A 54627-nucleotide genomic window follows, 5' to 3' on the forward strand; every position below is an offset into this window, starting at 1 on the left:
ACTTTCGGGATGTCGATCAGGTCGGCCGAGACGAGCCGGGCGGTGAACTGGCCCCAGACGGCGGCGAAGTCTGCGCTGGAAACCGGCAGGATTTTCGACAGCGCGGGCGCATTCTGGTCTGCCAGCCCGAAGTCGGGCAGCGACGCGACTCGTATCGGTCCACGGTTGTGGACCGTGTAGGGAAGGAGCAGGATCGGCATGCCCGAGCGGGCGTGCCGGATCTCGCAGATGTTGAACGTCACCTGGTTCGGGGCGGCGATCGCTTTGCAGAAGGCTGAGACGAATTCCGGGGACTGGAACGGCGTGGCGAGCGGGCCTCCCGGGAAGCTGTCCCACAGGGACCTGTAAAGACAGGCGGACGTGTTCTCGTGGAGAGTGACGCGGTAGCCACCGCGCTCTTCGCCTGGATCGAATGTCTGGCCCAATTGGATCATGGGTCAAAGCCTTTGCGCCGAACCGGTTCCTTCCCCGGAGCGGCCATGAGCTGCACCGGTTGTCTAAAGTACATTCGACGTTTGAAATGGAGTGTTAACGGCAGGGCTACGAGATCTTGCAGGACGAGGACAGGGTGATACCGGTGCCCGGCTGTACAATCTGGCCAAATCCCGGTTTGCAAACTAGCCTTTCGGCATGGACCGGATCACGTCTCTCTTCGCGCGGAAGATGGTGGCCGCTGCAGAGCCTGCGGTGGATGCCCGCGCGGCCCTGTCCTTCGTTGGTCTTGACCCGGATGCTCCCTGGAACCCGGCGGAGATGATTTCCGCCGGCGATTACTATGCGATGCTGGAATGGATGGCCGGGCAGGTGGACGTCACGGCCCTGCCGGTGAAGGTCGGCGCATCGATGCGCTGCGACGAATACGGCGCGCTTGGACTGGCGTGGAAGGCGGCGCCGAACCTTTTGGGGTCGTTTGCGCGGGTGCAACGCTACGCGCGCCTGTGGACCAGCGTGGTCACCTATGAGCTTCGCGCCGTTCCCGAAGGCATGCTCTACGTTGTTCACCGCGATGCGCCCCGTCGCCTCGGCGTGCGTCTTTCAAACGAGACGACCCTGGTCGCCACCGTGTCGATCGCCCGGCAGGTCTGCCCGGTGGCATTTGCGCCGCTCAGGGCGTTCGTTCGTCACGAGGCCCCGCGGACCACGGCGGATCACGAGGCATACCTCGGCTGCCCCGTGGACTTCGGCGCCGGTCATGACGGGCTTCTCTTCTCATCGGAATCGCTGCGCCAGCCCAACAGGCTCGGCGACGAGGGGATTTCCCGCTACCTCGTCTCCCACCTCGATGCGGAGCTTTCCAGCATCCGCGACGAGGCGCCTGTCGTCGCCCGGGCCAAGGAGGCGATTGCCCGGTCGCTCAGCGAGGGGGCGCCCCGGATGGCCGACGTCGCCCGCGACCTGGGCTTCAGCGTCCGGTCGTTCCATCGGCGGCTTTCCGATCACGGCGTGAGTTTCCAGGCGCTGACGGAAGAGACCCGCAGGGAACTCGCCGTAGGCCTGTTGCGCGACGAGGGCCATTCGCTCGCCGAGGTGGCCTTCCTGACCGGCTTCTCGGAACAAAGCTCCTTCACGCGGGCCTTCAAGCGCTGGGTGGGCCTGACCCCCGCGAGCTATCGCAAGGGACAGGGCGCCGCCTGAGATCCCGTTTGGCCGCAGCGGTCAAAACGATGGCCGCGCCGGTGAAGATCGCAGCTCTGCAGGTCGTCTATTTCCTGGTCATCAACGCAAGCCAGGGAGACCAGACATGCCGGACTGCCCGGGTTCGCCTGATCCCTCTGTCGCCTCCGCGCGCTTGCCCCTTCATCCCACCGCGTTTGTGAAAGGATCCGCCATGTCCACCGCCTTCTTTCTGCTCATGCAGCTTTCGGTCCTCGCCTATGCCCTCGTTGCAGGCGTTTTCCTCGCCTTTTCCGATTTCATCATGCGGTCGCTCGCGATCACCGGCGGCGTCGGTGGCGTCGAGGCCATGCAGGCCATCAACAGGGAGGTCATGCGCTGGGTCTTCATGACACTCTTCCTCGGCATGGCCGGCGTTTCGATTGTCATCGCGGGCTATGCCTGGTTCGGGCTCGGCGGCCCGGCGGGCATGCTCATCCTGCTGGCGGCCCTGGTCTATGTCGTCGGCTGTTTTGGCGTCACGGTGGTCTTCAACGTGCCGATGAACGAGGCGCTGGCCGGCATGGACCTGTCGTCGGGGGCCACGCGCGACTACTGGCTGCAGACCTACGTCCCGCGCTGGACCTTCTGGAATTCGATCCGCACGGCCGCGGCAGCGCTGTCGTCCGCCCTGCTTCTCTATGGCCTGCTCTGGTTGGTGCAGGGCCAGGCAGGGCAGGTCTGAAGCGGGAGCAGGCGGAGGCTCCGGCATCGAATGCCGCCGCCGGTCCGCCGTCGGATCAGTTCGCCGCCGCGCGATGCGCCGCCGGGCCTTCCAGCCCGGTCGTCTCCGGCGAGACCTCGAATGTCAGCAGCGCCGGCAGCACGATGCGGTCCAACGGCCCGAGGCGCGCTTCCGTGTAATAGCCCGCCTCGTGCAGCATGTTGACGGTGCCGATGAAGTCGCCACGGATGATCAGCGGCAGGTTGACGACGGAGCCGAGCCCGAGCGACGCGATATAGGCATGGTCGGGAAAGACGTCGGCAAAGCCGTCCACCGAGTTGGCGACGAAGGTCTGCTGGCGCAGGATGACGTGCTCGGTCCACCGGTTCGGGACGATGTCCTTGAGCCCGGATGCCGGGTAATGCTCCGGGTCGTTGGTGTAGACGCGCGCGGCGACGCCGCTTTCCGGTCCGTCCATGCGGAACACGGAGCACGAGAAGAGCCTGTGGCCGATACAGGTCTGGCAGAGCTCTTCGAGGGCCGGAAACAGGCTTGTCCAGCCGTCGGCGCGGACAAGATTGTCAAACCGTCTCAGGGGTGTGGCTTCCTCAAGCAATGGTCATGACCTCCCTGCTGAACTGGGTCAGGCAATCGTGGCCGGTGTCGGTCACGAGCACGTTGTCCTCGATGCGAACGCCAATCTCGTCCTGGCGGTAAAGGCCCGGCTCGATGGTGATTACCATGCCGGCGCGCTGTGGTTCCCGGTTCGAGCGCATGACGGCAGGCGCCTCGTGCACCTCGCGGCCGAGGCCATGCCCGGTCTTGTGCAGGATGAGGTCCGAAAACGGCGAAGCCTGCAGCCGGTCCGTGGCCGCGGCATCGACATCGCCCACGGCCGCGCCGGCTCGAACGGCTTTCCGCCCCGCGAGATTGGCCGCCAGGACGGTCTCGTAGATGGCCCTGTGTTCGTCGGTCGCATGGCCACAGAAGACGGTGCGGGTGATGTCCGCGTGCATGTCGCCGTAGCTGGCGCCGAAATCGATCAGCAGCACGTCGCCGGGTGCCAGCGCGCGATCCGACGCGTCGCCGTGGGGATTGGCTGCCGCGCCGCCGCCAAGAACGATGGGCTCGAAAGCGAATCCCGTTGCGCCATGCGACAGCATCGCCGCCTTGAGGCGCGCGGCGATGCGTCTTTCGCTTTGTCCGGTGATGCCCGCATCGAAGGTTTCGCCAAGCGCCGCCTCGCTGATGGCGATGGCGCGGCGCAGGTCGTCGATTTCGGCGGCGTCTTTGAGAAGCCGCAGGTCCGTGAGCGCGGCATCGGCATCGACCAGTCCGTCGTAGCCGAACCGGCCTGCCAGCGTGCGGTATTCCATGGCGCGCATGCGCAGGCCCTCGACACCGAGCGGCTGGTCCAGGCCCATCCGGTCTGCCAGCGTGGCCAGGGCCGCCTGCGGGCCTTCCGCGTCATCCCAGTAGAGCGTGTCGGTCCCCGGCATGGCCGCGTGCCATTTCTGCCGCTCAAGCGCCGGCATCAGCGCGTGGGTCGCGCCGTCGGCACGGATGACGAAGAGCGTCATGCGCTCCATCAGGTGCAGGTGGACGCCCGTCAGGTAGGCGAAATTCGGCCCCGGAACGAAGGCGGCCGCGCCCAGGCCCGCCTCGCGGAGGAGGGCGGCGGTGCGGTCGCGCCGGTCGGAAAACACGGTCATGGCTTGTCTCCCTGGTCGATTGTCATCCGGTGCCCGTAGCGCGGCGCGAGCCCCCCCTGGATGACCCGGGTCTCGAACAGGATGGCATCGCGCACCGCGGCGTCGCCCGCCTCGGGATCGCCTGCGGCCATGGCGTCGACGACCGCCTGCAGCCGGGCCACGGCCTCGGTCTTTTCCGTGCCGGAGAGATGCGGGAAGAAGTAAAGCAGCTTCATCCGTACCGAGGCGCCCTGCGCTTCCAGGAAGTATTTCGCCAGGAACCGGTTCCGCGACAGGTCCGCGATATGCGTGTAGAGGGCCAGTTGGGCGCGGAACGCCGCTTCCGTGTCTCCGGCCTCCAGTCCCTTTGCATAGTCCGCGACGAAAGCCTCCATCGGCGCCGCGGGCACGGGGCCATGCATGGCGGCAGCGCGGATCAGGCCGCGCGACAGCAGGATGAACGTGTCCAGGAAGGCGGCCTGGTTGTGCAGCGACAGCGGCGCCACGATCGAGGTCCGGTTCTGCAGGAACTGGACGAAGCCTTCGTTGGCCAGCAGCAGCAGGGCCTCGCGGATGGGCGTGCGCGACACGTCATAGGTTTTTGACAGCGCCACCTCGTCGAGCGCGGACCCCGGATCGATGCGAAGCCACTGGATGTCTTCGCGCAGCTTCTCGTGAACCATGAGGGCGCCCCGCTTCTTTCGGGACGGCGATTCCTCGGTGGCGGCTTTCTTGTCGATTTTCTTCATCATAAAATTCTTCTTGCATTAAGTTTGCATAATGTGCAACCTCAAAGCATCACCGATGCGATCTTTTTTCAAGGAGGACTAGGAATGGGCATTCTCGGAAAGACCCTTTTGGCCGGCGTGGCCCTGGCTGGAATGACGGGCATGGCTGCGGCCGAAGGCACGATCGCTTATTTCGCCGCGACGTCTCAGAACGGCTTCAACCAGGCGACCTATGAAGGGGTGCAGGAAGTGGCCGCCAAGCGCGGCTACCAGACCGAAATCCTCGACGGCCAGTTCGATGCGGCCGTTCAGTACAGCCAGATCGAGGATGCCCTGGCCTCCGGCAAGTATGTCGGCATGATCGTTGCGCCGAACGACTCGGTCGGTATTGCCGGCGCTTTCGAGCAGGTCGTGGCCGAGGGCATCCCGATCGGCACCGTCCTGTTCCCGGTCGGGCCGGATCTCAACACGCTCGAACCCCAGGTCAAGGGCATCACGGTCACGGCGGCATCGCCCCCGGTCCCGGGCGCCACGAAACAGGCCGAGGCGGTGATCGGTTACTGCGCCGAAAAGAATCCCTGCCGCGTCGTCATCATGATCGGCGCCAAGATCTTCCCCTTCGACAACCTGCGGCTTGCCACCTACGAGAAGGTGCTGGGGCAGCATGACAACATCAAGGTCGTCGCGGTGGGCGAGGGCTATTACTCGCCGGATCCGAGCCTGAAGGCGATGACCGATATCCTCCAGGCCAATCCGGACGTGGACGTGGTGCTCTCCAATGCCGACCAGCACCTCGTCGGTGTCGAGATCGCGCTCGAAGGCGCGGGGATCGACCCGGCCGGCCTGTATCTCTCGGGCGGTGGTGCGGCGGCGATCGCCATCACCGCGATCCGCGAAGGGCGGTGGGATTCCACGCTCGCCTACTTCCCCAAGACCATGGGCGAACTGGCCATGGAACAGATCGCCAATGCCATCGAGGGCAAGCCTGTGACGCAGGCCATCAACATGGACGAGGCCGGGCCGCTCGACGCGATGATCGATGCGGAAGTGCTGAAGGCGCATCCCGACTTCGTCGGTGAGTGGGAACAGTAAGAAAAAGGCGCAACGGCGGCGTGCGGGGCAGCGCGCCGCCCAGGAGCGAGGAAGAACGAGCCGTGAAAACCAGCTATCGCGTGTCCGCTGACATCGGCGGCACATTCACTGATATTGTCTACCAGGACGTGGCGACCGGGCGCTGCGGTGCGACGAAGGTCCTGTCCACCCCGGACAACCCGGCGCTCGCCGTTCTGAAGGGCATCGACACGGTGCTCGGCGAAGATGGCGAGATGGCCTTCTTCGTTCACGGCACGACGGTCGGGCTGAACGCCCTCCTGACGCGGCGCGGCTCCAAGGTGGCGCTGGTGACGAACGAGAACTTCCGCGACATCTACACGATCCAGGGCAACGATCGTGGCGAGATTTTCTCGATCCGCTGGAACAAGCCGGAACCGCTGGTGCCGCTGGAACACACGTTCACGGTCGCCGGGCGCATCGCGGCTTCGGGCGACGAACTGGAACCTCTGCGCCTGTCGGATCTCGATGCGCTGGTCGCGGCCTGCGAACGCGAGCGCTACAAGGCGATCGCGATATCGCTCCTGTTTTCCTTCAACAACCCGGCCCATGAACTGGCCGTGCGCGACTATCTCGCCGGCCGTCTGCCCGATGTCCAGATCGTGCTGTCGCACCAGGTCTCGCCGGAATGGCGCGAATTCGAGCGCACCTCGACGACGGTGACCGACGCCTACCTGGCGCCCGTGGTGCGCCGCTACATCTCCACGCTGCAGACGGAAATGGGCGACCGTCTGCCGGAAGGCGGTGCGCTCCACGTGATGGAATCCAACGGCGGCGTGATGACCGCGGCGGCGGCCTCGGAAACGCCGCTGCAGACCCTGCTTTCGGGGCCCGTCGGCGGCGCCATCGGCGGCAAGGCGCTGTCGGCGGCGACCGGGCGCGGCAATCTCATCTGCGTTGACATGGGCGGCACCTCCTTCGATGCCTCGCTGGTCATCGACGGCCTGCCGTCGGCCTCCAACGAAGCGATGCTGGAAGGCCTGCCGATCCAGATGTCGGTGGTCGACATCCACGTCATCGGCGCCGGCGGCGGCTCGATTGCCTGGAAGGAGGCCGGGGCGCTGCGTGTCGGGCCGCAATCGGCCGGTTCGAAACCGGGGCCCGTCTGCTACGGTCTGGGCGGGACCGAACCCGTCGTCTCCGACGCCAACCTCGTCCTCGGCCGGCTCGACGGCGCCAACTTCTCCGGTGGCGACATGACGCTCGACCGCGATGCGGCGGCGGCGGCCCTTGCGGACCTGGGCAAGGACTTCGGCATGAACGCCGAGGAAATGGCGCAGGGCGTCATCGACATCGTCAACGCCAAGATGGCCGACGCGATCCGCACGATCACCATCCAGCGCGGCATCGATCCGCGGGAATTCTCGCTGGTCGCCTTCGGCGGCGCGGGCCCCGCCCAGGCGGCGGCGCTTGCCGAGGAACTGGAAATTTCCGAGGTCATCATCCCGGTGCATCCCGGCGCGTTTTCCGCCTGGGGCATGCTGCAGACCGACGTCCGGCATGACTTCAAGGAAACGCTCTACAGCTTCTGGGACCTGATCGACGCCGATACGATCGAGGCGGCCTTTGCGCGGCTGCAGGAAAAGGGCCGTGCCTACCTGGCCGACGAGGGGATCACCGGCGGGCGCGTCCATTTCGAGCGAGCCATCGATTTCCGCTACTACGGCCAGGAATACGTCCTGACGATTCCGCTGCCCGACGGCCCGATCGACATGGACAGGGTCCGCGCGGATTTCGATGCCGCCTACGAGCGCCAGTATGGCCACAACAGCCCGGAAAACCGGGTCGAGATGGCGAACATCCGTCTGGCGGCCCTGGGCCAGCTCGAACGGCCGGACAACGCACCGCCGGAACGCGAAACCCCGCGTCCTGCCCGCGAGCGCGCGGTCTGGTTCGCTGGCGAGCCGCGCACCACAGCCATCCTCGACCGCAACAGCATCGGCGAGGGCGACACAGTTGCCGGTCCCGCCATCATCGAGGAAGTGACGTCGACCACCCTGTTGCCGCCCGGCTGGACGGCGCGGCTGATCACCGGCGGCCACATGAGCCTGACCAAGGAGGACGCGGCATGAGCATCGCAGATCCGATCACCACCGAGGTGGTTCGCAACTTCGTCATTTCCTGCGCCGAGGACATGAATGCCTCGCTCTGGCGCTCCGCCCATTCGGCGATCATCTACGAGGGCAAGGACAGCGCCGTGGCGCTGATGGACGAGCACGGCAACATGCTGGGCCAGTCGACCGGCGTGCCGCTGTTCATCGGCGCCATCGACGTCTGCGTGCGCCACGTGAAGGATTACTACGGGGATGACATCCACGAGGGTGACATCTTCATCATGAACGACAGCTACATGCAGGGCACCCACCTGCATGACGTCACGGCCATCGGGCCGATCTTCCACGCGGGCGAACTGGTCGGCTTCGGCGCGGCCCGCGCCCACTGGAACGATATCGGCGCGATGGACCCGGGCAGCACCATGTCGTCCACCAACATCTACCAGGAAGGCCTGCGCCTCGGGCCGACGCGGATCGTGTCGCGCGGGAAGCGCGTGCGCGAGTGGTACGATCACCTCAAGCTGAACACCCGGCTCGAAGGCGCGACCATCGGCGACCTCGGCGCCCAGATCGCGGCGATCCGCACCGGCGAGCGCCGTCTCGGCCAGCTACTCGGCAAGATCGGCTCCGACACCTACCGCGCCGCCTGCCAGAACATCTTCGAACAGGCACGCAAGATGGACCGCGAGGCCATTGCCGCGATCAGGGACGGCACCTGGAGCCGCGAAGGCTATCTCGACAACGACGGCGTCGGAACCGAGCCGGTCAAGGTCGCGCTGACCCTGACGGTGAAGGGCGAGGAACTGATCGTCGACCTCACCGGCACCTCCGGACCCGTCGCGGGCTCGGTCAATTGCGGTGCCAGCCAGACGGAATCGCTGCTCCGGCTGGCCTACAAGACGATGATCTCGCCCGATCGCGCGATCACCGGCGGCTCTTTCGAGACGATGAAGGTCATCCTTCCGGACGAATGCATGTTCAACGCGGGCGAGCCGGCCGCCTGCGAATGGTATTTCACCGGGCTTGGCCTCCTCGCCGATCTCTTCATCTCCTGCCTCTCCGAAGCGATGCCGGAACGCTCCACCGCCGCCCACTACGGCGATTCCATGGTGGTGGGCTTCTTCTCCGTCGATCCGAAGCGCGGCCAGTGGATTTCCATCGAGCCGACCGCGGGCGGTTGGGGCGGCCGGGCCGACAGCGACGGCGAAAGCGCGCTGATCAACCTGGTCAACGGCGGCTTCCGCAACATTCCGGCCGAGGTGATGGAGACCAAGTTCCCGGTGCGCCTGGAGGAATTCTCGATCCGCCCGGACAGCGCCGGACCGGGCAGGCACCGCGGCGGCTGCGGCGTGGTGCGACGCTACAAGACGCTCGAGGATTGCTACGGCGCGATCTGGTTCGAGCGCTCTCGGACGCCGGCCTGGGGGCTCAACGACGGCAAGGCCGGCAAGGGGCCGCAGGTCACCGTCAGTTTCCCCGACGGATCAGTCGAGGATCCGCTGAAGATGCGCGCCCGCCCGCTGCCGGCCGGCACCGTGGTCGAGACCATGACCGGCGGCGGTGGCGGCAACGGCGATCCGATGCAACGGACCTTCGCGGAGGTCGCGCGCGACGTCTCCCGCGGGCTGGTGAGCCGGGAAGCGGCGCTGCGCGACTACGGCGTCGCCATCGCGGAGGACGGGCGCGTGGACCAGGCGGCATCGGTTGCGCGATGACGGGTGACGCGCTCCTTTCGGTTCGCGGGATCGGCGTCCGCTTCGGCGACGTCGATGTCCTCTCCGGGGTGGATCTGGATATCCGCCCCGGCGAGATCCACGGGCTGATCGGCGAGAACGGCGCCGGCAAGTCGACGCTTGGCAAGGTACTCGGCGGCTATTACCGCGCGACGCACGGCAGGGTCATCGTCGGCGGCCAGACGCAGGACCGCTGGGATACGCCGACGGCGCTCGCCAACGGCGTTGCGATCATGCACCAGGAATTGCAGCTGGTGCCGGCCCTGACGGTCGCCCAGAACGTCTTTCTCGGCCTCGAGGAAAACAGCCACGGCATCCTGCGCCGTACCGAGGCTGCCCGGCTGGAAACGCTGATGGATGAGAGCGGTCTGCGGCTGGAGCCGAACGCCCGCGCTGCCAGCCTGACCATCGCCGAGCAGCAGAAGATCGAGATCCTCAGGGCGCTGGCCCGTCAGGCCCGGGTCATCGTCATGGACGAGCCCACCGCTTCGCTGTCCAGGAAGGAGATTGATCAGCTCCACCGCATCATGCGCGCCCTGCGCGACGAGGGACGGTCGATCATCTACGTCACGCATTTCCTCAACGACATCCTGGAGGTGACGGACCGGATCACCGTGCTGCGCAACGGCGAGAAGGTCCACACGCGCGAGACCGCCGGCGAGACCCGGGAGACGCTGGTGTCGGCCATGCTGGGCGGCGTGAAGACGGAAACGCTCTACCCGCCCCGGGCGCGCACGCATGGCGGGGTGGTTCTGTCGGTGCGCGACCTTGTCTCGACCAACGGGACGCGCGTCGACCGGCTCGACATCCGCGCCGGCGAGATCGTCGGCCTGGCCGGTCTCGTCGGGGCAGGGCGGTCCGAAATCGCGCGCGCCATAATCGGGGCCGATCCCGCCACGGGAACGGTCGAAGTGGCGGGGCGGGTGCTGCGCGAACGCACCATCGCCGAAGCGACCGAGGCCGGCCTCGTCATGGTGCCGGAGGACCGGCGCGGCCAGGGCCTCGTCATGTCGCTGCCGGTCCGGGCCAACATCTCGCTGCCGCACCTGCGCCGCCTGTCGTTGGGCGGGATCATGGCGAAGGCGCGCGAACGGGCGCTGGCGCTGGGGCTGATCCGCCAGCTCGATGTACGCCCGGCGATCGTGGACGGCGACGTGTCGAACTATTCCGGCGGCAACCAGCAGAAGGTGCTGATCGGCAAGTGGCTGGCGGGCGATCCGAAGGTCCTCATCCTCGACGAGCCGTCGCGCGGCGTCGACGTGGGGGCGCGCGAGACGATCCACCGCGAGATCGGGCGGCTGGCCAGCCAGGGCGTGGCGATCCTCGTCATCTCCAGCGAGATCGACGAGGTCCTCGGGCTCGCCACCCGGGTCTTCCTGGTCGACCGGGGCCGTCTCGTCGACGAGATCGATCCCGACGAGGTTGGCGAGGCGCGCGTGCTGGCCGCACTGTTCAATCATCAGGGGACGGGGGACACCGCCGCATGACCCGTGCGAAATCGCTTCAATTCCTGCAGACTTACGCCGTGCTGATCCTGATCGCGCTGCTGATGGTCGCATTGACGCTCCTGTCGGACAGCTTCCTGACGGGGCGCAACCTGCTCAACATCCTCAACCAGAACGCCCCGCTCGCGATCATGGCCGCGGCGATGACGCTGGTCATCATCGTCGGCGGGTTCGACCTGTCCGTCGGCGCGATCTTCGCCATGGGTTCGGTCACCTCGGCCTGGCTCGCGGTCAACGTGAATCCATTTCTGGGCCTGGCGCTGGCGCCCTTCGTCGGCCTGGCGCTGGGTCTTGCCAATGGCGTGGCGATCACCGCGCTCCGGGTCCATTCCTTCCTCGCCACCATCGCGACCGCCCTGATCTTCAAGGGCATCGCCGTCGCGCTCTCCGACGGGCGGCTCATTTCCGCGCGCATCGATTCCTTCACCTGGCTCGGCCGGGGCCGGTTCCTCGAGGTGTTCAACTCCGTCTGGCTGATGGTGGTCTTCGCGCTCATCCTGACCTTCCTGTTGACCAGCACGACCTTCGGACGGCGCATCTTTTCGGTCGGCGGCAACGAGGAGGCGGCCATCCTGTCGGGCATCCGGACCAACCGCGTGAAGATCGCCGCCTTCGCCATCAACGGCTTTGCGGCCGGGCTCGCCTCGATCATCACCACCTCGCGGGTGGCGCTTGGCCAGGCGACGGCCGGCGACGGGCTGGAACTTCAGGCCATCGCGGCGGTGATCCTCGGGGGAACCAGCATCTACGGCGGGCAGGGTGCGGTCTGGCGGTCGCTCGCCGGCGTCTTCCTGCTGGCGCTTGTCTCCAACGGGTTCAACATCCTCAGCATTGACCCGTTCTACCGTGACCTGACGATGGGGTTGATCATCCTCGCCGCCGTCGGCATCTCGGCACTGGGCCAGCGCCGCTAGCACGGATCCGGGCGTGGCGCCGGTCCGGAAAATATCACCGGACCGGTGGCCGGGACTTGCGTCTATCAAATTATCAAGTATTCTTGATATATGGATCAGACACAGACCCTCTTCGCCTTCTCCGCCCTGAGCCAGGAAACGCGGCTCAACGTGTTCCGGCTGCTGATACGCGCCGGTGCGGAGGGCATGGCTGCCGGCGAGATCGGCGAGGCGCTCGGCGTACGCCAGAACACCATGTCGACCAACCTGAACATCCTCCTGCGCGCCGGGCTGGTGCGGACGGCCCGCGAAGGGCGCTCGATCCGGTATTTCGCGGATTTCGACGGCATCCGGGGGCTGCTCGCCTTCCTCATGGAGGATTGCTGCGGCGGTTCGCCCGATCTCTGCAAGCCCGTTCTTGAAGCCATAGCCTGTGATTGCTGAGGAGCAGACCATGACCGGCAAGTCTTTCAACGTGCTTTTCCTGTGCACCGGCAACTCGGCAAGGTCGATCCTCGCCGAAGCCATCCTCAACCGGGAGGGTGCGGGCCGCTTCCGCGCCTTTTCCGCCGGGTCCCGCCCCAAGGGCACCGTCCATCCGCAGGCCATCAGGCTCCTGAAGCAGATGAACCACGACACGTCCTTTGCCCGGTCCAAGGACTGGGCCGAGTTTGCCGAACCCGGCGCGCCGGTCATGGATTTCGTCTTTACCGTCTGCGACAACGCCGCGAACGAAGCCTGTCCGGTCTGGCCGGGCCAGCCGATGTCGGCCCATTGGGGCGTGCCCGACCCTGCCGCCGTCGAGGGCACGGAAACCGGGATCGCGCTGGCCTTCGCCGACACGTACCGGATGCTTGCCCAGCGCATTTCGATCTTCTGCTCGCTGCCGCTGGCCAGCATCGACCGGCTGTCGCTGCAGCAGCGCCTCGACAACATCGGCAGGACCACGGCACAGGAAGAGAGTGCATGACCGTCGTCATCCATCACAATCCCGATTGCGGGACCTCGCGCAACACGCTGGAAATGATCCGCGCATCGGGGGAAGAACCGGTCGTGATCGAATACCTGAAAACGGGCTGGACGCGGCCGCAATTGCAGGCGCTGTTTGCCGGTGCAGGGCTGACGCCGCGCGCCGCCCTTCGGGTCAGCAAGTCGCCCGCCGAAGCGCTCGGCCTGACCGATCCCGCCGTCAGCGACGAGGCCATTCTCGACGCCATGCTCGAGCATCCTGTTCTCGTCAACCGGCCGATCGTGGTGACGCCGAAGGGCATCCGGCTCTGCCGGCCGTCCGAGCGGGTGCTTGAACTTCTCGACAATCCCGACATCGGCGGTTTCACCAAGGAGGACGGGGAAATCGTCAAGGCGAAAGGCGCGTAAGGCGTGACGAAGAGCATTCCGCAACACGATCTGCCCAATATCGATTTCTCGCAGATGCAGCCAGTCGATCCGGCATACCTGAAAGGCGGGGACGATCCGGGCCACCCGCCGCGCATCCTGCTGCTCTACGGATCGCTGAGAAAACGGTCCTTCTCCAGGCTTGCCGCGCTGGAAGCCGAGCGGCTGCTGAAATGGCATGGTTGCGAAACCCGCGTCTTCGATCCCCGCGGCCTGCCTTTGCCGGATGCCGAGGAGCCGGACCATCCGAAGGTGAAGGAACTGCGCGATCTCGCCGCCTGGGCGGAGGGCATGGTCTGGGTATCGCCGGAACGCCACGGCGCAATGACCGGCATCATGAAGGCCCAGATCGACTGGATTCCGCTGGCGCTCGGCGCCGTGCGTCCGACCCAGGGCAAGACGCTGGCCGTCATGCAGGTCTGCGGCGGATCGCAGAGCTTCAACGCGGTCAACCAGATGCGCGTGCTCGGGCGCTGGATGCGCATGGTGACCATTCCCAACCAGTCGTCGGTCGCCAAGGCTTTCATGGAATTCGACGACCACGACCGCATGAAGCCGTCGGCCTACTACAACCGCATCGTCGATGTCATCGAGGAACTGGTGAAATTCACCTGGATGGTCCGGGGGCGGTCGGCCTATCTGGTCGACCGCTATTCCGAACGGGTGGAAAGCGCGGCGGAGCTTTCCAGGCGCGTCAACCAGCGCTCGATCTGATCCGTTCCGGCCCCGGCCCTTGCTGGTCAGGCGGCGCTGACGGGATTGCCCTGCTCATCCTCGATCTGCCAGAGTACCTTGCCGGCATCGAGGAAATCGACCGAATGGATCACGGTTCCGTGGTCTTCCAGGAAGCAGACATTGTAGTTGGGCTGCAACTCGCCATAGCCCATGCGGGTGGCGATCCCGGAAAAATCCGGCCAGCAGGTGTGATTGGTCGAGCGCGGCGCGGAATAGGGGATGCCGCGCACCGTGCCGCTCAGCGTGTAGTGGCAATGGCCGAAAAAGATGTGCCGCACCGTGTCTCGGTTGGCGGCGAGCAGGTCCTGCAACTCCTTTTCCTGCACGATGCCGATCTGGTCGGCATTGGCGATATGCACAGCGATCGGATTGTGGTGCAGGAACAGCCAGGCGCCCTTGCCGGCCTCCGCGGCCGCGGTCAGTTGCGCCTCCAGCCAGTCGCGCCGGGCCTGGCAGACATGGCCGGAATGGGTGCCCGGTTCGTTCGTGTCCATGTAGATGAAGACGCCGGCCGGCGTATCCTCGCTCCACTGGATGAAGCCGTTGTCGTCGCGCGGCGTGCCGGCGAACACGGACGCGAACGTCTCGCGGTCGTCGTGGTTGCCGATCAGCAGCCGCGGCGCGGCATCGCCCTTGAGCGAGCTGGCCTCCAGCATGTCGGCCAGCAGCCGGTAGCTGTCCGCATGGCCGCGATGGGTCAGGTCGCCGGTGATCACCACCCGGTCGGCATCGCCGTGATTCGCTTCCACGTCGGCGAGGCAGCGGCGGAAGTTTTCCACCGGGTCCAGCCCGCAGATCGCCCCGGAATGGATGTGAATGTCGGAAATGTGGATGAGCTTCATGATCTTGTCACCATCGTGGTCTTTGTGCTGTCCCTAGCGGTCTCCTGTATCAGGGACGTGACAACGCCAGCACACAAACGGGGCCTCCATGTCGGGTTCGATTCTCCACCAGCAGATGGCGCGTTTCCAGCGCGCCGTGGCAAGCGAAAACTGGGCGGAAGCCCTGATCCTGGCGACCGGTCTCGAAAAGGCCGTCCCGGACCATGCCGGAATCGCCTACAACAAGGGGCTGGTGCTGCGCCGGCTGGGCCGCCACGCGGACGCCATCCGCGCCTTTTCCCATGCCCTTGACCTCGATGCCGGCCATGCCAAGGCGCTGTTCGAACGCGCCTCCTGCCTGCTGGATCTCGGCGATGCCGCCGGCGCCGTCCAGGGCTTTCTCGCCTATCTGAAAATGGAGCCGCGCGACGGCGATGCGCTTCTGAACCTCGGCAATGCGCTGGTGCGCCTGGGGCGTGCCGACGAGGCGCTCGACCCGCTTCGCAACGCGCGTGAGCGGCTTGGCACGGCACGCAGCATTGCCGCGCTGGCGGTGGCACAGCGCGAGACCGGCGACCTCGACGGTTGCGCAGAAACGCTGGAAAATCTCGGTCCGGGACCGGACAATGCCGCCCTTCGGCTGAAGATCATGACGCAGGGCGCGCGGGGCCGTTTCCCGCTCCGGCCCGGTCAGCCGCGCGAGGCGCGGAAAGCCTTGCGGTAAAGGCCCGGCTCGTCCTGCAGCCCGTCCTGGACCGCGACATGACGTGACAGGCCATCGTCGTCCATCGGCGCGATGTCGAGCTGCAGCGTGTCGCGATGCACCGGAAAGCCCTGGGCGACCGGCGTTCCGGCTGGGAGCACACCCACGAAGTCCGGGTCGGTCCACAGCGCCGGGAAATGGACGAAGCCGTCGCTCCAGGTGTCGCAGTCGACCAGTCCCGTCAGCGCCCGGAACGGCAGGTCCATCCGGTTGACCGGGTGGGTGAACAGCATCGACCAGCCCTCGGGCAGCGATACGGTCCAGAAATTGTTGAACTTGACCGCGAAGGCCGTCTCGTCGATGCCCGGAACGCCGGCGGCCTGTTCGGGCACGTGGAAACCGACCGGCGACCGCGTCATGCGCGCGACCGGGTGCATCGGCAGGTCCCAGTCCCATTCGAAGACGCCATCCCTGACGGTCACGTCGCAGGCCAGAGGAAACAGGATGCCGGTCCGCATGGCGTCGAGAAATGGCGGGCATTGCTTGACCGTTCGCACCTCCGCGCCGTCGAGCACCGGGCTCTCTGCCTTTGCGGGCAGGGCCTTGACCCAGCCGGGCAGGCCGTCGGAGGCGAGGCGGGGGCGGATGAGGCGGTCTTCGTGTCCGGGCAGGCAGGAAAGCGAGATCTTCATGCCCGTTTTCTTGTCATGATCGTATGGGTCACGGCAACCACGACAGTGATGGCGATGAAGATGACGCCGATGGCGTTGATCATCGGCGACAGGCCGAAGCGCATGCGGCTGCCGATTTCCGTCACCAGCGTCCAGGACCCGCCGATGGCAAAGAAAGTCGTGTTGTAGTTCTCGATCGACTGCAGGAAGGAAATGAAGGCCGCCGTCAGGATGGTCGGCATCAGGAAGGGCAGCGTCACGCGGCGAAAGACGAAGAAGGGCGAGGCGCCAAGGTCGAGCGCGGCTTCCTCCAGCACGTGGTCCTGCCGTTGCAGGCGGGCCATGAACATCAACATGCAATAGGCGGCGATGAAGGCAGCCTGCGCCATGACGGTGGTGAACAGGCCGGCCTCCACGCCGAACAGGTCGCGCCAGAAGATCATGGTCGTCGCGCCAAGCACGATCCCGGGCGTCAGCACGGGCGAGACGAGCAGGGTGTAGAGCAGCGTGTTGGCGCGCGATTGCAGCCGCGACAGGATCAGCGCCCCGGCCAGGCCCATGGGAATGGCGGTGACGATGACACCGGCGGCGATCAGCAGCGAATGGAACAGGCCCTGCATGAAACGCTCGTCGCGCGGCAGCTTTTCGAACCACTGCAGGGTGAAGCCCTGCCAGTCGGTCGCCGACGGCGTCGGGTTGGCGTTGAAGGCCGCCAGCACCATCAGGATCAGTGGCAGGAACATCCAGGCAAAGAAGAACAGCAGGTAGCCGTTGAGCAGCGCGGCGCTCCAGTCGACCGAGCGCTGGCGCCGTGCCGGGGCGGAAAGGAGGCTGCCTGCCGTCTGGTCCGTCATGAGCGCTGGCCCTTCACTTGGCGATGTCGCGGATGCCGACCTTGAAGACGGCCATCACGGCAAGGATGAAAACCATGCAGGCGACGAGCAGGGCCAGCGAGTAGGCCGCACCCTGGTTCCAGCTGTCGGCCTCGAAGAAGCGGCGGTAGATGACCTGGCTGAACCAGTCCGGGTGCATGCCGCGTCCGACGATCTCCGGCACGGCGATGGATCCGGCCGACAGCATGAAGGTCATGATCGCCCCCACCGCGATGCCGGGCTTGGCGTGCGGGATGACGATCCGGGTGTGGATGCGCCAGGTCGAAGCGCCGAGGTCGCGCGCGGCCTCGATCTGGTTGCGGTCCAGCGTCTCGATCGTGTTGTAGATCGGGAAGACCATGAACAGCACGTAGGCATAGACCATGACCGCGAAGACCGCCCCGTTGGACGAGACGAAGCGGAAGCCTTCGCCGGCGGAAAAATCGATCACGCCGAGCGCGTTCAGGATGGAATTGAAAAGGCCCTGCCGCTCCAGGATCATGACCCAGGCGAAAATGCGGAGCAGTTCGTTGATGGCATAGGGCACGACGAGCGCCAGCAGCAGCATGGCCGCGCGGTTGCCGGCGCCGGCGGTCGCCACCGCGTAGGCGACGGGATAGCAGACCAGGAAGGCGAGCACGGTCACGCACAGCGCGTAGAACAGGGTGGCCACGAAGATCTGGAAATGCACCGCCGACATGGAGGTGAAATTCTCCAGCGAATAGCGCAGGTCGAGCGCGGCGGGACCGGTCTCCTGCGCTTCCAGGTCGGCGATTTTCGCCGACACGGCATTCTGCTCGGCCTGCAGCGCCTTGCGTTTTGCCTCGATCTCGGCGGGGTCGCCGGCCGGCGCTTTCTTTGCCGAAAGACCGGCAAACGGATCGTTGGGCGACGGCGCGGCCGGCGCCTGGCCCATGGAGGGCGCGAAAGGCGAGGGCGCCTGCGGCTGTGCCGCCGTCGGCTGCTCCAGCGCTTTCAACTGCTGCTCGATGTCGAACTTGCGGACGTAGAGCTTGTCGATGTCGATGGACAGCTGCGCCGAGACGCCGCCACGGTCTTCCACCTGGAAGGCGCGCTGGATCATGGAGATCTGCGGCAGCAGGATCAGGCCGAACAGCCAGATGGCGACGAGGGCGATGAACCCGAAACTGAGCGGCTTGCCGAAGCTGCGGGTCAGCGCACCCATGGCTCAGCCCTCCGCACGCAGGACGATGGCATCCTTGCGGCGGAAGCCGACCGGCAGCGCCGCGTCCTTTTCCAGGGTCATGCCATCGCCTGCATTGGTGACGTGCAGCGTCAGCGGCATGTCGCCGGCACGCAGGAAGAGGTTGAGGAACGGGCCTTCGAGATCGCGCCGCTCCAGCCGGGCGTCGAGCCGGTTGTCGAGGTCAGCGGCGTGCCCGTTCAGGGCGACGGCCATGCGCTCCGGGCGAACGAACAGGTGGGCGTTCTCGCCCTGCTTGAGGCCGTGGCGGTTCAGGCCGGAGAGACGGCCGAGCGGCGTCTCGATCAGGGCCGTTTCGCTGTCGGCATCGACCACGGTCCCCGTGAAGCGGTTCTGCTCGCCGACGAAGGTGGCGGCAAAAGCGGTGGCCGGCGCGTTGTAGATCTCTTCGCCGGGGCCGACCTGCTCGATGCGGCCGCGGTTCATCACGGCGATGCGGTCCGACATGGTCAGCGCCTCGCCCTGGTCATGGGTGATGTAGATGAAGGTGACGCCGGTCTTGCGCTGGATGTCCTTGAGTTCGGCGCGCATGTGCTGGCGCAGCTTCAGGTCGAGCGCCGACAGCGGTTCGTCGAGCAGCAGGACCGCCGGTTCGACCGCCAGGGCGCGGGCCACGGCCACGCGCTGGCGCTGGCCGCCGGACAGTTCGCCCGGCTTCTTGTCGCCCTGGCCTTCAAGGGCCACCAGCGACAGCAGGTCGTCGGCGCGCCGCCGGCGTTCGGCTTTCGCCATGCCGCGGGCTTCAAGGCCGAAGGCGACGTTTTCCCGGACGCTCATCAGCGGGAATAGCGCGAGGTTCTGGAAAATGAGCGCGGTCGGGCGCTGGTTCGGTCCGATGCCGTCCATCGGCCGGCCGCCGATCGCGATCGATCCCGTCGTCGGGTCGAGAAAGCCGGAGATCATCCGCAGGATGGTGGTCTTGCCGCAGCCCGACGGCCCAAGGATGGAGAAGAATTCCCCGGCGCGGATGGTCAGGTCGGTTGGCTCGACGGCGACGAAGCCGTTCGGATAGCGCATCGAGACGCCGTTCAGGGTGACATCCTGTCCATGCATGGCCGACCTCCGGGAGACAAGGGAAAAGGGGAGGGCGCTGGCGCCCTCCCGGGATGGCGTCGCCGATCAGGCGTTGGTGATCTTGTCGACGTATTCCTGGCGCAGCGGGGCGAACCACGGCGTGTCGGCCTGCCACCACCACAGGTTGGCGAGGTTCTCGGCGTTGTAGACCTCGTTGAACTGCTTCTTGTACTCGTCGCCGGCAAAGTCGGCGGCGCCGGCAACGGCGGAGTTGTAGCCGGTGTTCTTCGACATCATGCCGCCGAATTCCGGCGTCATCAGCGCGTTGATGAAGGCATAGGCCTGCTCGATGTTCTCGGCACCGGACGGAACGCCGACGGAGTCCATCCACGTGATGCCGCCTTCCTTCGGCATGCGGTACTTCCACGAGGCGTCCTCGCGGTTGAGCAGCAGGCCGGTCGTGTCCCAGGTCTGGCCGATCTTGGCACCCGCCTGCTTGAAGGCGTTCGTGGCTTCGGTGGCGTTGTTCCAGAAGGCCGCGATCTTGTCCTTGTTCTCGATGACGAACCTGGCGCAGGCATCCCACACGCGGCGGGCGTCGTCTTCCGACTTGTAGACGTCGAGCATGCGGTTGGACTTCACGTCGCCCTTGGCGTCGAGGTAGAGGCCGACACCCATGATGACCGACTTCTGGCGGAACGCGGACTTGCCGGCGGCTTCCGGCATCCACAGCGAGCCGAAGGACACGTCGGCATCGGCGATCGGCATGTCGGCGCTGTTGAACGTGATGGCCTCGGTGCCCCAGTTGAACGGCATCAGCATGCGCTTGCCGCGATAGGTGCCGCCGAGCTTGACGGAATCGTTGACCATCGACTGGATCAGGTTGCCGGCGTTGACGAGCTTGGTCTCGTCCAGTTCGGCCAGCAGGCCGTCGGGATAGTAGTTGTTGCCGTTGGTGATGGACGGGAAGATCACGTCGAAGCCCTTGCCGCCGGCAGCCTTGAGCTTCTGCTCGGCCTCGTCGTTGGAGCCGTAGGTCGACAGGTTGATCTTGATGCCCGTGTCCTTCTCGAACTTTTCGATCTGGTTGGCCTGGATGTAGTCGCCCCAGGCGAAGACATTGACCTGGCCCGAAGAGGCCAGCGCGTTGGTGGCCCTGAGGATGGCCGGGGCGGCAACGAAGGCCGTCGATGCGACGGTGGTCTTGAGAAGCGAACGGCGCGTAAGCATGGGCATTCTCCTGAGCAGCTTTGCTTGAAACCGGTTTCCGTGGACACCGGCACCAAAGCCGATCCACGGCGCACCCGTTAGTCGGCGATTGCTACAGAGCGCTGACAGTTTGACGACAGTTCCGTGTCAGTCCACAGAGGGCACCGCCGCGTGGGCCTGCGTCAGCGACTGATCGCTCTTCCATGATGTCAGCGCGGACAGCCTGGCTGTCTTCTTGAACTGGTGGCGATCCATGCGATGCAGGATGCCGGCCAGGAAGCGCACGCCCTCGACGATGAACGGCCCCTTGTTGAGCATCACGCATTCGGCACGCTGGCCCATGGCGGCGTCCGTCACCTCGGCGCGCGACGGCGCACCGTCCTTGACCAGGGATTCCAGCACCTGGGTTGCCCAGACAACCGGCACATGTGCGGCTTCGCAAAGCCAGAGGATCTCTTCCTGCACTTCAGACAGGCGCTCCGGACCGACTTCCATGGCGAGGTCGCCGCGCGCGATCATGACCGCGACCGGATGGCGGCCGCCCGCCGACACGAGGAGGCGGGGGAGGTTTCTCACCGCCAGCGCCGTCTCGATCTTGAGCAGCAGCGGCTGGCGTGGGCGGTCGCCGCGGCGCAGGGCCAGCGCCTCGACCAGCATGTCCACGTCTGCCGGGCGCTGCACGAAGGAAAAGCCGATCACGTCGGCATGCCCGGCGATGAAATCGAGGGCGGCAAGATCGTCGGGTGTGACGGGTGCCATGTCGAGTTCGATGGAAGGGAAGTTGACGCCTTTCTCCGGCTTCAGTTTCACGCCCTTCTCTCGCACGGCAATCGCCTCAAGTTCCACACCGCCGTCGATCAGGCGGCTGACCCTGGCGCCGATCTTGCCGTCGTCGATGAGTACGGCCGCGCCCGGCTTCAGCCGCCCGATCAGGTCGGGATAGCTGATGGTCATGGCCGCGGTGTCGCCGTCCAGCAGGCGGACGTCGCTGACGATCCGCAGGCAGTCGCCGCGGTGAAGGCGCTTGGCCGGGGCATGAACGTCAACAACGCGGATCTTGGGGCCGCCGATGTCCATGATGACCGGGCAGTCGCGGCCCGCCCTACGCGCGGCGTCCTTGGCATGGCCGATCATCCGGCCCCAGGCCTCGGCATTGTCATGGGCGCAGTTGATGCGCACGCAACTGGCCCCGGCCGCGATGATGTTCTGCAGCAGGGCGCCGTCGTCGGCCGCTTCGCTTGGCAGGGTGACCATGATGCGCGTGGCGTTGGCCGGACCGTCGTCGCCAAAGAAACGGGCCTGGGCCTTGCAAATGGCCTCGAAGCCCGCGTCAAGCCGGGCGGGATCGGGCCAGGCTGGCGTGTCCCCTGTCATGCAGTCCAGGGCCGCGCAGACCGTTTCGAGGGCCGGCCGTATATGCGATTCCGAGCGGCCCAGGGAGGAAAGGCCGCAGGATGCGAGGTCCGCCTGCAGACCGGTCAGGTCAATCTGGCGCAGCGCAAGGTAATCAGCAAGATTACGCGCGCCGGGCAGGAAGTCCTCGCGCTCGATGGCTTGGCGCCACCCTTCGTGGATGGCATCGCCTTGCTGCTCGACCTGCTGCAAGAGGCTGCGGGTCTTCGCTTTCAGGCTGGCGAGACGCAAGGTTGCGGCTTCTGTGGCCATGGAGCACCTTTGGAAAAGACGGGGCATGCGTCATGCTGCCGTTTCGGCCCGTCTCAGCGATCTGCATTTCCGCTAGTATTGGCACATGACAAGCAAATGACGCATGTCATTGCGCAAAACACCATCCCTCTTGCAGTATGAGAACATCCGAATGGATGTAGGAAGGCGAGGTGCAGCCGGAGGGCCGTTCGATGTCGATGGTGGACAGCAGGAATGGAAGCGAAGGGCTTGCCCCGCGCCAGGCGCGGCCTGTCGATCTGAAGAAGTCGCAACCGGCAGACGCGGCCGCGGCGGCCGTGCTGCGCGAATGCGCCGGCCAGATCGCCGCCAACATCCCGGTCGTCATCGCCTCCGTTGAACCGGAGGGGCCGCACCAGTTGCGCATCGGGCTTCGCCGGCTGCGCAGTGCCCTGTCCGCGTTCTCTGCCGTTCTAGGAGGCCAGGAGGCGAAGCGCCTCTCCGCCGAAGCCCGCTGGCTCGGCCAGGAAGTCGGCCTGTTGCGCGATCTCGACGTCATCCGGACCGGGATCGTGCCGGCCGCCATGGCGCGGAACCCGCTGGACGCGCGCTTCGAAGCGCTGGCCGCGGCCGTCGGCGAGGCGGCATCGGCGGCGCGCGAACGCCTCTCGGCCACGTTGCAGGGCGAACGGGTCAGCACGTTTCTGGCCGATCTCGACGCCTTTGTCGCCAGGCTGGACGGCACCGGCCTGGATGTGCCTGAACGCCCCGCCGGCACACCGCTATCCGTTGCGGACCTGGCCGTGACCGCACTGGACAGGCGATGGAAGAAGTCGGTCAGGGCAGCCGGCAGGATCGGCAAGCTGACGCTGGCGGAGCGGCATGTGCTGCGCAAGGAGCTCAAGAAACTGCGCTATTGCGGCGAATTCTTGCTTCCGCTCTTTCGGCGCCGGAAGGCGAAACCCTTTCTGAAACGGCTGAAGCAGCTTCAGGATGTCTTCGGTCTTCTCAACGATGCGCGCATGGTCGCCGGCCGGCTGGACGAGGTCCTCGCTGGTGGCCGTGCCCCCGACGGCGCCCGCCATGCCGCCGGCTGGATCGCCGGTTATGCGGCCTGCGAGGCGGACGTCGCCTGGACCCATGCCCGCGCGCTCTGGAAGGACCTTGGAAAGACAAGGCGCTTCTGGACGTCCGGGTGACGGCGGGATCAGGCCGCCATTTCGCCGGTCACGAGGTCCGACAGGACGCCGGCCGCCAGATCGAGGGAATGCAGGCGCGCGTCGCGGTCGTAGACCATGCCGGTGATCATCACCTCGTCGGGCCGGTAGCGTTCCAGCAGCGCGGCCATCTGGCGCCGCGCGGTTTCCGGGGAGCCGACGGCCGAACAGGACAACGCATCGCGCGCCATGGCGAGCATGTCGGGTGAAAACTCGCTTTCAAGGTCGTGCGTGGGCGGCGGAAACCGGCCCGGTCTTCCAGTACGCAGCCGCGCGAACGTGCGGATCTGCGAGGTGCGCAGGAAATTCGCCTCCGCGTCCGTGTCGGCGACGACCATTCCCGCGGCCATCATGAAATAGGGGCGATCGAGATGGGCCGACGGCTGGAATGTCTCGCGGTAGATCGCTGCCGCCTGTTCGAGCATCGCCGGGGCGAAATGCGACGCGAAGGCATAGGGAAGGCCGAGATAGGCCGCCAGTTGCGCGCCGAACAGGCTGGACCCGAGGATCCAGACCGGAACGTGGGTGCCCTGGCCGGGCACGGCGCGCACCGGCCCTTCGTCGTCGCCGAGATAGCCGAGAAGCTCCACCACGTCCTGCGGAAACCGGTCGGCGGCCTCCATGTAGCGGCGAAGCGCCCGTGCCGTGGCCCCGTCCGTGCCGGGCGCGCGACCCAGGCCAAGGTCGATCCGGCCGGGATAGAGCGTTTCCAGCGTGCCGAACTGCTCTGCGACGACCAGCGGCGCGTGGTTGGGCAGCATGATCCCGCCGGCACCGACCCGGATGGTATTCGTGCCGCCCGCGACATGCCCGATCACAACCGAGGTCGCGGCGGACGCGATTCCCGGCATGTTGTGGTGCTCGGCCAGCCAGTAGCGGTGAAAGCCAAGCCGCTCGGCACTCTGTGCCATCAGCAGCGTGTCGGCCAGCGACTGGGCGGGCGTGGACCCCTCCGCAATGGGCGAAAGGTCGAGGACGGAATAGCGTTGCATGAGCGGGACCTCTTGTTCCATGGCATGGCGCGTGCCCACAGCAGATAATGCGCAAAACCCGCCCTGACCATCCCCGGCGGACCGGTCCGGCCTGCGAACAACGCCGCGGGAAGAAGAAGGGCGGTTGATAACAACCGTTCGTGTGGCTTAAATCCACCATGTTGACGGGGTCGGAGCAGGTCGATCCGGGGATATCGCGGTGGCTGTCGTCCGGTCGGCCTTGGCGCGTCAATTGCATGGATACGGCGGGCGGTCCCGGCAGGCGGGCGCTGTCCGGACCGATCCGACCCGGAAGAGGTGCCGATGGAAACGGCCGCAAACAGGAATGGCGGAATACGCCGCGCGCTGCTCAGGCCGTATCGCGTTGCCACGGTGCTGGCTGCCGTGGCCCTGCTCCTCTCGCTCGGCTTCCTGGCCTATACCGCCTGGACGTCGACCAACCGGCTGGTGCCGCTGGAACGTCACATCGGCCACCTGGCCGGCCTCCAGCAATCCAGCATGGACATCCAGGAACTGCTGATCCGCCATTTCCGGGAAAACTCCGCACCTGAACCAGCCGAGGTGGAAAAGGTTGCCCGCCGGCTGCAGGCCCTGCTCGACGATCACGGCGCCCTGCACGATGATACGCCCGGCCATATCCGTCAGGCCATGGCGTTCCTGGCCGCGCCGCAGGGCAACATCAGGGAAGGATTGCTGGCCGCGCTGACGGTCCTGCGCCGGACCCTGAAGCAGGAGAACGAGCTTCAGCGCGTCGTCGTCGCCCAGGCCCGCCGGTCGGCCGAGCTGGAACTGGCGGTTGCCTCGATTTCCCTCCTGCTTCTGCCGGCGATCGCCATGTTCGTTCTGGCCTATGGCCGGCGCCATTCCTTCCGGTCGCTCGGCCGCCTGTCGCAACTGCTCGAAAACGTTGGCAACCTGGAATTTCGCGCCGCCACGCCTGATGATGCGGGCGATCCGCTGGCCCCCATCTACGAGCGCTACAACGAGATGGCCCAGAAGCTGCGCCAGGCTGTCGACGAGGCGGACCAGCGCGAAGCGACGCTGGAGCGCCAGGTGCGCATGGCCTCCGAGACGCTTCTCCGCCAGCAGGCGGAACTGGAAAACGGCGCACGGCTGGCGGCGGTGGGCGAGTTTGCCGCGCGCATGGCGCATGAACTGCGCAACCCCATCTCGGGCATCTCGCTGGCGCTGCACAATATGCAGCGCGAACTGGATGACGAGGACATGCGCGACCGGGTCTCTCTCATCGTCAGCGAACTGGAACGCGTCACCGCACTGCTTAACGGGCTGTTGGAGCGCGGCCGCTTCGCCCCGGAGGATCCCGTGCCGGTCAACCTGCGCCAGCTGGCCGGTGATGTCGTCCGCCTGTTCGGCTACCAGCTCGACGACCGGATCGCCATCTTCACCGACCTCGAGGACACGACCTGCAGCCTGCCCCGCGACACGCTGCGCCAGGTCCTGGTCAACCTGCTCAGGAACGCCAGCGAGGCACTCGCCGGAACCGGAGGCACGATCCGTGTTGCCATGCACCGCGAGAATAACCGTGCGCGGCTTTGCGTGTCGGACGACGGCCCGGGATTTCCGCGTGCCATGCTCGAGCGCGGCATCCGCCCCTTTCACAGCGAGAAGGAGACCGGGACCGGGCTTGGCATGTCCATCGTCCAGCGCCTGGTCAACGCCGCGGGCGGCGACATCGAGATCGGCACGTCGCCGGAAGGCGGCGCCATGACAACCATCACCATGACCTGTCCGGATTGATCCCATGCGCACCATGTCCATCATCGAGGATGAACGCCTGCTGGGCGGCGAACTGAAACGCCGCTTCGAACGGGAAGGCTGGCGTGTCACCCTGTCGGGAACCCTGGCGGACGCACGCCGCCTGCTGATCGACCTTGGCCATGCGCCGCAGATCATCCTCTCCGACATGAGCCTGCCGGACGGCAACGGGCTGGACTTCCTGGAAGAGTTCCGTGCCGCCGGCGGACAGGGCGAATGGGTCTTCCTGTCCGGCTACGGGACGCGGCGCGACATCGAGCGGGCGGCAGAATTGGGCGCGCTCGATTTCCTCGCCAAGCCGATCGACTATCACAAGCTCGACCTGACGATCGCGGCCGGAACGCGTGGCGCCAAGGCCCGCCAGCGCATCGCCGACAGCGTCGAGACGGAGGCGCGCAAGTACACCCCCGCGGCCTTCGTGGGGGTCAGCCCGGCGGCGAACCGGATCCGCACCATGCTCGCCCAGCTGTCCGCCGTCCCCGTGTCGAGCGTGCTGCTGTCGGGCGAGACCGGGACCGGCAAGGGTCTGGCGGCCAAGATCCTGCATTACTCGGGATTGCGCACCGATGGTCCCTTCGTGGATATCAACTGCGCCGCCATTCCCAAGGAACTGCTGGAATCGGAACTGTTCGGCCATGAGCCGGGATCGTTCAGCGGCGCCCGCGGCCGCCATCGCGGCCTGATGGAACAGGCCGACGGCGGGACGCTTTTTCTCGACGAGATCGGCGAAATGGACATCGGCCTGCAGTCGAAACTGCTCAAGGCCCTGGAGGAAAAGAGCTTCCGCCGCGTCGGCGGCGAACAGCCGGTATCGGTCGACGTGCAACTCGTCGCCGCATCCAACCGCGACCTGCCCGCCCGGACCGCCGATGGCGGCTTTCGCGGCGATCTCTATCACCGCATTTCCGTCTTCGAGGTGCGGTTGCCGAGCCTCCGCGAGCGCCCGGAGGACATCGAGCCGATGATCGAGGGTCTGATCGCAGAGTTCAATGCCCAGGCGGGCAAGCACGTCCGCGACGTCCCCGAACCGGTCATGCGCGCGCTCCAGGCCTATGCCTGGCCGGGAAACGTGCGCGAGTTGCGCAATGTCCTGGAGCGCTCGGTCCTGCTCAGTGACGGCCCGGTCCTCTCCGGCGAATGGCTCGGCCTCCAGGCGGTAGCCGACGGGGCGGATCATGGCGAGGCCGAGGCAGGCGGCGACTGGATCCGTCTGCCCCTCGACGGCTCCATGGCCCTGGACGAGATGGACCGCTTCATCATCAGGACGGCCCTCGAACGTCACGACCACAATGTCATGGCGACGGCCCGCGCCCTGGGCACCACCCGCGAAACGCTGCGCTACCGCATTCAGAAATACGGCCTGGCACGGTAATTTCCACGCCTCGTTGCGATGGTGGCCGGTGGGAATTCCCCCCAATTGTCCGGCCATGCAGGCAAAGTCTCCTGGAAAACCGAACAATTACAATAACCTGTGTGGTGGCACGCAAGCTGCAATGTCAGGGCTGACCGGTTCCGGAGGGAGCCGGCCTGCCGCGGCCATGCCTCCCACCCGAAGGATTGCGGCGGCCGATCGAAAGGGTCGGGTGAACGACAAGGACTAGAACAATGAAACGGACAATCCGCAACCTCGCTTTCGCTGCCATCGCGACCGCCGCTCTCGCCGGTACCGCCATGACCCCCGTACTCGCCGATGCCGCTGGCAAGACCGACCAGGCCGTCGAGGCCTCGAAGTCGGGCAAGGCGAATCCGAACCTGCAGCTTTCCCAGGACGGTTACAACGTGATGCGCGACATCCGCGCGGCCCGCATCGCCATCTTCAATGGCGACCCGAGCGCGGCGCAGAAATATGTCGACCTCGCCCGTGACGATCTCGGCAAGGTCAAGACCGACGACAAGCTGGCCAAGCTCAACTCGACGGACGATCCCAACCTGATCCCGGTCGACGGCCAGGTCGTCGTGGCTGACAATTTCCAGGCGACGCCCGAGAAGGCGAAACACATTGCCGCCGGCAATGCCCACCTGAAGAAGGGTGAAACGGCCAAGGCGATGGACGAACTGAAACTGGCGGATGTCGATGTCGGCTTCACCCGCGTCCTGATGCCGCTGCGCGAGACCCAGAACCACGTCGACATCGCCTACAAGCTCGTCAAGGACGAAAAGTTCTACGAGGCCAACATGGCGCTCAAGGCTGCCGAGGACGGCTTGAATGCCGACACGGTGATGCTGGTCGAGGTCCCGAACACCGATCACGCGAAGACCGGCTCGATCAGCAAGTCGGCTGCACCGGCCAAGCCCGCATCCGGCCAGGCCGCAGCCAAGGATGCCGGCCATCCCGCGACGGCCAGGAAGTGATCCTTCGGGTGCCGGCCGGGGGCGCCGGGCTCTATGCCCGGCGCCCCGGTCCGTCCCGGTTGAAATCAACCGTTGTCGCCGGGGCATATACCCCGGCGCCGGGCCGGCGAAGCAGGAAGAATAGAAATATCAACAGATTGCGCCTGGCACGGCGGCTGCTTCACCGATTTGCAGGAACGCCGGCTCGGCCCCGCCGCAAGCGCGGCCGCCATCGAAAGCTTGAAAGGAGAACGGCGATGACCCGCTATCTGCAGCTTCACCTGGAGGATGTTTCGGACATGGAGACGGCCGTCGGCTTTCTGACCGACGCGCTCAAGGCCAGCGGCTTTGCTATCCTGGGCGTCATGGATGCAACCGGGATCGTCCGCGCCGGTCGTGACGGCTGTGCCAGGACAAGCATCGTGGCCGCCCTCCAGACAGAACTTGCCAGCGGCGCGGGCAGGGCCGACGACGCCGAACCCGGGGCCATGCCCTGCGATTTCGTCCTGTGCGAGGGAACCCGTGGCGTGGCGGTCACGGTGGCCGACCCGGCGCCGGATTCACCGTCCGCGGACCGGGCGCCATCGCCGGAGGAGGCACTCTCTGCGCGGATCAGGATCGCCCTGGCGGCGGTCGCGGGCCGTGCCGGTGCAGGCGCTCCGCGGTCGGGCCGGCAAGGTGCGGAAACCCCGGCCGCGCCGGACCGCTGGCAGGAATTTTCCGAACGGCTGGCCACCAAGCTCCGCCAGTTTCGCGAGACAGGAAGCCTCGCGCCGTCCGGCGGCGAACCCGACCGGCGCTCCCCGGCCTCGGCAGCCAGCGAGATCGACCGCGACATGGCCGCCCTGTCGGGCAACCTGATGCATGTGATCGAGGTGCTCGATGCGGCCGAACACGGCCGCTACGCCGAGACGCATTTCCGGGCCGCCGGAAGCGGGAGGGACTGATGGACGTTCCAGGCAACCGGCCGATGATGGCGGTGATCTTCCTGGCGGCGATCGCCGCCGGCTTTGCTGCCGGCCGCACGACGGCCCTGCTGGCACCCATCGTGCCGCGTCATCAGGAGGATATCGCGTTGCGGGCCTTCCGCGAGGGCGATTCCAGGGACGCCTTGCCGATTTTCCTCAAGCTTGCGCAGAACGGCGACACGAAAGCGGCCTATTACCTCGGTGAGATGTACGAGTTCGGTGACGGTACCCCCGTCAATGGCGGCGAGGCCATTCACTGGCTTTCCGAAGCAGCCCGGGCGGGAAACGTTGCCGCCGCCAGGCAGCTGGGCACGCTTTACCTGGACGGGACCGCCACCATCCAGGACTACGGCAAGGCGCGGCATTGGCTGGAAGTGGCCGCTCGCGGCCAGGACACCACCGCGCTGGTCCGTCTCGGCGACATGAGTGACAAGGGTCTGGGCCGTGAAGCCGATCCGGCGGCGGCCTATGGATATTATGCGGCCGCGGCAGCGCGGGGAAACGCCTATGGCCTCGCCATGCGCGATCGGATTGCGCCCGGCCTGACACCCGCCCAGCAGTCGGCGGGCGAGAAGCTGGCGATGGACTACCAGGAGTCGGCGGCGAAACATGAGAGCGGCCCGGCCGGATCCGCGAAGCCGGGGACGAAGGGATAAAGCAATTCCAGCGAAAGTGGTCGCCGGTTTCGCGTTCGGAATTGCGGCAAGGGAAAAGCCAATTCCAGCGAAAGTGGTCGCCGGTTTCGCGTTCGGAATTGCGGCAAGGGAAAAGCCAATTCCAGCGAAAGTGGTTTCCGGTTTCGCGTCCGGAACTGCGGCAAGAAAAAAGCAATTCCAGCGAAAGTGGCCGCCGGTTTCGCGTCCGGACTTGCGGCAAGGGAAAAGCAATTCCAGCGAAAGTGGTCGCCGGTTTCGCGTCGGGACTTGCGGCAAGAAAAAAACAATTCCAGCGAAAGTGGTCGCCGGTTTCGCGTTCGGAATTGCGGGACGGCAATACAGGGCATCGGAGCGCTTCATCAAAAAGCGGAAATCGTTTCGGCCGGCGGTCAGTTTCCGGCAGGTGCCGCCTGTTGCGACAGGAAGGCCGCGCCGGGCGCCGGCACATGCTCGGGACCGGAGATCAGCACCCAGACCATGGCGCCTGTCGCCAGAAGGATCAGCACCGGAACGCACCAGGCAAACCAGTCGGCCAGCAGCGTGGCCGTCCGGCCGCCGTGGCGGGAAGCGGCCGTGGTGCCGTGACGGCCGGGAAACCACATTGCCGCGACCCACAGCGGCAACAGCGCGAGAATGGCAAGGCCCAGCATGGCGAGAAGGGCGTTATGGTCGCCGAGCGTGCCGGCCCGGGCCGCGCGGGCGACACCGGCATGGCAGGAAGCGCTGCTCGCCGCGAGCAGGACGACGGCACCGGCGCCGGTCAGCGAAACGCGGTGGAATGTCGGGATGCAACGCTCCATCTCCATGTTTCCGGGCCTCCGCATTCGTCGTCCCGGCAATGGAAGCAAGGCACGGGCCAGTCGTTCCCGTTGAAATCAAAGGGGAAACCATCAACACCCCGGGTTACCTCCGGTGGAAATGAGCCGCGATGGTTCATTTCCACCGCACGGCCTTCGCCCCTGGCGGGCGGTCATCGAGTTTGGCGGAACGTGGCCCCGGCGTGCTGCCGGTCGAGGATGGCCTGGACCTTCGCCGCGACCGCAGGGAAGCTTTCTTCCGTGCAGTGAATGGCGCCCACCGGCCACCAACCCGATGGTTTCAGGCGGATCAGGTGGCGCTCAGGCACGAAGTCGGCCCCGCCGACCCGGCGCCAGGGCGTGAATTCGCGTCGCGAGGAAACGGTCCCGAGGCCGGCTCCCGTCAGGGTCGGCTTGCCGCTCGCCACGCCCGCGGCGATCGCGAGCGAACCGGCGATGGCCGCCGTCCGGTCGGCCATTTCCATGGCAAGGCCATCATCGGTGACGAGGAAGCGGTAGCGGATCCGGTTGCGGAAGAGGATCAGCATGATCAGTACCATCAGCACGAGAACCACCCCGACGCCGATGGACATGGCGCCCATGAAGGCGGGGAGCCGCTCCAGGTGCCCGTCCGCACCCAGCACGCCGACCGCGATAAGCAGAAGCAGCAGCCATGTAAAGGCGAACATCAGGCCCATCGCCTTCAGGATGACCGGGTTGGTGAGCAGCGGCACGTCGGCAACCCAGGTCAGCGCAGCCGGTTCATCCTCGCGCACGGTCATGACGCGGCGCTCATCGAGGACGCACGTGTCGCGGCTGCGTAAGGAGAAAAGCTCGCCCATGAACATGCGGCGTCCATTCTGGCATCCTTCGATCATCGCTTTTGTCAAGAATGGCGGCTCGGGCCGGTCGGCGACATGACAAGGGTCAAATCTTTTCTCTAGTCCTCAAAGTCCTTCGGGATCGCCGAGCGGGGCAGGGGCATGTTGATGGCCGAGTAATCGGCGAAGGTCCGTTGCTCGGCAGGGCTCATCGCGATCGCGCGATGGAAGGGCATGGCGAAGGTCAGCATCCACAACCGGGCGTTCCGCTTTTGCATGAGGTAGTGGGAAATGAACGAGTGGCAGGTCACGCAATGGCTGACGGCCAGGTCCTTGCCGTCCTTCGGCAGCCGGTCCGGCCAGTGCGGATCGGCGGCAAGAGCCTCGGCACCGTCGGGTGGAAAATTGCCTGCCAGGTAGGCGGCGAGCGTCTGCGCTGCCTGCTCCCCGGTACCTTCCGGCAGCAGCGGCGCCAGCCGTTGCGACCAGTCGTCCGCTTCACCCTTCAGCGACAGCATCTCGCCCAGGCGGTCCTGGTGTTTTCCGTCAGGGCCGAACAGTCGGACAAGCAGCGCCTTTCCGCCATCCGGCATGAAGGCGAACCGGTCCTCCGAACGCGCGCCTGCCACCGTGAAGGCCAGGCCGATGCTGGCAAGAACGAAGAGGCGGGACAACCGCCGCGTCATGCCGGCTCCTCCCGGTCTGCGTCGGCATAGTCGATCACCGGCACGCTGACATGGCGTACCGGCGTCATGTTCGAGGCCGTTCTGCGGATCCGGTCGAGCTGGTCGGCCACGCGGTTTTCAAGGTGTTGTTCGCCGCAGTTCCGGCAGATCAGGGCCGGAACCTTGTCCACGATGACCGGAGTCTCCTCCCAGTAGAAGACCACGGAGGTGACGACCTTTTCCAGCGCGTTTTTCCCGCAGACACTGCAATGGGCAAGTGCCTCGTCGGCAGCCTTCTCCCCGGTGTGGGCCGGCTCCGGCGGGGTTGCCCTGTGCGGCGTTTCCGTCATCGTTGCACTCCCAGGGAAGCGGCGGGCGACTGCGGGGCTCGCAATCGTCCGCCGGCGCCGCGTGAGCGGCAATTCATCCCGGTACGGTGGGGCTTGCATCCCGGGACGAAGCAAGAGGTGATCATCGTCACCAGACTGCGAACGGTGCAGGCAAGAACTGCTCCGGACGCCGACTGATATGGTCGGGCCTCCAGGCTCCGCGCCATGGCGACCATCCCATGATATCCATGTTTGTCCAAAACCGGCTTGCAGCATTGACGGGTATCAATCCTGTCACGGGCGGGCGCATGATGCCCGTCAATGCCGGGCGCCGATGTGCCGCCGATCGTACGGTCGACGCCGGGACGGATGGCCGGCGCCACGGCAGGAGAGACACCGGAACAGGGGAGTGACGATGATGGCGATGTTCAGCGACCGGATCGATGCGGGCCGCCGGCTCGCCGCCGCGCTCGGCCCCAGGGAGCCCGCCGGCACCGTGATCTTCGCCCTGCCGCGCGGCGGTGTGCCGGTGGCCGCCGAGATCGCTTCCGCCACCGGCGCACCGATGGACCTGCTGTTCGTCCGGAAGATCGGTGCGCCCGGCCACGAGGAACTGGCGCTCGGCGCGGTCGTCGACGGGGAAGCGCCGGATATCGCGATCAACGAGGATGTTGCGCGGTATTACGGCCTCGGCCGGGCGGAGGTGGAAGCGATGGCAAAACCGCATCTCGCGGAAATCGAGCGCCGCAGGCATCTCTATCTCGGCGGTCGTGCGCCCCTGTCGGCCCGCGGCAGGACGGCGGTCGTGGTCGATGATGGAATCGCGACCGGCGCCAGCATGCTCGCCGCGTTGCGGGCGCTGAAACACCGCCACCCGGCTGCGGTCGTGCTGGCCGTGCCCGTCGCTCCGCCCGACACGCTCGAGCAGCTCCGGCCGCTGGCCGACGAGGTTGTCTGTCTGGAGGTTCCCGCGAATTTCCTCGCGGTCGGCGCCCACTACGAGGCATTCCCGCAGGTCGGGGACGACGAGGTCGTTGAGATCATGCGCCGTGTCGCCGAGCGTCCGCGCGGCCCGTCATGACGGGCCGCGATGGCTCAGGCGGCGTGGCGCGGTGATGCCGTTTCGCCGGCGATGGCCCCCGCAGCGACGGCCGCATGCCCGTGCGACAGGGATTGCAGTTCCTCGCCGATGAGCGCGGCCATGGACCGCAGCCGTGCCATGCTGATGATGGTGACGGTCTGGCCGTCGATCACCGTGAGGATGCCCTTTCGGGATAGCTGCTGCATGTTGCGTGACAGCGTTTCCGTCGTCGTGCCGAGGTAGGCGGCGAGATCCTTGCGCGGAATGGGAATGTTGAGGTCGATCGGTTCCCGCCCGGGCGCGTCGCCGAGCTGCCGCCTGGTCAGGGCGAACAGGTATCCGGCCAGCCGCTGAAGCGTCGTGCGGCAGTTGAACAGGGTAAGCCATTCCTGGATTTCCTCGGCCTGACGCTGGGTCGTCTCCAGGATCGAGCAGGAAAGGTCGGGGCATTGCCGGGCCAGCGAAAGGAAGGCTTGCCGGGGAAACAGGCAGACCTGGGCGTCCGTCGCGCTCTCGTAGGCAAATCGCGAGGCCTGTTCGAAGGCGTTGCCGATCAGGCGTCCGTCCTCGATGAGCCCGACGACCATGTGGCGGCCGTCGGCGGTCGTGTTGGTCATCTTGACGATGCCGGAACGGACGACGCCGATGTGCTGCCCGGTTTCGCCTTGCGCGATGATGGTCGCGCCGGGCGCAACGGCGCATGGGGTCGACAGGGAGGCGAGGGACCGGAGCGCCTCGGGGCTGGCGCCCTTGCATGGCCCGTAGGCCCGTGACGGGCAGCTTGCGCATCGGTTGGAAGCAAGGACATGCGGGTTCGACATCATGGCGGCTCCTCCCAGACTCAGGTCATCTCAGGTCCGCCGACTTCCTCTCGTCTTCGCCCGCGCCAGGCTCTGGCGGTTGGAGCCACGGGCCGTGCATCGTGCCCTCCTCGCAGGGAGTTTTCCCAAGACACTGGAAAATGATTCCACCGTGAGGCGTTTTGGGCAAAGAATTTTTTGTAGAGAATTGTTGAGACGCCGCGACACGCCGGTCCGGCCGGCTCAGAAAAAGCCCTGCGTCAGCTCTTCTCGTCCGGGTCCGACGGCACGCGCACCGCCGGGCGAACGTCGCCGACGAAGACGTAACCGACCCCGCGCACGCTCCGGATCAGGCCTTCGTTCGACTGGTCGGCTTCCATCTTCTCGCGCAGGTGCGCGATATGGCCGTCCAGCGTCCGGTCCAGCGGGTTCCTGTTGCGCCCGCGAAGCTTCTGCCAGATCTCGTCGCGCGACAGGATGCGGCCGGGATTGTCGAGAAAAAGCGCGAGCAGCTTGAACTCGGTCTCCGTCAGGTGAATTTCCTGATTGTCCGATTTCCGCAGGATCCGCCGCATGAGGTTGAAGACGGTGTGGTCGAACGACAGTTCCCCGGCCAGTTCGTGCGGGTGCGGCAGCCGGCCGTAGCGTTCCAGCACGGAGCGGACGCGGATCTCCACTTCCCGGGCGTGGAAGGGCTTGGCGATGTAATCGTCCGCGCCCGCTTCCAGGCCGGCCACGCGGTCCATCGGATCCGCCTGGGCCGTGATGATGATGACCGGGATGTTGTGATGCATGCGCAGCGAATGGGCGAGCGCCAGTCCGTCGTCCCCGCCGAACGGGATGTCGAGCGTCACGAGGTCGAACGCCTGCCCGTCGATCAGGTCCATCAGTTCCGACCTGTTCGAGGCGGAAACCGTCAGGTGACCTGCATCCGACAGCGCCTGGCAAAGCGAACGGCGAACGGTCTCGTCCTCGTCTGCAACGAGAATGCGGCAGCTTCCGTTTTCATCGGCTTTCCCGGCGTCGTCCATGGTTCCTCCCTGCTACCGATGAATGTATAATAACAACATAATATGTAGAGAAGCCCAAAACGCGCCGCACCGGTCATGAATGATCGCCGGCGATGGTGCAAATGGCGGCCCCCGGAACAGTTCAAGCGGCGGCTGTTGCCCTGGTGCCGCCCGCCTTTCGCGGTATCTCATGACCTGGGTCAATGGCCGGCCGCCGCCCGGGTGGCAGGATGAGTATCTGTGAACAGAGGAGGCGGACATGGCCGTTTTGCCCATCGACAGCGAAGAACTCAGCGCGATCCTGCTCAGGCTGCGTGCGATCATGGCGCGCGAGGAAAACGATGTGCCCGATCCGGGTGGCAATCCCGGCGATGATGAGGTTTCCGCGGCCCTCCAGGACCTGCCGGATGACTTGAGCCGGGAGGAAGTCGTCGAGGAGATCGAGGCGCTGAATGATGACCAGCAGGACGCGCTCGTCGCGTTGTGCTGGCTTGGCCGCGGCGACTACGAGGCGCAGGAATGGGAAAGCGCGCTGGCCATGGCCAACGAGCGCCACGAGGGTTCGACGGCCGAGTACCTGCTGTCCCACCCGCTCGTTCCCGAACAGATCGAGGAAGGCTGGGAGATGCTGCGCGAGTCCGGCGAACTCGAATGACCGGTTCGTCCGCTACCGGCCGATATCCGCCGGCGAGACCGAGACCGTCTTGATCACCGCGTGAACCGCCGCGCCAGGCGCAAGGCCCAGCGCGCCGACGGAGCGCTGCGTGATCCGGGCAAGCACACGACCGGCCGGGGTGTCGATGGCCACCATGGCCCCCGGGCCGCCCCCTTCACGGATTTCCGCCACCGTTCCCGCCAGGATGTTGAGCGCGGACAATCCCTCCGGCCGCTGCCGTGAAAGGATCACATCATGCGCGGCGATGCGAACGCGCACCGGCTGGCCCGGCAACTGGGCCAGGTGCGGCAGGAACAATGGTGTGCCGCCGGCGGAAAGCTCGGTCAGGCCGTCGTCGTGGTGGCGCACCACCGTCGCCGCGATCAGCGCGCCCGCCTCGCGCGAACCGAGCGGCGTGACCGACGGATCGCCGAGAACCGCCTCGGGCGGTCCCTGCCGCACCACGCCCCCGTTCTCCAGCGCCACGACGGTCGTGGCCAGCCGCGCCACCTCCGAGGCCGAATGGCTGACGTAGAGGATCGGCACCGACACCTCGTCGCGCAACCGCTCGAAATAGGGCAGGATCTCGGCCTTGCGCGCCTCGTCCAGCGCGGCGAGGGGTTCGTCGGCCAGGATCAGCCGCGGCGCGCAGAGCAGCGCGCGGCCGATCGCCACCCGCTGTTTCTCGCCGCCCGAGAGCAGGCCCGGCCGCCGGTCCAGGAGATGGCCGATGCCGAGCATCTCGACGACATGGTCTTCGCGCTCCGCCCGGCTGCCGCGCGGCGCGAACCATCGCCCGTAGGCAAGGTTCTGGCGCACCGTCAGGTGCGGAAACAGCCGCCCTTCCTGGAACACCGTGCCGAGACGCCGCCGGTGCGGCGCCAGCGCGATGCCGCGTCCGGTGTCGAGCAGGACATCCGTGTCCAGCGTGATCCGGCCCTCGTCGGGCTTCAGCAGGCCGGCGACGGCCTTGACGATGGTGGACTTGCCCGATCCCGAGCGGCCGAAGAGCACGGTGACGCCATGCGGGACCGTGAAGGTGGCATCCAGCTGGAAGCCCGGGAACCGGTGGCGCAGGGCGACGGAGAGCATCAGCCGCCTCCCACCCGCGCCGCCACCCGGCGCGCGACGAATTCCGACAGCATGAGCGCCGACATCGCGACGGCGATGGCCACGACGACCAGCCGGGCCGCCGACGTCTCGCCGCCCGGTACTTGCAGGAAAGCATAGACGGCCGAGGGCAGGGTCTGCGTCTGGCCCGGAATGTTGGAGACGAAGGTGATGGTGGCGCCGAACTCGCCCATGGCCTTGGCAAAGGCCAGGATCGCGCCGGCGATGATGCCGGGCAGGGTGAGCGGCAGCGTCACCGTCAGGAACACCCAGGCCGGCGAGGCGCCAAGGGTCGCGCCGGCCTCTTCAAGCCGGGGGTCGACGGCCTCGATCGACAGCCGGATCGCCCGCACCATCAGCGGAAAGGCCATGATCGCGGCAGCCAGTACGGCGCCGGTCCAGCGGAAGGCGAAGACGATGCCGAACCATTCGTCGAGATAGTACCCGATCCAGCCCTTGCGGCCCATCGACAGGAGCAGAAGGTAGCCCGTCACGACCGGCGGCAGGATGAGCGGCAGGTGAACCAGTCCGTTGACGACCTGCTTGCCGGGAAACTGCCAGCGTGCCAGCGCATAGGCGACGAGGATGCCGGCCGGCAGGCTCGCCAGCGTCGCCACCGATGCCACGCGCAGCGACAGCGCCACGGCCTGCCATTCCTGGGGAGAAAGCCAATCGGTCACGCGATCACTTCAAGACCCTGAATCCCTGTTTCGTGAACGCTTCCCGCGCCATGGTGCCGGTCAGCGCGGTGAAGAAGGCGCGGTCGGCCTCGTCGGCCGCATTGGTCAGCAGCAGTGCGGGATAGATGATCGGCGGGTGACTGTCAGCAGGAAACGTGCCGACCACCGTCACATTGTCGGAAGCCGCGGCATCCGTGGCATAGACGATGCCGTAGGGTGCCTCGCCGCTGGCGACCAGGGCAAGCGCAGCGCGCACGTTGTCGGCCTGCGCTACCGATGGCGCCAGCACGTCCCACAGTCCGAGCGCGGTCAGCGACTCCTTGCCGTAGATCCCCGCCGGAACCGAATCGACCATGGCCATGGCCAGCTTGCCGTCCCCGAGCAGGGACGGCAGGTCGAAGCCGTCCCTGATCTCGACCCTCGCCGCGTCCTTGCCGTGCGCGATCAGCACCAGCGTGTTGGCGAGAATGTCCCGCCGTCCGCCGGGCACCACGAGGCCGGCCTGTTCCACCTCGTCCGCCCAGGCCGTGTTGGCGGAGATGAATAGGTCGGCCGGTGCGCCGGCCTCGATCTGCTTGGCGAGCTTGCCGGAGCCGGCATAGGAAACCGTCACCGTGTTGCCGGTCTGCGCCTGCCAGCGGGCGGCAAATTCGTCCAGGCCGGTTTTCAGCGAAGCAGCCGCGAAGACCAGGACATCCGCGGCCAGCGCAGGGACGGCCGTGCCGGCTGCCAGCACTGCCGCCAGCATTCCAGCAAGGATCGTCTTCGCCAGTTGTCGCATGTGGCGTGTCTCCGCGTATGCACCAATATGTCTGGCGGGAAATATCGCAACCACCCGTGTCAAACGCAAACGTTATTTTCTGCCGGACATATCGGCGAGCATCGCCTGCAGCGTCGCGATGCGGCCGGCATTGGCCGCGGCCGTTTCCTCCTCGATCGCGCGGTAGAGCGCGAGCACGTCCTGCCCGGCCTTCGTCAGGCTGGCGCCCCCGCCGCTGCTGCCGCCGCGCATGCTTTCCACCAGCGGTTCACGGAATGCCCGGTTCATCTCCTCCACCAGACTCCAGGCGCGCTTGTAGCTCATGCCCATGGTCCGGCCGGCCGCGGCAATCGATCCTGCCTTGCCGATCTGCTCCAGCAGGTCCGCCTTGCCCGGGCCCAGCATGGCATCGTCGCCGAACAGGATTCGCAGGCGCAGGCGCGGCGTGTCGGATCGGGTCTCGCTCATGCAGGTGATATGGCACCAACCGGTCAACGCCCGCAAGCACCGGCCGCGCCGACGGCCTGCCGGCAAGAAGAAAGGGGCGGCCGGAGCCGCCCCTCCCGTCAGGTTCCCGATGTCAGCCCTCAGGCCGCCAGGTCGAACCGGTCGGCGTTCATGACCTTGACCCAGGCTGCGATGAAGTCCTTGACGAACTTCTCCTTGTTGTCGTCCTGGGCATAGACCTCCGCGTAGGAGCGCAGGATCGAGTTCGAGCCGAACACCAGGTCGATGCGCGAGGCCGTCCACTTGACGGCACCGGTCTTGCGGTCGCGGACCTCGTAGACGTCGCCGTCGCCCTTGTGCCAGCTGTAGGCCATGTCGGTCAGGTTGACGAAGAAGTCGTTGGTCAGTTGGCCCTCGCGGTCGGTAAAGACGCCGTGCTTGGTCCCCGCATAATTGGTGCCGAGCATCCGCATGCCGCCGGTGAGGACCGTCATTTCCGCGGCCGTCAGGCCCATGAGCTGGCTGCGATCCAGCATCATTTCTTCCGGGCTGACGACGTAGTTCTTCTTCAGCCAGTTCCGGAAGCCGTCGGCCAGCGGCTCCAGCACGTCGAAGGAGTCGGCATCCGTCATCTCGTCCGTGGCATCGCCACGCCCCGGCGCGAAGGGCACCGTCACGTCATGACCGGCAGCCTTGGCGGCCTTCTCGATCCCGACATTGCCGGCAAGCACGATCACGTCGGCAATCGACGCGCCGGTCTCGGCGGCAATCGGCTCCAGGACGCCGAGGACGCGGGCCAGGCGCTCCGGCTCGTTGCCTTCCCAGTCCTTCTGCGGCGCCAGGCGGATGCGCGCGCCATTGGCCCCGCCGCGCATGTCGGAACCGCGGTAGGTGCGCGCGCTGTCCCAGGCCGTGGAGACCATGTCGCCGATGGACAGGCCCGAGGCGGCGATCTTCGCCTTGACGGCGTCGACGTCGTAATCGGTCTTGCCGGCCGGCACCGGGTCCTGCCAGATCAGGTCCTCCGACGGCACGTCGGGGCCGATGTAGCGCGCCTTCGGGCCCATGTCGCGGTGGGTCAGCTTGAACCAGGCCCGCGCGAACGTGTCGGAGAAATAGTCGAAGTCCGACATGAACTTCTCGCAGATCGCCCGGTAGGCCGGGTCCATCTTCATCGCCATGTCGGCATCGGTCATGATCGGGTTGTGGCGGATCGACGGATCCGTCGCGTCAACCGGCTTGTCCTCTTCCTTGATGTCGATCGGTTCCCACTGCCAGGCACCGGCCGGGCTCTTGCGCAGCTCCCACTCGTGGCCGAACAGCATCTTCAGGTAGCCGTTGTCCCACTTGGTCGGATGCGTGGTCCAGGCGCCCTCGATGCCGGAGGTCACCGCGTTGGCGGCCTTCCCGTGCATGTTCGGGTTGGACCAGCCGAAACCCTGCTCCGTCACGTCGGCGCCTTCCGGATCGGCGCCCAGCGCACCGGCGTCGCCGTTGCCATGGGTCTTGCCGACCGTGTGGCCGCCGACGGTCAGAGCCGCGGTTTCCTCGTCGTCCATCGCCATGCGGGCGAAGGTCTCGCGGACCTGCGCAGCCGTCTTCAGCGGGTCCGGCTGGCCGTTGACGCCTTCCGGGTTGACGTAGATGAGGCCCATCTGCACCGCGGCCAGCGGGTTTTCCATCGTCGACGGGTCTTCGACGCTCTCGTAGCGGCCGTCGCTGGGCGCCAGCCATTCCTTCTCCGATCCCCAGTAGGTGTCCTTCTCCGGGTGCCAGATGTCTTCTCGGCCGAAGGCGAAGCCGAAGGTCTTCAGGCCCATGTTCTCGTAGGCGATCGTCCCGGCCAGGATCATCAGGTCGGCCCAGGAGATCTTGTTGCCGTACTTCTTTTTCACCGGCCACAGCAGGCGGCGCGCCTTGTCGAGGCTGACGTTATCCGGCCAGGAGTTGAGCGGGGCAAAGCGCTGGTTGCCGGTGCCGCCGCCGCCGCGGCCGTCGGCCAGTCGGTAGGAGCCAGCAGAATGCCAGGCCATGCGGATGAACAGGCCGCCGTAATGGCCCCAGTCGGCCGGCCACCAGTCCTGGCTCTCGGTCAGCAGGGCATGGACTTCCTTCTTGACGGCCTCGAAATCGAGCGACTTGACCGCATCGCGATAGCTGAAATCCTTGCCCATCGGATTGGTCTTGGTGTCGTGCTGGTGCAGGATGTCGAAGTTCAACCCGTTCGGCCACCAGTCCATGTTGGAAGTGCCGACGGAGGTCAAGCCGCCGTGCATCACCGGGCAACCGCCCGTCTTGTCTGTATTTTTCACATCCATGTTTGTCTCCGGTCATGGCTCGGTTGCGTTTGGAACTCGTTTGTCAACAGCGATGAGAAAGCGCGAAAGGTCGGTGGAATTCCCGCTGGTCGTATCGTGCTCCGCGTTTGTGACGCCAATTCGGTCGTCCGGCGGAAACATGAACCCGCCCCGATACCTGTGGCATCAGGACGGACGGGCAAACGTCGGCTCCTCCTCATCTCCTCGAAACGCAGACTAGCAAAGCCGGGCGATTAAATTAAGTTGGATTTCCTGATTGGCGTGATAAGTATTTCTTATGATGAACCTGACACTCAAACAGTTTCGCTATTTCGAGGCGCTTGCCCGCCACGGACACTTCGGCCGTGCCGCGGACGCCTGTTCCATCTCGCAGCCGGCCCTGTCGATGCAGATCCGCGAGCTGGAGGAGACGCTTGGCACCGAATTGTTCGAGCGCGGCGCCCGCCAGGTCCGCCTGACCAATTTCGGCGAGGAATTCGCGCTGCGCGTGCGCGACATCCTGCGCTCCGTCGATGAACTGGGCGACCTTGCCCGCGCCTCGCGCGACAGGCTGGTCGGCCGGCTGCGCATCGGTGTCATCCCCACCATCGCGCCCTACCTCCTGCCCGAGATCATCACCAGCCTCTCCGGCCTGCACGACGGGCTGGAAATCCACGTCCGCGAGACGCTGACCTCGAGGCTGGTCGAGGAACTGGCCGAGGGGCGCATCGACACGGCCATCGTTGCCCTGCCGGTGTCCGAGCCCGCCCTGACGGAGGTCGCCCTGTTCAACGAGAAGTTCGTGCTCGTCCGCCCGGACGCCGATCGCGACAAGCCGGTGCCGGACCGCGACACCCTGCGCGAGATGCGCCTTCTGCTCCTGGAGGAGGGGCACTGCTTCCGCGACCAGGCGCTGTCCTTCTGCAACCTTCGCTCCGCCCGCCCGCGGGAACTGCTCGACGGCAGTTCGCTGTCCACCCTCGTGCAAATGGTCGGCTCCGGCATCGGCGTCACGCTGATCCCCGAAATGGCGGTTCCTGTCGAGACCCGCTCGGCAGCGGTCTCCGTGGTCCATTTCAAGGACCCGCAGCCGGCCCGCACGATCGGCATGATCTGGCGCAAGTCCAGCCCGCTGGCCGCGCAACTTCACCAGATTTCCGACATCGTCCGCCGCGCCGGAGAGGACGTCAGGAGCCGGGAGGAAACCGGGTAGCCGGCCCGCGGCTCAGACCGATTCCGACAGTTCCAGGATTTCCGATGTCGTGTGCTGCTGGCGGGCCTGGTTGTAGTCGCGCCTGAGCCCGGCGATGACGTCGGAGACGTTTGCCCGGGCGCGCAGCATGGCCTGCATGCGGGCGTTGTTCTCCGCAGCGAAGCCCAGCATCAGCGCCTCGCAGATCTCTGCGAACACGTATTCGCGCACGAGATCTTCCAGCAGCAGGGCGCGCGGCAGTTGTGTCAGCGGCCGCGTGTGGCCAACCGGCTTGCCGATGCGCGTGAAATCGAACGGGAACAGGGGCCGCCGGACCGGCTGGTCGGCATCCGGGTCCGCGTGCAGGATGACGGCGCGTGCAATGCCGCCGGCCTCGATGCGTTCGTAGAAGGCATCGGCGATCCGGCTGGCGAGCCGCGGAACGTCGCTGGCGCGCGGCGACTGGGCGAAGGTCAGCCCCATCGCGACCTTGCGCGCCTGGAACTCCGACGCGCAGCGCTGGCCGATCACGATGAGCTCACCACCGGCGTCGAGACCGGCAAGGGCGGCGTTGACGATCGTGTCGTTGAACAGCCCGCAGAAGCCCTGTCCGGCCCCGACGACGATCAGCAACGCAGCCCCGGCTGCCTGTTCGGGGGGCGGCGCAAGCCCGTTTGCCTCCGGCAGCGCCAGCGCTTCCGCCATGGCGAGGGCAACGGAGGCCTCGTGATCGCGGATCGCCGCGACGTGGCGCCTGGCTTCCTGCAGGTGGCTGGCCGCGATGGCGCGCATGGCGACGATCACGCTCTCGATCTGCCGCGTGTTCTCGATGCGCTGGCTGATGGCGGCAAGTTCCATGCGCTCACCCCTGCCGGTTCTTGCCGGCCGCTGCCGCGACGGCGCCTGAAAGCGCAGTCCGGGTATCCGGCGCCGGGGCGGTCTCGCTGCTTCCGAACCCCGCCAGTGCCGGTTCGCTGTCAACGGCGTGGGCGAGCCGTGGCTTCAGTGTTTCGATGTCCCCGGGTGCCAGGCCGTCCAGCGTGCCGTCGTTCAGCGCGGTCAGCAGCGCCACCTGGTCGACGAGCCGCAGAGGCGAGAAGCGCGGCTGCTTCAGCAGCGCCGCGATGCGCTCGCCGTGCGCGATGCGCTGCTTAAGCGCGTCGTCGGCGAAACCGCCGAAGCGGGCGAACATCTTCAGCTCCTGGTACTGGGCATAGTCCAGCCGCACGCGCCCGGCGACAGCCTTGAGCGCCTTGTGCTGGGCCTTGCCGCCGACCCGGCTGACCGACAGGCCGATGTCGATGGCCGGCCAGTGGTTGCCGGTCGCCAGCTGGCTGGACAGGACGAGCTGGCCGTCGGCAATCGAGATCAGGTTGGTTGGAATGTAGGCCGACAGGTTGCCTGCCTCGTACTCGGCGATGGGCAGGGCCGTCAGCGATCCGCCGCCAAGGTCCGCCGAAAGCTTTGCTGCCCGTTCCAGCAGCCGGGCATGCAGGTAGAAGATATCGCTCGGATAAGCCTCGCGGCCCGGCGGCTGGCGTGCCAGCAGGGCGAGTTCCCGGTGCGTCGCGGCATGCTTGGTCAGGTCGTCGTAGACAATCAGCGCGTCCTGACCGCGGTCGCGGAAGAATTCCGCGATGGTCGCGCCGGCAAACGGCGCCAGCCAGCGCAGGCCGGGTTCGGCGGCCGCTTCCGCGACCACGAAGACGCAGCGCTCGATCGCGCCGTGCGTCCGCACCGCCTCGATGGCGCGCCGGACCGAGGTCGCCGTCTGGCCGATCGCCACGTAGACGCAGACGATATCGCTGGCCTTCTGGTTGATGATCGTGTCCACGGCGATGGCTGTCTTTCCGGTCGCCCGCTCGCCGATGATCAGTTCACGCTGTCCCCGCCCGATGGAAAACAGCGCATCCACGGCCAGGATCCCGGTCTGCACCGGCTGGGAAACGAAGTCGCGGTCGATGATCGCCGGTGCCGGCCGTTCGACCGGATCATGCCGGACCGGTTTGATCGCCGGGCCGTCGTCCAGCGCCCGCCCGAGCGGATCGACCACCCGGCCGAGCAGGCCGTCGCCCACCGGAACGCTGGTCATCTCGCCGGTCCGGCGCACCATGGTGCCGGCCTCGATGCCCTCGGCCTGGTCGAGGATGACGGCGTGCAGCCACCCCGGTTCCAGGTCGAGCACGAATCCGTGCCCGCCATTGTCGAAGGTCAGCGTCTCGCCCAGCCGCGCCCCGTCGAGGCCGGTGACATGGGCCATGCCGTCCCCGGTCTCGCGCACCTGGCCGAGTTCCTCGGTGACGACGCCGAGATCCACCCTCCCGACCCTGCCGATCAGGCGGTCGAGCCCGATTGACCCGGCTGCCGGGCTGTCATTGTCCGCGGAGTTCATCGTCCAGCGCCCTTGCAATGCGGTCGAGGTCGAAGCGAAGCGAATTGTGCACGGTTCCGTGCGGGCTGGCGAGGTCGAGCCCGGCCAGGAGCGACGGGTCGGTGCGGATCGGGATCGCCATTTCGTCGCCCGTCAGGGCCGCCGCCGCCTTCCGCGCCTGCCGCGTTTCGGCAGCGCTCAGCGGGCGCGCGGCGACGAGTTCCAGCGCGTCCGGCTCGTTCATCAGCGCCGCCCGCCGTTGCGCATCGAGGTTCGAAAGCGCGGCTTCCAGGCGCCTCGCGTAGCCGGCAAAGCGCGCGTCGTTCGGCAGGTTGGCCAGCAGGCGGCCGGTGATTTCCACCGACAGCCGCCGCGCATCGTCCAGCACCGCCAGGCGGGCTTCGGCTTCCTGCCGCTTGGCGTCCTCGCCGGCATGGGCGACGATGGTCGCCGCCTGCGCCTGTGCCTGCGCGACGAGGTCCTTCTTCTGGCTTTCGGCCTGCGCACGGGCTTCCTCGAGCATGGCCATCCGCTTCTGGGCGATGGCATCGCGCTCGGCTTCCAGCTTGTCCAGCGCCGCCTGGGATTGGGCCTTCAGCGCCTCGGCCTTGCGCAGGGCGTCGCCCGCCGCCGCGCGCCGCTCGGCGATGATGCCGGCGACCGGCCGGAACAGGAACCGGGCGAGGATCCAGCCGAGGATGATGACATTCACGAACTGGAACGCGAACGTCCACCAGTCAAAGGGCATGCCGGTGTCTCCCTGGCCGGGTTACTTGACGAACGGATTGGCGAACAGCAGCAGCAGCGCCACCACCAGGCAGTAGATCGCCATGGTCTCGATCATGGCGAGGCCGACGAACAGCGTGCGTGACAGGGTGCCCTCGGCTTCCGGCTGCCGAGCAATCGCATCCATGGCGGCGGCGACGGCGCGCCCCTCGGCGAGGGCGGGACCGATGGCGCCGAACGAAACGGCAAGGGCAGCGGCCAGGATACTGGCGATCTGGACGTATTCCATCAGGATTTCTCTTCGTCTTGGCTGTTGGATGAGGCGCCTTCGGAAACGGCGGCGGCGATGAACACCGTGGCGAGCACGGCAAAGATATAGGCTTGGATGGCACCGGTCAGCAGGTCCAGTGCCATCAGCGGGATCGGCACCAGCAGGCCGGCGAGCGACAGGATGATGCCGATCACGAAAACCCCGCTCATGATGTTGCCGAACAGGCGGACCATCAGCGAGAAATTGCGCGTGATCTGTTCCACAAGGTTGAGCGGGATCATGAACCAGGATGGCCGGGCGAAGGTTTTCAGGTAACCCGCCGGCCCGTTGGCGCGGATGCCGAACACGATGGTCGCCAGGAAGACCAGCAGCGCCAGCGCGGCGTCGGTTTCGAGGTAGGCCGTTGGCGGTTCGACACCCGGCACGACGGACGACCAGTTGGCGACCAGGATGAACAGGAACAGCATGCCGATCAGCCCGCGATAGGGGGCCGGATCGGCCTGGGTCGTCGCCCGGATCTGCCCGTCGACCGTATCGACGAAGAGTTCGGCTACCGCCTGCGCCGTGCCGGGGTCCCGCGTCAGCCGCCGTTTCAGCCACAGCGCCAGCACGGTCAGCAGCACCATGATCGCCCAGGTCGTCACCACGGTCGTGGTCACCGTCACCGGGCCGATCATGAAGGCGACAGGGGCGGAAAAGGGCGATTCGGTCATCCGCGTGCGCGCTCCCGCGCCAGCACCCGGTTGCGCGCCAGCACGATTCCGGCGGTTGCCGCGATCAGCGCGTGGGCGCCGGCCAGCATGGTCAGTCCCAGGAAGGCGACGAGCAGCGCCATGCGCCCCAGTTGCAGCGGAACGGCCTGCCAGTCGCCGCGCACCAGCCGGTCCGCAACACTGCCCAGGAGGCGGAAATGCAGCAGCCCGGCCAGGTAGCCGGCCGCGAACCCTGCCAGGCCGGCCAGGAACCAGAGTGGCGAGAACAGGGGCAGGTGAAGCGAGAGGTCCGTCATTTCTGTTCCTTCATCCAGCGCATGGCGAGCCAGAGGCCGATGGACGCGCCGATGGCGGTCAGCGCGCCGGTCAGGAGCATGCCCGTCCCAAGGTGCCGGTCAAGCCACCGCCCGGCCAGCATGCAGCCGAGCAGGGGCAGCACGATGATCCAGCCCAGCACGCCGACCTGGCCCAGGCGGCTGCCCAGCGATGGCTCCGGATGGCGCCGGCGCAGGTCTTCCCGGCCCGCGGCCTTGCGGGCTTCCTCGTCCAGCCGGTCCTGTTCGCTGTCCTGCTCCATCATCCGGCAAGCTCGTCCAGAAGCCGTTCCATGTCGGCATCGCCCTGGCCGCTGAGACGGCGCATGATCTGGCGGATGGCCTTGGCATGAAGCCGGGCTTCGCCGATGCGCGCTCGCGCGGCGGCCTCCTCGGTGTCGCTGCGCTCCTGCGCGATGACCGCTTCCAGCGAGGCGAGATCGTCCCCGAGGACGCCTTCGCGGCAGGCGACGCGAATGTCGCGGCCCTCTGAAACGGTCAGAACGCCGCCGCGCAGGGCACAGTAGGAAACGGTGCCGCGGCCGTCGCGCCAGCGCGCCACGCAGGCGCCGAGCACGGTCAGGAAGTCGGCGTGGCCCGGCTGGATGCCGAAATCGCCGCTGGCATCGGCGGCACGGAAGGAGACGACCCGGTCGGAGCGGAACACCACGTCCAGCGGCGTCGTGATGACGAGGGACAGCGCGGTCGGCCTCATGCGATCCTGGCCTCCGTCTTGCCGGCAGCGGGCTTCTCCTTGCGCTGGCCCTCACGCTCGCGTGCCTCGTCCATCGTGCCGATCATGTAGAGCGAGCTTTCGTCCCAGTCGTCGCATTCCCCCGCGAGGATGGCCTCGCAGCCGGAAATCGTGTCTTCCACCGGCACCGAACGCCCCTCCATGCCGGTGAAAGCGGCGGCAACGAAGAAGGGCTGGGTAAGAAAGCGCTGCAGCTTGCGGGCGCGCGACACCAGCAGGCGTTCGTCCGCACCGAGTTCCTCGACGCCGAGCAGGGCGATGACGTCGCGCAGTTCCTGGTATTCCTCGATGGTCTCGCGCACCCGGGTCGCCACCCGGGCATGGCGCTCGCCCACCACCAGCGGATCGAGCACCACCGAGGTCGTCGCGATCGGGTCGATGGCCGGGTAGAACCCTTCCGATGCAAGCTGGCGCGACAGCACCACCATGCTGTCGACATGGCCGCTGATCGCGGTGACGGCGGGATCGGTGAAATCGTCGGCGGGAACGTAGACTGCCTCGACGGCGGTCACCGCCGCTCCGCCCAGCGAGGCGATGCGCTCCTGCAGTTCCGCCACTTCCGTTTCCAGCGTCGGCTGGTAGCCCACGCGCGACGGCTTGCGGCCCAGCAGGCCGGAAACTTCCGAGCCGGCCTGGATGAAGCGGAAGACATTGTCCATCAGGAGCAGGACATTGCGCGCCTTCTCGTCGCGGAAATACTCGGCGATGGCCATGGCCGTCAGCGGCACGCGCCAGCGCGCACCCGGCGGCTCGTTCATCTGGCCATAGACGAGAACCGTTCGTTCCAGCACGCCGGATTCCCGCATTTCGTTGTACATTTCATGGCCTTCGCGGCAGCGTTCGCCGACGCCCGCGAAAACCGAGACGCCGGAATAGCTCGAAACCATGGCGTGGATCAGTTCCATCACCAGGACCGTCTTGCCCACGCCGGCGCCGCCGAACATGGCTGCCTTGCCGCCCTGAACGATGGGCGCCAGCAGGTCGATGACCTTGATGCCGGTGTTGAAGAGATCCATCGACGCGGTGCGCCGCGCGATCGGGGGCGCCGGCCGATGGATCGGATAACGGGTTGTATCGGCGATAGGGGCGCCCTTGTCGATCGGCTGTCCCGTCACGTCGATCAGCCGTCCAAGCACGCTGTCGCCCACAGGCGTGGTGATCGGCGCGCCGGTCATTGTCACTGCCGCGCCGCGGCCAAGCCCCTGGGTCGACTGGATGGCGATGGCCCTGACCGTCGAGGGATCGAGGTGCGACTGCACCTCCGCCAGGATGCTCGCGCTGCCAAGATTGATGCGCACGGCCTCGTGGATGGCGGGCAGGGCGCCTGTCACCGCGATGTCCACCACGGGCCCGCGCACCGCGTTGACCTGGCCGCGCGCCGGTTGTGCGGCCGAAGCATCGGCCATGGCTGTCAGCCTTTCTTTCGAAGGTCCGCGAAATGCTTGTCGAGATAGCCGACCCAATGGTCGAAATCCTGTTCGAGCGCGTGGACGTCCCGCTCGACCTCGCCGGCAATGGCGTCCCAGGTCGATCCTTCACCCTCGGGGAGCTTCGCCTCGACCGTCTTCGCCTTGGCATCCAGCGCGCTGGCCTTCTCCGCGTGCTCCGCCGGCAGCGATCCGCCGTGGCCGTAGAGCCCCTGCGTCTCGGCCAGACGATCCTTGATTGCCGCCAGCCGCTTGATGATTTCGTTGAGGGTCGATTGCGCAGTCATGTCATCCGCTCCCGTGCCAGGTTGCCGTCGGTTGCCCCGGTGTTCGCCATCGGCGCTTGCAGCCGGACCATCATCGAACAGGATGCCCCTGTCCTTGACCACAATCAATGTCGCCGCGGGCACGATCCGTTCCTATTGGTTGCCGGCGGGATCGGGCGTACGCTTCCGTTGCGGCGAAATTGCGCGCATCCGGAGGGCAAGCGATGCAGATTTCATTCCACGGGGCTGCCGGCGAGGTCACCGGTTCCTGCCACCTGATCGAATGCAACGGAAAGAACATTCTCGTCGATTGCGGCATGTTCCAGGGCGCCCGCGAGGCAGAGGAGGAAAACGCCGGCGAATTCGGCTTCGATCCCGGCGCCGTCGACTATCTTCTCCTGACCCATGCCCACCTCGATCATTGCGGCCGCATCCCGCTGCTGCGCAAGCGCGGCTTCGACGGCGAGATCATCACCACCGGGCCGACCCGCGAGCTCGCCCGCCTCGTCCTGCTTGATTCCGCGCAGATCCACGAGGAAGACTTCCGCCGCCGCCAGCACCATCACCACGGTGGCCGCCGCCACCGCCATGACGAGCCGCTTTATGATCTCATGGATGCCAACGCGTCCTTCGAGTGCTTCGGCCGCACCGCGACCTATGGCGAGCCGATGACGGTGGCGCCCGGCATCACGGCCACCTTCAACGATGCCGGCCACATCCTCGGCTCGGCCTGGATCCGGCTCGACCTGCTGGAGGCCGGCGAGCACCGCAGCATTGTCTTTTCCGGCGATCTCGGCAGTTCCGGGCGCCCCCTGCTGCGCGATCCCGTCCACCCCCAGCATGCCGACGTCCTGGTGACCGAGACCACCTACGGCGACCGCAACCACAAGGACCTCGGCGCCTCGCTCGACGAGTTCTATGCCGCCATCGCCGAGACCCACGACAAGGGCGGCAATGCCGTCATCCCGACCTTCGCCCTCGATCGCGCCCAGGAACTGCTCTACTTCCTGCGCGAAGGCGAGCGCACCGGCCGTATTCCGTCGGGCCTGTCGGTGTTCATGGATTCGCCCATGGCGATCACCGCGACGCAGATCTATCGACGCCATCCGGATTTCTACCGCGCCGAGGTGCGCAGCATCTTCGACCGCGGCCATGATCCCTTCTGCCCGTCCGGCCTCGTCATGGTGCGCGAAGTGGCCGAATCCGTTGCGCTCAATTCGGTTCGCGGCGCCATCATCCTGGCCGGCTCCGGCATGTGCACCGGTGGGCGCATCCGCCATCACCTCGTCCACAACATCGCCCGCAGCGATTCCAGCATCATCTTCGTCGGCTATGCCGCCGAGCACACGCTGGCGCGCCACATCGTCGACGGCGACGAGATGGTGGAGATTTTCGGCGACAACTACCCGGTTCGCGCGCGCATTCACACGATCAACGGGTTTTCGGCCCACGCCGACCGTGGCGAACTGCTGTCCTGGCAGCGCGAGGCCCATGCTGCCACGACCTATCTCGTCCATGGCGAGGAGAAGTCCATGCACGCCATGGCAAAGGCGTTGAAGGACACCGAAATTCACATGCCGCGCAAGCACCAGATGTTCATGCTGTAGGCGCCGGCATCCGCCTCACATCATGGCGGCCACGGGGCCGGCGAACAGGCCGCTGACGTCGATGGCATTGGAACCGTGGCGCACCGTGTTGCAACTGACTATCCCGGCGGCCCCGGCCTTCCGGATGGCGTCTTCCGCCCCGTCGGCGAATATGCCGTGCACGCCGATGCACCAGGGCTCGGCAAAGCCGGCCGCGCGCAGGCCCTTGATGGCGCGGACCATGGACTGGCCGCTGGAGATGATGTCGTCGACCAGCACCGGCACCCGGCCGGCGTGGGCGCTCATGTCCGGAAAGGCGATGTCGACGTCGAGATCGCCGTGGCGGGTCTTCGACAGGACGACATGCGGCGCGCCGGCAGCCTCGGCGATAGCGCCGGCCCACTGCGCGCTTTCGCTGTCCGGCCCCACGATCAGCGGCACCGAAACCTTGTCACGGATCCACGCGCCCATGGGCGCGGCGCAGTGGACCACGTGCGTCGGGATGGAATAGATCGTGCCGAGGTCATGGATACGGTGCAGGTGCGGGTCGGCGGTCACCAGCCAGTCGACCGCGGACCCGAGCAGTGTCGGGAAATAGCGCGCCGTCACCGCTTCCCCGTCATGAAAGCGGCGATCCTGGCGCATGTAGGAGAGGTAAGGCGCGACGAGCCCGACGCGTGACGCGCCGAGATCGCGGGCGGTCGCGGCGCAGAAGGCGAGCGGCAGGAACTTGCCGTCCGGCCGGTCGAGCGTGGCGACGAGGGCGATGCTGGCGCCTGCCAGGTCGGCCTGGAAACGCAGGTTGGTCTCGCCGTCGGGGAACCGGTGCCAGGACACCGGCGCGATGGCGCAGCCGGTCTCCTCGGCCAGTCTTTCCGCGAAGCCCTCGTTTCCGGGCAGGGCGACGAGCAGGCGGGTCATGCGCCGATCCTCATGATGGGGCCGTGGCTGGAAACGAAGTCCATGGCATAGCCCAGTTCGCCCTTTGCGTCGGCATGAAGCGTGAAGAGCGGCTGGCCGGCTTCCACGCTTTCACCGGTCTTCACGTGCAGTTCCAGCCCCGCGGCCTTGACCTCCGGCGCCCCGGCGAAACGAGCGGTCTTGGCCAGTTTCCGGTTGTCGATGGACAGCACCCGGCCACCGGTCTGCGCAAGAACCGGCTCCCGGAACCGGGCGGCCGGCGGTTCGCGCATGCCCCCCTGGGCGGCGCAGATGGCCTGGAACTTGGCCCAGGCGCGTCCGCTCGAGAGCGTCTCCTGCGCCATCGCGAGGCCGCTGCCCTCCGCGGCCTTGCCAGCCAGTTCGATCAGGGCGCCGGCGAGCGTAAGGGCCCGAAGGCGCAGGTCCTGCGGCGCATCCGTCTCGTTCTGCAGGACCGAAAGGACGTCGTGCGCTTCCAGCGCCGGGCCGATGCCGCGGCCCACCGGCTGGCTTCCGTCGCTGGTCAGTACGCGCATGTGCAGGCCGAAGCGGTGGGCCACCTCGCTCATGGCGTTGGAAAGCGCGGTCGCTTCCGCCTGACTGCGGATCTTGGCCGTTTCGCCTACGGGAATGTCGATGACGAGATGGGTGGAGCCGGCCGCGATCTTCTTCGACAGCACGGAGGCGATGAGCTGTCCCTGGCTGTCGAGGTCCAGCGCCCGTTCGACGCGGATCATCAGGTCGTCCGCCGGGCTGAGATCGACCGATCCGCCCCAGATGACGCAGCCGCCTTCCTGTTCGACCACCTTGCGCATCTGCGCCACGGAAAGGTCGACCGGCGCCAGTGTTTCCATCGTGTCCGCAGTGCCGGCAGGCGAGGTGATCGCCCGCGACGAGGTTTTCGGGATCACGAGCCCGCAGGCGGCCGTGATCGCGACCACGATCGGCGTCGTCCGGTTGCCGGGCAGGCCGCCGACGCAATGCTTGTCGGCGATCGTCGGCCACGGCCATGTCACTTTCTCGCCCGTGTCGACCATGGCCGCGGTCAGCGCCGCAATCTCGTCGGTGTCGAGCGGCAGCGCCGAGCAGGCGGTGATGAAGGACGACAGCTGGATGTCGGAATAGCGTCCGCCCACGATGTCGGTCAGGATGGCCATGACGTCGGCCGGCTGGAACCGCCGGCCGAAGATCTTGGCCCGGACGTGGCCCATGGAATCGACCGGCGAGGAATAGCCGACCACGACGGGATCGCCGTCGCCGGCGCCAAGCCGCGTCCACGCCTTTTCCGAAAGACCCGCTTCGCCGGGCGCCAGCAGGTCGCCCGATACCAGGTTGAGCGTGGCCGTGATGGTCCGCCCGTCCGCGGTCACGTCAAGCCGTGTATGGGCCGTGAAGCCTTCGGCCCGGCAGACGGGGCAGTCGCGGCGCATGTAGACGACCGAATCGCTCGCCGTATCGATACCGAGACGCCTGAGCGTCAGCCTGTTGTCCATGTCCGGCCCCAATCGTTCACGCAGGCAAGGGCTGTCAGCGTGCGACCGTTTCAGGACCGGGTCAAGCATTCCCGGCCGGCTGCGACAAGGTACCGGCCGGGCATCGTGTCGGCAGGGATCAGCCGAGCACCGCCTTCACCACGTCGGCGGTCTTGCCCACCACTTCGTCGGCCTCGGCGCGGCTCAGGCAGAGCGGCGGCGCGAAGCCCAGGATGTCGCCCTGCGGCATGGCCCGCCCGATCACGCCCCGCTCCAGCAGCGCGGCCGAGACGGCAGGGCCGATCTTGCGCGCGGAGTCGAAATACCGCCGCTCGTCCTTGCCCTCGATGAACTCGACGGCGCACATCATGCCTTCGCCGCGCACGTCGCCGACATGGGCATGGCCACCGATGGCGTCCTTCATGGCGGCATTGAAATAGGCGCCGGTTTCCCCGGCATTGCTGACCAGGTTCAGGCTGTCGATCAGCTTGAGATTGGCCACGCCGGCCGCCGCCCCGATCGGGTGCGCCGAATAGGTCCAGCCATGGCCGATCGGGCCGTTCTCGTCCGTGCCCTTTTCCAGCACGGCCCAGACCTTGTCCGAAACGATGGACCCCGACAAGGGCGCGTAGGCCGAGGTCAATCCCTTGGCGATGGTGATGATGTCGGGCCGGATGCCGTAGTGGGTCGAGCCGAACATCGTGCCGAGCCGCCCGAAGCCGGTCACGACCTCGTCGGCGATGAGCAGGATGTCATGCTTGTCCAGAACGGCCTGGATCGCCTCCCAGTAGCCGGCCGGTGGCGGTACGATGCCGCCGGTCCCGAGCAGCGGTTCGCCGATGAAGGCGGCGATCGTGTCGGCGCCCTCGCGCTCGATCAGCGCCTCCAGTTCGGCGGCGCAATGGGCGGAGAAGGCCTCCTCG

At 66.7% G+C, this 54627-nt stretch carries 58 protein-coding genes (1 of these 58 only partly in view); 22 read left to right on the forward strand and 36 right to left on the reverse strand.

Features of this window, described 5'->3' with window-relative positions; genetic code table 11:
* A partial coding sequence (locus CSC94_RS10300; protein ID WP_133122866.1) for a GNAT family N-acetyltransferase occupies positions 1-434 on the reverse strand: 434 nt, incomplete at its 3' end.
* A 196-nt stretch (positions 435-630) separates the two neighbouring features.
* Between CSC94_RS10300 and CSC94_RS10305 the strand changes: the two genes are divergently transcribed.
* The gene (locus tag CSC94_RS10305; RefSeq protein WP_099306261.1) at positions 631-1635 is read left to right on the forward strand and encodes an AraC family transcriptional regulator; all 1005 of its coding nucleotides are present in this window, start codon (positions 631-633) and stop codon (positions 1633-1635) included.
* Between the two features lie 193 nt (positions 1636-1828).
* Positions 1829-2338 (forward strand): anthrone oxygenase family protein, encoded by a 510-nt coding sequence (locus CSC94_RS10310; RefSeq protein WP_099306262.1) that lies wholly within the window; start codon positions 1829-1831, stop codon positions 2336-2338.
* Between the two features lie 55 nt (positions 2339-2393).
* Here the strand turns inward: CSC94_RS10310 and CSC94_RS10315 are convergent, their stop codons facing one another.
* From CSC94_RS10315 to CSC94_RS10325, 3 genes are read right to left on the reverse strand one after another with little or no spacing between them, the layout of a single operon-like run.
* Positions 2394-2933 carry a GAF domain-containing protein gene (locus CSC94_RS10315; protein WP_099306263.1) on the reverse strand — a complete coding sequence of 180 codons (540 nt, stop codon included), beginning with the start codon at positions 2931-2933 and terminating at the stop codon, positions 2394-2396.
* Complete coding sequence (locus CSC94_RS10320; protein WP_099306264.1) at positions 2926-4029, reverse strand: M24 family metallopeptidase; 1104 nt, start codon at positions 4027-4029, stop codon at positions 2926-2928. The genes CSC94_RS10315 and CSC94_RS10320 overlap by 8 nt, the downstream gene beginning before the upstream one ends.
* Positions 4026-4760, reverse strand: coding sequence for a GntR family transcriptional regulator (locus tag CSC94_RS10325; protein ID WP_099306265.1), 735 nt, complete (start codon positions 4758-4760; stop codon positions 4026-4028). The genes CSC94_RS10320 and CSC94_RS10325 overlap by 4 nt, the downstream gene beginning before the upstream one ends.
* 81 nt (positions 4761-4841) lie before the next feature.
* Here CSC94_RS10325 and CSC94_RS10330 point away from each other — a divergent pair, with 81 nt between their 5' ends.
* The 9 genes from CSC94_RS10330 to arsH all read left to right on the forward strand — a co-directional run bounded on the left by CSC94_RS10330 (position 4842) and on the right by arsH (position 14140).
* Positions 4842-5828 carry a sugar ABC transporter substrate-binding protein gene (locus CSC94_RS10330; protein ID WP_099306266.1) on the forward strand — a complete coding sequence of 329 codons (987 nt, stop codon included), beginning with the start codon at positions 4842-4844 and terminating at the stop codon, positions 5826-5828.
* Between the two features lie 62 nt (positions 5829-5890).
* On the forward strand, positions 5891-7918 hold the full coding sequence (locus CSC94_RS10335) for a hydantoinase/oxoprolinase family protein (RefSeq protein WP_099306267.1): 2028 nt from the start codon (positions 5891-5893) through the stop codon (positions 7916-7918).
* Positions 7915-9615 (forward strand): hydantoinase B/oxoprolinase family protein, encoded by a 1701-nt coding sequence (locus tag CSC94_RS10340; RefSeq protein WP_099306268.1) that lies wholly within the window; start codon positions 7915-7917, stop codon positions 9613-9615. The genes CSC94_RS10335 and CSC94_RS10340 overlap by 4 nt, the downstream gene beginning before the upstream one ends.
* Positions 9612-11120: a sugar ABC transporter ATP-binding protein gene (locus tag CSC94_RS10345; RefSeq protein ID WP_099306269.1), complete on the forward strand. Its 1509-nt coding sequence runs from the start codon at positions 9612-9614 to the stop codon at positions 11118-11120. Before CSC94_RS10340 ends, CSC94_RS10345 begins: the two co-directional genes overlap by 4 nt.
* On the forward strand, positions 11117-12052 hold the full coding sequence (locus CSC94_RS10350) for an ABC transporter permease (RefSeq protein WP_099306270.1): 936 nt from the start codon (positions 11117-11119) through the stop codon (positions 12050-12052). Before CSC94_RS10345 ends, CSC94_RS10350 begins: the two co-directional genes overlap by 4 nt.
* A gap of 90 nt (positions 12053-12142) precedes the next feature.
* The gene (locus CSC94_RS10355) at positions 12143-12475 is read left to right on the forward strand and encodes an ArsR/SmtB family transcription factor (protein ID WP_099306271.1); all 333 of its coding nucleotides are present in this window, start codon (positions 12143-12145) and stop codon (positions 12473-12475) included.
* A 10-nt stretch (positions 12476-12485) separates the two neighbouring features.
* On the forward strand, positions 12486-13001 hold the full coding sequence (locus tag CSC94_RS10360; RefSeq protein ID WP_099306272.1) for an arsenate reductase ArsC: 516 nt from the start codon (positions 12486-12488) through the stop codon (positions 12999-13001).
* Complete coding sequence (arsC, locus tag CSC94_RS10365; RefSeq protein WP_099306273.1) at positions 12998-13408, forward strand: arsenate reductase (glutaredoxin); 411 nt, start codon at positions 12998-13000, stop codon at positions 13406-13408. Before CSC94_RS10360 ends, arsC begins: the two co-directional genes overlap by 4 nt.
* 3 nt (positions 13409-13411) lie before the next feature.
* The gene (gene arsH / locus CSC94_RS10370; RefSeq protein ID WP_099306274.1) at positions 13412-14140 is read left to right on the forward strand and encodes an arsenical resistance protein ArsH; all 729 of its coding nucleotides are present in this window, start codon (positions 13412-13414) and stop codon (positions 14138-14140) included.
* A gap of 26 nt (positions 14141-14166) precedes the next feature.
* On the opposite strand, the gene CSC94_RS10375 is transcribed toward arsH, so the two are convergent.
* Complete coding sequence (locus tag CSC94_RS10375) at positions 14167-15003, reverse strand: phosphodiesterase (protein ID WP_099306275.1); 837 nt, start codon at positions 15001-15003, stop codon at positions 14167-14169.
* A gap of 88 nt (positions 15004-15091) precedes the next feature.
* On the opposite strand from CSC94_RS10375, the gene CSC94_RS10380 reads away from it, so the two are divergent.
* Positions 15092-15706, forward strand: a complete 615-nt coding sequence (locus CSC94_RS10380) for a tetratricopeptide repeat protein (protein WP_099306276.1) — start codon at positions 15092-15094, stop codon at positions 15704-15706.
* Here CSC94_RS10380 and CSC94_RS10385 read toward each other — a convergent pair.
* The 6 genes from CSC94_RS10385 to CSC94_RS10410 form a co-directional block, all read right to left on the reverse strand.
* Positions 15673-16377 carry a hypothetical protein gene (locus CSC94_RS10385; protein ID WP_099306277.1) on the reverse strand — a complete coding sequence of 235 codons (705 nt, stop codon included), beginning with the start codon at positions 16375-16377 and terminating at the stop codon, positions 15673-15675. The genes CSC94_RS10380 and CSC94_RS10385 overlap by 34 nt on opposite strands.
* Entirely contained in the window at positions 16374-17210 is an 837-nt protein-coding gene (locus CSC94_RS10390; protein ID WP_099306278.1) for an ABC transporter permease, read from the reverse strand. The genes CSC94_RS10385 and CSC94_RS10390 overlap by 4 nt, the downstream gene beginning before the upstream one ends.
* Before the next feature lie 13 nt (positions 17211-17223).
* On the reverse strand, positions 17224-18414 hold the full coding sequence (locus tag CSC94_RS10395) for an ABC transporter permease (RefSeq protein WP_099306279.1): 1191 nt from the start codon (positions 18412-18414) through the stop codon (positions 17224-17226).
* 3 nt (positions 18415-18417) lie between these two features.
* Complete coding sequence (locus tag CSC94_RS10400; RefSeq protein WP_099306280.1) at positions 18418-19506, reverse strand: ABC transporter ATP-binding protein; 1089 nt, start codon at positions 19504-19506, stop codon at positions 18418-18420.
* Positions 19507-19572: 66 nt separating this feature from the next.
* Entirely contained in the window at positions 19573-20697 is a 1125-nt protein-coding gene (locus CSC94_RS10405) for an extracellular solute-binding protein (protein WP_210200218.1), read from the reverse strand.
* A 126-nt stretch (positions 20698-20823) separates the two neighbouring features.
* Positions 20824-22341 (reverse strand): pyruvate kinase, encoded by a 1518-nt coding sequence (locus tag CSC94_RS10410; RefSeq protein WP_099306282.1) that lies wholly within the window; start codon positions 22339-22341, stop codon positions 20824-20826.
* Positions 22342-22532: 191 nt separating this feature from the next.
* Between CSC94_RS10410 and CSC94_RS10415 the strand changes: the two genes are divergently transcribed.
* Positions 22533-23498 (forward strand): CHAD domain-containing protein, encoded by a 966-nt coding sequence (locus CSC94_RS10415; RefSeq protein WP_133122867.1) that lies wholly within the window; start codon positions 22533-22535, stop codon positions 23496-23498.
* A gap of 8 nt (positions 23499-23506) precedes the next feature.
* Here CSC94_RS10415 and CSC94_RS10420 read toward each other — a convergent pair whose 3' ends face one another.
* Positions 23507-24508, reverse strand: a complete 1002-nt coding sequence (locus CSC94_RS10420; protein ID WP_099306284.1) for an LLM class flavin-dependent oxidoreductase — start codon at positions 24506-24508, stop codon at positions 23507-23509.
* A 303-nt stretch (positions 24509-24811) separates the two neighbouring features.
* Between CSC94_RS10420 and CSC94_RS10425 the strand changes: the two genes are divergently transcribed.
* The 5 genes from CSC94_RS10425 to CSC94_RS10445 all read left to right on the forward strand — a co-directional run bounded on the left by CSC94_RS10425 (position 24812) and on the right by CSC94_RS10445 (position 30239).
* Positions 24812-26266 (forward strand): sensor histidine kinase, encoded by a 1455-nt coding sequence (locus tag CSC94_RS10425; RefSeq protein ID WP_099306285.1) that lies wholly within the window; start codon positions 24812-24814, stop codon positions 26264-26266.
* A gap of 4 nt (positions 26267-26270) precedes the next feature.
* The gene (locus tag CSC94_RS10430) at positions 26271-27656 is read left to right on the forward strand and encodes a sigma-54-dependent transcriptional regulator (RefSeq protein WP_245408318.1); all 1386 of its coding nucleotides are present in this window, start codon (positions 26271-26273) and stop codon (positions 27654-27656) included.
* A gap of 233 nt (positions 27657-27889) precedes the next feature.
* Positions 27890-28636 carry a YfdX family protein gene (locus tag CSC94_RS10435; RefSeq protein WP_099306286.1) on the forward strand — a complete coding sequence of 249 codons (747 nt, stop codon included), beginning with the start codon at positions 27890-27892 and terminating at the stop codon, positions 28634-28636.
* Between the two features lie 236 nt (positions 28637-28872).
* Entirely contained in the window at positions 28873-29562 is a 690-nt protein-coding gene (locus CSC94_RS10440; protein WP_099306287.1) for a hypothetical protein, read from the forward strand.
* Entirely contained in the window at positions 29562-30239 is a 678-nt protein-coding gene (locus CSC94_RS10445) for a tetratricopeptide repeat protein (protein ID WP_099306288.1), read from the forward strand. Before CSC94_RS10440 ends, CSC94_RS10445 begins: the two co-directional genes overlap by 1 nt.
* A 389-nt stretch (positions 30240-30628) precedes the next feature.
* Here CSC94_RS10445 and CSC94_RS10450 read toward each other — a convergent pair whose 3' ends face one another.
* From CSC94_RS10450 to CSC94_RS24615, 4 genes are all read right to left on the reverse strand, one after another.
* Positions 30629-31045 carry a hypothetical protein gene (locus CSC94_RS10450; RefSeq protein ID WP_133122868.1) on the reverse strand — a complete coding sequence of 139 codons (417 nt, stop codon included), beginning with the start codon at positions 31043-31045 and terminating at the stop codon, positions 30629-30631.
* Between the two features lie 164 nt (positions 31046-31209).
* Positions 31210-31878 carry a hypothetical protein gene (locus CSC94_RS10455; RefSeq protein WP_133122869.1) on the reverse strand — a complete coding sequence of 223 codons (669 nt, stop codon included), beginning with the start codon at positions 31876-31878 and terminating at the stop codon, positions 31210-31212.
* A 98-nt stretch (positions 31879-31976) separates the two neighbouring features.
* On the reverse strand, positions 31977-32543 hold the full coding sequence (locus tag CSC94_RS10460; protein WP_099306291.1) for a hypothetical protein: 567 nt from the start codon (positions 32541-32543) through the stop codon (positions 31977-31979).
* Positions 32540-32872 carry a type II toxin-antitoxin system MqsA family antitoxin gene (locus tag CSC94_RS24615; protein ID WP_165784398.1) on the reverse strand — a complete coding sequence of 111 codons (333 nt, stop codon included), beginning with the start codon at positions 32870-32872 and terminating at the stop codon, positions 32540-32542. The genes CSC94_RS10460 and CSC94_RS24615 overlap by 4 nt, the downstream gene beginning before the upstream one ends.
* Before the next feature lie 394 nt (positions 32873-33266).
* Here CSC94_RS24615 and CSC94_RS10470 point away from each other — a divergent pair, with 394 nt between their 5' ends.
* Complete coding sequence (locus CSC94_RS10470) at positions 33267-33932, forward strand: phosphoribosyltransferase (RefSeq protein ID WP_099306293.1); 666 nt, start codon at positions 33267-33269, stop codon at positions 33930-33932.
* Positions 33933-33946: 14 nt separating this feature from the next.
* Here the strand turns inward: CSC94_RS10470 and CSC94_RS10475 are convergent, their stop codons facing one another.
* The gene (locus CSC94_RS10475) at positions 33947-34756 is read right to left on the reverse strand and encodes a Crp/Fnr family transcriptional regulator (protein ID WP_099306294.1); all 810 of its coding nucleotides are present in this window, start codon (positions 34754-34756) and stop codon (positions 33947-33949) included.
* A gap of 236 nt (positions 34757-34992) precedes the next feature.
* The gene (locus tag CSC94_RS10480) at positions 34993-35763 is read right to left on the reverse strand and encodes a response regulator transcription factor (protein WP_099306295.1); all 771 of its coding nucleotides are present in this window, start codon (positions 35761-35763) and stop codon (positions 34993-34995) included.
* A 238-nt stretch (positions 35764-36001) separates the two neighbouring features.
* Between CSC94_RS10480 and CSC94_RS10485 the strand changes: the two genes are divergently transcribed.
* Entirely contained in the window at positions 36002-36397 is a 396-nt protein-coding gene (locus tag CSC94_RS10485) for a DUF3775 domain-containing protein (RefSeq protein WP_099306296.1), read from the forward strand.
* A 12-nt stretch (positions 36398-36409) separates the two neighbouring features.
* On the opposite strand, the gene modC is transcribed toward CSC94_RS10485, so the two are convergent.
* From modC to katG, 5 genes are all read right to left on the reverse strand, one after another.
* Positions 36410-37492 (reverse strand): molybdenum ABC transporter ATP-binding protein, encoded by a 1083-nt coding sequence (gene modC, locus CSC94_RS10490; protein ID WP_205853288.1) that lies wholly within the window; start codon positions 37490-37492, stop codon positions 36410-36412.
* Positions 37489-38187, reverse strand: coding sequence for a molybdate ABC transporter permease subunit (gene modB / locus CSC94_RS10495; protein WP_099306298.1), 699 nt, complete (start codon positions 38185-38187; stop codon positions 37489-37491). The genes modC and modB overlap by 4 nt, the downstream gene beginning before the upstream one ends.
* A 4-nt stretch (positions 38188-38191) precedes the next feature.
* Entirely contained in the window at positions 38192-38968 is a 777-nt protein-coding gene (modA, locus tag CSC94_RS10500; RefSeq protein WP_099306299.1) for a molybdate ABC transporter substrate-binding protein, read from the reverse strand.
* A gap of 72 nt (positions 38969-39040) precedes the next feature.
* Positions 39041-39415: a winged helix-turn-helix domain-containing protein gene (locus tag CSC94_RS10505; protein WP_099306300.1), complete on the reverse strand. Its 375-nt coding sequence runs from the start codon at positions 39413-39415 to the stop codon at positions 39041-39043.
* Positions 39416-39534: 119 nt separating this feature from the next.
* Complete coding sequence (gene katG, locus CSC94_RS10510; protein ID WP_099306301.1) at positions 39535-41712, reverse strand: catalase/peroxidase HPI; 2178 nt, start codon at positions 41710-41712, stop codon at positions 39535-39537.
* A gap of 277 nt (positions 41713-41989) precedes the next feature.
* On the opposite strand from katG, the gene CSC94_RS10515 reads away from it, so the two are divergent.
* Entirely contained in the window at positions 41990-42904 is a 915-nt protein-coding gene (locus CSC94_RS10515) for a LysR substrate-binding domain-containing protein (protein ID WP_099306302.1), read from the forward strand.
* Between the two features lie 12 nt (positions 42905-42916).
* Here CSC94_RS10515 and CSC94_RS10520 read toward each other — a convergent pair whose 3' ends face one another.
* From CSC94_RS10520 to CSC94_RS10565, 10 genes are read right to left on the reverse strand one after another with little or no spacing between them, the layout of a single operon-like run.
* Positions 42917-43741 carry a F0F1 ATP synthase subunit gamma gene (locus CSC94_RS10520; RefSeq protein WP_099306303.1) on the reverse strand — a complete coding sequence of 275 codons (825 nt, stop codon included), beginning with the start codon at positions 43739-43741 and terminating at the stop codon, positions 42917-42919.
* A gap of 4 nt (positions 43742-43745) precedes the next feature.
* Entirely contained in the window at positions 43746-45275 is a 1530-nt protein-coding gene (locus CSC94_RS10525; RefSeq protein WP_099306304.1) for a F0F1 ATP synthase subunit alpha, read from the reverse strand.
* Positions 45256-46002, reverse strand: a complete 747-nt coding sequence (locus CSC94_RS10530) for a F0F1 ATP synthase subunit delta (protein WP_099306305.1) — start codon at positions 46000-46002, stop codon at positions 45256-45258. Before CSC94_RS10530 ends, CSC94_RS10525 begins: the two co-directional genes overlap by 20 nt.
* 21 nt (positions 46003-46023) lie before the next feature.
* The gene (locus CSC94_RS10535) at positions 46024-46269 is read right to left on the reverse strand and encodes a F0F1 ATP synthase subunit C (RefSeq protein ID WP_165784399.1); all 246 of its coding nucleotides are present in this window, start codon (positions 46267-46269) and stop codon (positions 46024-46026) included.
* Positions 46269-46964, reverse strand: a complete 696-nt coding sequence (locus CSC94_RS10540) for a F0F1 ATP synthase subunit A (protein WP_099306306.1) — start codon at positions 46962-46964, stop codon at positions 46269-46271. The genes CSC94_RS10535 and CSC94_RS10540 overlap by 1 nt, the downstream gene beginning before the upstream one ends.
* A complete protein-coding gene (locus CSC94_RS10545) occupies positions 46961-47260 on the reverse strand; it encodes an N-ATPase subunit AtpR (RefSeq protein ID WP_099306307.1) in 300 nt (99 codons plus the stop codon). Before CSC94_RS10545 ends, CSC94_RS10540 begins: the two co-directional genes overlap by 4 nt.
* The gene (locus tag CSC94_RS10550; protein ID WP_099306308.1) at positions 47257-47544 is read right to left on the reverse strand and encodes an AtpZ/AtpI family protein; all 288 of its coding nucleotides are present in this window, start codon (positions 47542-47544) and stop codon (positions 47257-47259) included. Before CSC94_RS10550 ends, CSC94_RS10545 begins: the two co-directional genes overlap by 4 nt.
* A complete protein-coding gene (locus CSC94_RS10555) occupies positions 47541-47993 on the reverse strand; it encodes a F0F1 ATP synthase subunit epsilon (protein WP_099306309.1) in 453 nt (150 codons plus the stop codon). The genes CSC94_RS10550 and CSC94_RS10555 overlap by 4 nt, the downstream gene beginning before the upstream one ends.
* A complete protein-coding gene (gene atpD, locus CSC94_RS10560) occupies positions 47990-49438 on the reverse strand; it encodes a F0F1 ATP synthase subunit beta (protein ID WP_099306310.1) in 1449 nt (482 codons plus the stop codon). The genes CSC94_RS10555 and atpD overlap by 4 nt, the downstream gene beginning before the upstream one ends.
* Before the next feature lie 5 nt (positions 49439-49443).
* A complete protein-coding gene (locus CSC94_RS10565) occupies positions 49444-49746 on the reverse strand; it encodes a hypothetical protein (protein WP_133122870.1) in 303 nt (100 codons plus the stop codon).
* 203 nt (positions 49747-49949) lie between these two features.
* Here CSC94_RS10565 and CSC94_RS10570 point away from each other — a divergent pair, with 203 nt between their 5' ends.
* On the forward strand, positions 49950-51332 hold the full coding sequence (locus tag CSC94_RS10570; RefSeq protein ID WP_099306312.1) for an MBL fold metallo-hydrolase: 1383 nt from the start codon (positions 49950-49952) through the stop codon (positions 51330-51332).
* Between the two features lie 15 nt (positions 51333-51347).
* On the opposite strand, the gene CSC94_RS10575 is transcribed toward CSC94_RS10570, so the two are convergent.
* From CSC94_RS10575 to CSC94_RS10585, 3 genes are all read right to left on the reverse strand, one after another.
* A complete protein-coding gene (locus CSC94_RS10575; protein WP_099306313.1) occupies positions 51348-52232 on the reverse strand; it encodes a ribose-phosphate pyrophosphokinase in 885 nt (294 codons plus the stop codon).
* Positions 52229-53725: a thymidine phosphorylase family protein gene (locus tag CSC94_RS10580; RefSeq protein WP_099306314.1), complete on the reverse strand. Its 1497-nt coding sequence runs from the start codon at positions 53723-53725 to the stop codon at positions 52229-52231. The genes CSC94_RS10575 and CSC94_RS10580 overlap by 4 nt, the downstream gene beginning before the upstream one ends.
* Before the next feature lie 118 nt (positions 53726-53843).
* A protein-coding gene (locus CSC94_RS10585) for an aspartate aminotransferase family protein (protein WP_099306315.1) crosses the window boundary here: on the reverse strand, positions 53844-54627 show its 3' portion. Its footprint extends 587 nt past the window's final position; only the last 784 of its 1371 coding nucleotides appear in the window; its start codon lies off the right edge, out of view; the stop codon is at positions 53844-53846.

The organism is Zhengella mangrovi, assembly GCF_002727065.1.
GTDB classification, from domain to species: domain Bacteria; phylum Pseudomonadota; class Alphaproteobacteria; order Rhizobiales; family Rhizobiaceae; genus Zhengella; species Zhengella mangrovi.

Bases quoted from the DNA above. Each gene is read 5' to 3' on its own strand.
- CSC94_RS10305 (WP_099306261.1), top strand. From the start codon at position 631: ATGGACCGGATCACGTCTCTCTTCGCGCGGAAGATGGTGGCCGCTGCA.
- CSC94_RS10310 (WP_099306262.1), top strand. From the start codon at position 1,829: ATGTCCACCGCCTTCTTTCTGCTCATGCAGCTTTCGGTCCTCGCCTAT.
- CSC94_RS10320 (WP_099306264.1), bottom strand. From the start codon at position 4,029: ATGACCGTGTTTTCCGACCGGCGCGACCGCACCGCCGCCCTCCTCCGC.
- CSC94_RS10325 (WP_099306265.1), bottom strand. From the start codon at position 4,760: ATGATGAAGAAAATCGACAAGAAAGCCGCCACCGAGGAATCGCCGTCC.
- CSC94_RS10330 (WP_099306266.1), top strand. From the start codon at position 4,842: ATGGGCATTCTCGGAAAGACCCTTTTGGCCGGCGTGGCCCTGGCTGGA.
- CSC94_RS10340 (WP_099306268.1), top strand. From the start codon at position 7,915: ATGAGCATCGCAGATCCGATCACCACCGAGGTGGTTCGCAACTTCGTC.
- CSC94_RS10345 (WP_099306269.1), top strand. From the start codon at position 9,612: ATGACGGGTGACGCGCTCCTTTCGGTTCGCGGGATCGGCGTCCGCTTC.
- CSC94_RS10350 (WP_099306270.1), top strand. From the start codon at position 11,117: ATGACCCGTGCGAAATCGCTTCAATTCCTGCAGACTTACGCCGTGCTG.
- CSC94_RS10355 (WP_099306271.1), top strand. From the start codon at position 12,143: ATGGATCAGACACAGACCCTCTTCGCCTTCTCCGCCCTGAGCCAGGAA.
- CSC94_RS10360 (WP_099306272.1), top strand. From the start codon at position 12,486: ATGACCGGCAAGTCTTTCAACGTGCTTTTCCTGTGCACCGGCAACTCG.
- arsC (WP_099306273.1), top strand. From the start codon at position 12,998: ATGACCGTCGTCATCCATCACAATCCCGATTGCGGGACCTCGCGCAAC.
- CSC94_RS10375 (WP_099306275.1), bottom strand. From the start codon at position 15,003: ATGAAGCTCATCCACATTTCCGACATTCACATCCATTCCGGGGCGATC.
- CSC94_RS10380 (WP_099306276.1), top strand. From the start codon at position 15,092: ATGTCGGGTTCGATTCTCCACCAGCAGATGGCGCGTTTCCAGCGCGCC.
- CSC94_RS10385 (WP_099306277.1), bottom strand. From the start codon at position 16,377: ATGAAGATCTCGCTTTCCTGCCTGCCCGGACACGAAGACCGCCTCATC.
- CSC94_RS10390 (WP_099306278.1), bottom strand. From the start codon at position 17,210: ATGACGGACCAGACGGCAGGCAGCCTCCTTTCCGCCCCGGCACGGCGC.
- CSC94_RS10395 (WP_099306279.1), bottom strand. From the start codon at position 18,414: ATGGGTGCGCTGACCCGCAGCTTCGGCAAGCCGCTCAGTTTCGGGTTC.
- CSC94_RS10400 (WP_099306280.1), bottom strand. From the start codon at position 19,506: ATGCATGGACAGGATGTCACCCTGAACGGCGTCTCGATGCGCTATCCG.
- CSC94_RS10405 (WP_210200218.1), bottom strand. From the start codon at position 20,697: ATGCTTACGCGCCGTTCGCTTCTCAAGACCACCGTCGCATCGACGGCC.
- CSC94_RS10410 (WP_099306282.1), bottom strand. From the start codon at position 22,341: ATGGCCACAGAAGCCGCAACCTTGCGTCTCGCCAGCCTGAAAGCGAAG.
- CSC94_RS10415 (WP_133122867.1), top strand. From the start codon at position 22,533: ATGTCGATGGTGGACAGCAGGAATGGAAGCGAAGGGCTTGCCCCGCGC.
- CSC94_RS10420 (WP_099306284.1), bottom strand. From the start codon at position 24,508: ATGCAACGCTATTCCGTCCTCGACCTTTCGCCCATTGCGGAGGGGTCC.
- CSC94_RS10425 (WP_099306285.1), top strand. From the start codon at position 24,812: ATGGAAACGGCCGCAAACAGGAATGGCGGAATACGCCGCGCGCTGCTC.
- CSC94_RS10430 (WP_245408318.1), top strand. From the start codon at position 26,271: ATGCGCACCATGTCCATCATCGAGGATGAACGCCTGCTGGGCGGCGAA.
- CSC94_RS10435 (WP_099306286.1), top strand. From the start codon at position 27,890: ATGAAACGGACAATCCGCAACCTCGCTTTCGCTGCCATCGCGACCGCC.
- CSC94_RS10440 (WP_099306287.1), top strand. From the start codon at position 28,873: ATGACCCGCTATCTGCAGCTTCACCTGGAGGATGTTTCGGACATGGAG.
- CSC94_RS10445 (WP_099306288.1), top strand. From the start codon at position 29,562: ATGGACGTTCCAGGCAACCGGCCGATGATGGCGGTGATCTTCCTGGCG.
- CSC94_RS10450 (WP_133122868.1), bottom strand. From the start codon at position 31,045: ATGGAGATGGAGCGTTGCATCCCGACATTCCACCGCGTTTCGCTGACC.
- CSC94_RS10455 (WP_133122869.1), bottom strand. From the start codon at position 31,878: ATGGGCGAGCTTTTCTCCTTACGCAGCCGCGACACGTGCGTCCTCGAT.
- CSC94_RS10460 (WP_099306291.1), bottom strand. From the start codon at position 32,543: ATGACGCGGCGGTTGTCCCGCCTCTTCGTTCTTGCCAGCATCGGCCTG.
- CSC94_RS24615 (WP_165784398.1), bottom strand. From the start codon at position 32,872: ATGACGGAAACGCCGCACAGGGCAACCCCGCCGGAGCCGGCCCACACC.
- CSC94_RS10470 (WP_099306293.1), top strand. From the start codon at position 33,267: ATGATGGCGATGTTCAGCGACCGGATCGATGCGGGCCGCCGGCTCGCC.
- CSC94_RS10475 (WP_099306294.1), bottom strand. From the start codon at position 34,756: ATGATGTCGAACCCGCATGTCCTTGCTTCCAACCGATGCGCAAGCTGC.
- CSC94_RS10480 (WP_099306295.1), bottom strand. From the start codon at position 35,763: ATGGACGACGCCGGGAAAGCCGATGAAAACGGAAGCTGCCGCATTCTC.
- CSC94_RS10485 (WP_099306296.1), top strand. From the start codon at position 36,002: ATGGCCGTTTTGCCCATCGACAGCGAAGAACTCAGCGCGATCCTGCTC.
- modA (WP_099306299.1), bottom strand. From the start codon at position 38,968: ATGCGACAACTGGCGAAGACGATCCTTGCTGGAATGCTGGCGGCAGTG.
- CSC94_RS10505 (WP_099306300.1), bottom strand. From the start codon at position 39,415: ATGAGCGAGACCCGATCCGACACGCCGCGCCTGCGCCTGCGAATCCTG.
- katG (WP_099306301.1), bottom strand. From the start codon at position 41,712: ATGGATGTGAAAAATACAGACAAGACGGGCGGTTGCCCGGTGATGCAC.
- CSC94_RS10515 (WP_099306302.1), top strand. From the start codon at position 41,990: ATGATGAACCTGACACTCAAACAGTTTCGCTATTTCGAGGCGCTTGCC.
- CSC94_RS10520 (WP_099306303.1), bottom strand. From the start codon at position 43,741: ATGGAACTTGCCGCCATCAGCCAGCGCATCGAGAACACGCGGCAGATC.
- CSC94_RS10525 (WP_099306304.1), bottom strand. From the start codon at position 45,275: ATGAACTCCGCGGACAATGACAGCCCGGCAGCCGGGTCAATCGGGCTC.
- CSC94_RS10530 (WP_099306305.1), bottom strand. From the start codon at position 46,002: ATGCCCTTTGACTGGTGGACGTTCGCGTTCCAGTTCGTGAATGTCATC.
- CSC94_RS10535 (WP_165784399.1), bottom strand. From the start codon at position 46,269: ATGGAATACGTCCAGATCGCCAGTATCCTGGCCGCTGCCCTTGCCGTT.
- CSC94_RS10540 (WP_099306306.1), bottom strand. From the start codon at position 46,964: ATGACCGAATCGCCCTTTTCCGCCCCTGTCGCCTTCATGATCGGCCCG.
- CSC94_RS10545 (WP_099306307.1), bottom strand. From the start codon at position 47,260: ATGACGGACCTCTCGCTTCACCTGCCCCTGTTCTCGCCACTCTGGTTC.
- CSC94_RS10550 (WP_099306308.1), bottom strand. From the start codon at position 47,544: ATGATGGAGCAGGACAGCGAACAGGACCGGCTGGACGAGGAAGCCCGC.
- CSC94_RS10555 (WP_099306309.1), bottom strand. From the start codon at position 47,993: ATGAGGCCGACCGCGCTGTCCCTCGTCATCACGACGCCGCTGGACGTG.
- atpD (WP_099306310.1), bottom strand. From the start codon at position 49,438: ATGGCCGATGCTTCGGCCGCACAACCGGCGCGCGGCCAGGTCAACGCG.
- CSC94_RS10565 (WP_133122870.1), bottom strand. From the start codon at position 49,746: ATGACTGCGCAATCGACCCTCAACGAAATCATCAAGCGGCTGGCGGCA.
- CSC94_RS10570 (WP_099306312.1), top strand. From the start codon at position 49,950: ATGCAGATTTCATTCCACGGGGCTGCCGGCGAGGTCACCGGTTCCTGC.
- CSC94_RS10575 (WP_099306313.1), bottom strand. From the start codon at position 52,232: ATGACCCGCCTGCTCGTCGCCCTGCCCGGAAACGAGGGCTTCGCGGAA.
- CSC94_RS10580 (WP_099306314.1), bottom strand. From the start codon at position 53,725: ATGGACAACAGGCTGACGCTCAGGCGTCTCGGTATCGATACGGCGAGC.